Consider the following 52,768-nt stretch of genomic DNA (forward strand, 5'->3'; position numbering starts at 1 on the left):
GGCGGCCTTGCTGATGTCGGGTGCTGTGGTGGTCACTTGGACTCCTCACCCCTTCCGAAGCCCATGATCTTGCCCTGCAACAGGGTCACGACGCAGATGAGCAGGGTCAGGACGACCGCGCCGGCGCTGCCCACGCCGTAGTTCTGGTTCTGGCCCAGCGCCATCTTGTACAGCTCGACCAGCGGCGGCTGGCCCCACGTGGCCTTGGAGAGCAGGTTGAAGAACTCGTCGAAGGCCTGGTAGGCCGCGATGAGCAGGAGCAGGATCACCGCGGTCGAGGTCGCCCGCAGCTGGGGCAGGGTGATGTGCCGGAAGGTCTGCCAGCCCGGCTTGGCGCCGTCGATGGCGGCGGCCTCGTACAGCTCCCGCGGGATGTTCTGCAGCGCCGCCAGGAAGAGGATCATGTAGAAGCCGGACTGGAGCCAGAGGCGGACGGTCACGATGACCAGCCAGTACCAGGGCGGATCGGGGTTGGCGAGCCAGGCGACGTTGTCGATACCGAACCAGTTGAGGATGGTGTTGGCCAGGCCGAAGCGGACGCCGTTGAAGATGGACATCTTCCAGATCAGCGCGGCGGCGACGTAGCTGACCGCGGTGGGCAGGAAGAACACCGACCGGAAGAACGCCCGCATGAAGGTCAGGCGGTTCACCAGCAGCGCCAAGCCCAGCGACATGGCCCAGGTGGCCGGGACGATGAACGCCGCGAACACGGTGAACGTGACCAACGAGCCGCGGAAGTTCTCGTTCGTCAGGATGTCTATGTAGTTGTCGAAGCCGACGAACTTGCTCGGCGTGACGGTGAAGCGCGCCTCGAAGAAGCTGAGCCAGATGCTCCAGCCGATGGGCACGAAGACGAAGATGATCAGGCCGATGAGGAACGGCCCGGTGAAGAGCCAGAAGTTGAAGGTGCTGCTCGCCCTGAGGCCCCGCCGCGGCCGGCCCTTGGAGACCTTGGCCGGGGCGGGGCTGCTCTCGGCGACCCCGGGTGTGGTGGTGGTCGACATGTCGAGATCCGTCCGGCGGCCTAACCGAAGAGCTTCTTGAGCTCGGCGTCGACCTTCTTCTCACAGGCGTCGAGCGCGGCCTTCGGGTCGCCGTTCTTGCGGACGGTGTTCGCGATCACGTCCCAGAACGCGGCGATCATGGCCTGGGTCCAGCCGATGTTGTCGAAGTGGCCGAACTCGTTGAAGAGCTTGACGCCCTCGGCCGGCAGGCCGGACTTCAGCTTGTCGGCGGACTGGGCGAGCGAGGTGCGCGGCGGGATGTGGAAGCCGTAGGAGGTGGCGAAGTCCTCCTGGTACTCCTTCTGGTCGATCCACAGCCACTTGACGTATTCCTTGGCCGCGTCGACGTTCTTGCCCTTGGCGTTGACGAACATCGACCAGCCGCCGTTGTAGACCGACTGCTTGCCGGCCGAGCCGACCTTCGGGAACGGGAAGATGCCGATGTCGTCGCCGAGTGCCTTCTGCATGGCGGGCATGGCCCACATGCCGCACCACTGCATGGCGGTGAGGCCCTGGATGAGGGCCGACGGGTCCCACGAGTCGGCGGGGGCGTCGAGGAGCAGGTTGCCGCTGGTGAACAGACCCCGCAACTGCTTGAGGCCCTCGGCGACGGCGTCGGTGTTGAAGGCGGGCTGGTTGTCCTCGGTGAGGGTGTCGGCGCCGGCCGACCAGATCAGCGGGCGGTCGATCGAGGTCAGGTCGTTGCCGAGGAAGAGGCCCTTGACCTTGTTCGTGGTCAGCTTGTCGGCGGCCTCGATCAGCTCCTCCAGCGTGGTCGGCACCTCGATCTTCGCCTTCTCGAACAGCGAGGGCCGGTAGAAGAGGAACTGCGGGTCGTCGATCATCCGGACGCCGTATATCTTCCCGTCGACCGTGTGCGACTTGATGTCGGCCGGGTTGAAGTCGTCCTTGACCGGTTCGATGATGTCGGTCAGGTCCGCCACCTGACCGCTCTTGACCATCTGGATCTGCGGGTGGAACTCGAAGACGTCCGGCGCGTTCTTGGTGAGCAGCGCGGCGAACAGCTTCTGCTCGAAGTTGTTGCCCGTGATCCACTGGGTGGTGACGTTGGCTTCCTTGTAGGCCTTCGCGTAGCGCTTGACGGCCTGCTCCACACCGGCCTCGCCGTACGCGTGGAAGTACTGGACGAGGCCGTCCCCCGAGCCTGAGTTGCCCCGGCCGGTGTTGCTGCCGCACGCGGCCAGCCCGCCCGCGGCCGCCAGGCCCATCGCGGCCCGCAGAACGTTTCGGCGGTCCCAGTTGGTGTTGCTCGATGCCGACATGCTGACGTCCTTGTCTCGAGTGCGGCTGCGCCCTGTGCCCGTGGCCGGAGCGGCTCAGCGCCAGTTGGCTCAAATGGGGTTGCGGTGCGGGACGTTAACCTTCGGCTAAGGCTTCGGCAAGGGGTTGGACGAAGTCTGTGCGAAGCGTTGTGCGGCGTTCGGAATACCGGACGTGGCGGGGTCGGGGGCCGCCGCACCGCGGCCCACTCTCCTGCGCACGCCCGCCGTGGTCAGGAAGGTGGTGCGTTACGGCTCCTCGCGGGGGTGGCCCGCTTGGCTCCGGTCCGCTGCCCCACCGACTGCAGCGCCCCTTCCAGCGCGAACGTCGCCGCGCCCAGGCACACGGGGTCGGTGGGAATGGGGGACAGGACGATCTCGGTGGCGGCCATCGGCCGCGGCAGCGCGTGCCGGGCGACGGCCTCGCGGACCTCGGCGACCAGGGGCTCGCCGAGCGCGCTCGCGACCCAGCTGCTGAGCACGACGACCTCGGGGTTGAACAGGTTGACCAGGTCGGCGATCCCGGCGGCCAGGTAGCGGACGGTGTCGCGGAGCGCCTTGAGCGCCACCGGGTCCTGCCCGCGCACCCCGCGGGCCAGCGCGGCGATGGTGGCCGTCTGGTCCTCGGGGTGCAGCAGCGCGCTGTCGGCGCTCAACTCCCGCAGGGTCAGCATGATCCCGGACGCGCCGACGTACGCCTCCACGCAGCCGTGCTTGCCGCAGCGGCACAGCCTGCCGTCCAGGACGATCGTGGTGTGGCCCCACTCGCCCGCGCTGTTGCTGACGCCCCGGTGCAGCCCGCCGCCCAGGACCAGCCCCGCACCCACCCCGGTCCCGAGGTTGACGACCACGGCGTCCCCGCGCCCGCGCGCGGCCCCGAACCACAGTTCGGCCACCGCGGAGGCGCGCAGCGGGTTGTCCAGGTACAGCGGATAGGCGATGTGCTCGGTGAGCAGGTCGAGCAGCGGCACGTCGTGCCAGTCCCAGTTGGGCGCGTACTCCGAGATGCCGGTGGCCCGGTCGACCTGCCCCGGCACGCTCACCCCGACGCCGAGCACCCGGGCGCCCTCCACACCGGCCTGCGCCACGACCGAGCCGACGACGGCGGCGACATGGCCGACCACCTGCTCGGGCAGGCTCTCGCCGGGGCGGACGTCCTCCTCGGCGCGGGCCAGCACGTTCAGCCCGAGGTCGAACAGCTCGACATGGACGTACGTCTCCGCGATGTCGACGCCGATCAGCGCCCCGCCGGAGGTGTTGACGGCCACGAGCCCGCGGGGGCGGCCGCCGGCCGAGTCCTCGAACCCGACCTCCGTGATCATCCGGAGGTCGAGCAGCTCGCCCACGAGGGTGGCGACCGTGGCGAGACTGAGACCGGTGGCGGCCGCCAGCTCCTGCCGGGAGGTGGGCGACGCGGCGATGATCTGGCGCAGCACCTCGTAGCGGTTCGCGGTGCGGATGTCGCGTGATGTGCGCTTCACCGGTGGTGCCCCCGTCCCTTCGCTCAGGCCGGGTCGTCGTCGGCACCGGCGCGGCGCAAGGCTATGGCCTGCGGGGACTTTCGACAAGGGGTTAGGAAAGGGGGTTTACGAAGTCCCCTCAAGCTCAGTCACCCAGTATCTCCCGCACGAAGGCGTTGGCGAATTTCCGCCCCGGGTCCAGCTCCCGCGCGAGCGCCCGGAAGTCGCCCAGCCGCGGATACCGCCCGCGCAGCACCCGCGCCGGCACCGTGAAGACCTTCCCCCAGTGCGGCCGCGGCGCGAAGGCGTCCAGCGCCTCCTCCAGCCGCCGCACCACCGGCACCACGGCCGCGGTGTCCTCGATCCACGTGAAGTGCAGCGCCACACTGTCCCGTCCGTAGGAAGGGCTGAGCCACTGGTCGTCGGCGGCGACCGTCCGCACCTCGCAGGTCTGGAGCACGGGGGCGACCGTCGACCGTATCCCGTCGAGCGCGTGCAGCGCGTCGAGGGCGTACTCGCGCGGCAGCAGGTACTCCGACTGCAACTCCGCCCCGCTGCTCGGCGTGAACTCCGCCCGGAAGTGCGGCAGCCGCTGATGCCACGGACCCGGCACCCCGAACTGCTCCGTGCAGTTCACCGCGGGCATCCCCGGCACCGGGTGCAGCTTCTCGGCGGCCGGCGCCGCCCGGGTGAAGTCCGGCAGCGGCTGGTCGGTGCGCCGCTTGAGCCACACCTGCCGGAAGCCCGGCTCACGCCAGTCGGTGAACAGGCTCACGCTGTACGCCGCCGCCATCACCGACTCGAACCCGGCCGGGTCCAGCCCGGTCAGGGGCAGTTCGGTGAAGACGTGCTGCTCGACGTCGAAGGACGGCTCCAGGTCGAGGGTGAGGGCCGTGACGACACCGAGGGCGCCCAGCGAGGTGACGGCACCGCCGAACCGCCCGTCGTCCCGCCCGACGGTCACCACCGACCCGTCCGCCGTGACCAGCTCCACCTCCCGCACGGACGCGGCCAGCGGACCGTTGCCGACGCCCGACCCGTGCGTGCCGGTGGCGACCGAGCCGGCCACCGAGATGTGCGGCAGCGACGCCATGTTCGGCAGCGCGAGCCCGTGCACGTACACCGCCCGGGCGAGCTCGGCGTACCGTACGCCGCCCGAGACCCGCACCGTACGCGCCGCGCGGTCCACGTCGATCACCGGCGGCAGGCCGGCGATCGACAGCAGGACGCCCTCGGGGCCCGGCTCGGCGATCTCGTTGAAGGAGTGCCCGCTGCCCAGCACCCGCACCTTCGAACTCCCCGCCACCAGGGCGCTGATCGCGTCGAGCGAGTACGGCCGGTGCAACTCCTTGGCGGAGTAGGTGATGTTGCCCGCCCAGTTGGTGATCGTCTCCGTCATCCTTGCCGCCCTTCGAGGTGAGCCGTGTGCGTTGACCCTCTCATCCGCGGCTGCCTACCGTAGAGACCGCTTTCCATCCCCACCTCGCCGAGCCGGAGGCCACGTCCTTGACCCAGCTGGCGCACGCCGTGTTCGCCATGTCCGCCCAGAACGTGCCGCAGGTCTTCCCGCCGGAGGTGCTCCAGCGGCTGCGCAGGTCGGTGGACATCGACCCCGCCCTGGTGGCCGAGGACCTCACGGACCCGCGCCTGAAGGACGCACTCGCCCGCACCGAGATCCTCGTCACCGGCTGGGGCTGCCCCCGCCTCGACGCGGCCGTCCTCGACGCCGCACCGAGGCTGCGCGCCGTGCTGCACTCGGCCGGCTCGGTCAAGAGCCTCGCCACGCCCGAGCTGTGGCGGCGGGGCATCGCGGTGAGCTCGGCCGCCGTCGCCAACGCCGTCCCGGTGGCCGAGTACACGCTCGCCATGATCCTGCTCACCGGGAAGGACCTCTTCGCCGCCCGCGACCGCCTGCGCACCGAGCGCGCCTTCCCCGGCTGGGGGCTCGTCCCCGGCATCGGCAACCACGGCCGCCGGGTCGGCGTCATCGGCGCCTCCCGCATCGGCCGCAAGGTGATCGAGCTGCTGCGGCCCTTCGACCTGGTCGTGAGCCTCACCGACCCGTACGTCGACGAGGCGGGCGCCACCGCGCTGGGCGTACCGCTGCTGCCACCGGACGACCTCCTGCGCACCTCGGACGTCGTCACCGTGCACGCCCCCGAGACTCCGGAGACCCGCCACCTCATCGGCGCCCGCGAGCTGGCCCTGATGCCCGACGGAGCGGTCCTGATCAACACCGCGCGCGGCGCCCTGCTCGACCACGAGGCCCTGATCGCCGAACTCCGCACCGGCCGCCTCTCCGCGATCCTCGACGTCACCGACCCCGAGCCGCTGCCCGCCGACTCCCCCCTGTACGACCTGCCGAACGCCTTCCTCACCCCGCACCTTGCCGGCTCCCAGGGCAACGAGACGGCCCGCCTCGGCCTCACGGTCGCGGAGGAAGCCGAACGGCTGCTGTCGGGAGGGGAGCTGGCGTATCCCGTCGATCCCACGGCGCTGGCCCGGGAGGCGTGAGCGAGCGGGTCGGGTCGCGGGGAGCGGTCCGCGTGGGACGCCGTTCGCGGGTGTTTGTCGGTGCCTTGGCCTGTCGGCAGGGGGCGGCGTGGCTCGCCGGCGGGGTGGGGCATGTCGGCGTGCGCGGTTCTGGGGCGGGGGTGCTGGGGGAGCGGGGCGGCTCGTGCCGGGGGGCATGTCGTCGTCGTGCGGGTCGGCGTGAGGGCTTGAGCGGGCGCGGCGGGGTGCGGTGGCCGGCTGCGGTGAGGTGGCACTTGTGAGTCCTTGTCGGCGTCCCTGCCTGTCGGGAGGGGGGCGGCGTGGCTCGCTGCCGGGATGGGGGGATGCCGTCGTGCGGACCTGGGGCGGGGTGAGTGACGACCGGGTTGGGGTGCGGTGACCGCTCCCGTCGGGACGGCGCGTGGGTCTCTGCCGGTGTCTCAGCTCTTGGGTGGGAAGCCGGGGGCGGCCTGTACGGGGGTGGGGGGCTTGTCCTCGTGCGGGGGTGGTGCGGACCCCTGGGCCAGCGGGACGGGTGGCGGGGACCGGTCCGCGCGGGATGCCGCTCAGTGGCTCAGCCGGCGTCCGGTCTGTCGGAAGGGGGCTCGGCGTCGCTCGCTGCAGGGGTGGGGGGATGTCGTCGTGTGGACCTGGGGCGGGATGTCTGAGTGTGCGGGACGGGGTGCGGCGGCCGCTCCCGCGTTGGGAAGTCGGGGCGGCTCGTCTCGGGGTGGGGGCTTGAGTGGCTGCGGTGGCCGGTCGCGGTGGCGTGGCGCTTCTGGGGCTGCGTCGGAGTCTCGGTCTGTCGGCAGGGGGCTCCGACGGCACCCCTCGGGCCCGGTGACCCCACCCCCCAGGTCATCCGTTCGACAAGGGGCACCAGTCATCCCGGGCCCGGAGGCCAGCGGCCCTCTTGCAGGACCGCGAAGAAGATAACGGGGCGTGGCTCGCTGCAGGGGTGGGGGATGTCGTCGTGTGGCCCTGGGGCGGGGTGCGTGACGACGAGGGCGGGGTGCGGTGACCGATCCCGCGGGGCGGCGTGTGGGGCTTTGCCGGTGTCTCGGTTCTTGGTGGGGAAGTCGGGGCGGCTCGCTGGCGGGGTGGGGCATGTCGTCGTGCGGGGCCGGAGTGCAGAGCTGGCCGGGAGGTGTTCGCAGGGCGTTCCCGGGGCTGTGGTCGCTCTCGGGGGGACCCGGCGCCACTCGCGCCCGGGCAGGGGCATAACGTGAGGAGTCGTACGCCTGAGCCGGGAGGAGATTGCGGATGGGCAGCCGAACCGCACTGGTCGAGGATCTGATGGAGCGGTTTCCGCACGTGCCGCGGGAAGCCGTCTTCAAGGAGGATCTGCTCCGGGGCGGCGTGGCCTTCGACCCGTCGGCCCTCAGCGACAACGAGGGGGGCGAGGTCAAGCCGAAGTCGTACTTCATCTTCTCCTTCGACCACGGGACCCTGCCCGAGCTGGGCGAGGCCGCGCTGCGGCGTCCGCCGGAGGAGATCATCCTCACCGGTGGGCCGTACGACCTGAGGCGGACCGTCGTCTCCGTACGCGTGAACCCGTCGTCGCCCTATCGGGTCGCGGCCGACGAGGAGGGCATGCTCGGGCTCTACCTCGACGGCAGGCGGATCTCCGACGTCGGTGTGCCGCCCATGCCGGAGTACTACCGCCACACCCTCGCCAACGGGAAGTCGGTCATGGAGGTCGCCCCCACCATCCAGTGGGGCTACCTGATCTACCTCACCGTCTTCCGGGTCTGCCAGTACTTCGGCGCCAAGGAGGAGTGCCAGTACTGCGACATCAACCACAACTGGCGCCAGCACAAGGCGGCAGGCCGCCCGTACACCGGGGTCAAGGACGTCGAGGAGGTCCTGGAGGCCCTGGAGATCATCGACCGGTACGACACCGCCAAGGCGTCCACCGCGTACACCCTCACCGGCGGCGCGATCACCAAGACCGTCGCCGGGCGCGACGAGGCCGACTTCTACGGGCACTACGCCAAGGCCATCGAAGAACGCTTCCCGGGCCGCTGGATCGGCAAGGTCGTCGCCCAGGCGCTGCCGCGTGACGACGTCCAGCGGTTCAAGGACTACGGCGTGCAGATCTACCACCCCAACTTCGAGGTGTGGGACCGCCGGCTGTTCGAGCTGTACTGCCCCGGCAAGGAGCGGTACGTCGGCCGCGACGAGTGGCACAAGCGGATCCTGGACTCCGCCGACGTCTTCGGCGCGCGCAACGTCATCCCCAACTTCGTGGCCGGCGTGGAGATGGCGGAGCCCTTCGGCTTCGGATCCGTCGACGAGGCCATCGCGTCGACGACGGAGGGGCTGCGGTTCTTCATGTCCCACGGGATCACGCCCCGGTTCACCACCTGGTGCCCGGAGCCGACGACCCCGCTCGGCAAGGCCAACCCGCAGGGCGCGCCGCTGGAGTACCACATCCGCCTGCTCGAGGCCTACCGCGCCACCATGGACGACTTCGGCCTGTCCTCGCCCCCCGGCTACGGCCCGCCCGGACCCGGCCGCGCGGTGTTCTCGGTCAGCTCCTTCATGGACAGCCTTCCGGCGGAGGGGACCGCGACGGTATAGGTGGGGACGTGCGGTGGGGATGAGACAACGCGGTGGGGATGAGACAACGCGGTGTGGATGAGACACGTCGGTGTGGATGAGGAACACTGCGGTTGAGTGAGGAACCTTGCGGGGTGGGTGAGACTGACGGGGCCGACATCCGTACAAGGGACTGAAGTTGCGCGGCGCGGCGGCTGTCCTGACATCTGAACACAGCGCTTGTCAGTTGTGTCGGCTCCGTGAAAGGCTCCTGTCCTGCCGCGAGGTTCCCCCCAACTCCATTTGCCAATATGGCGAGTTGACCTCGCACGTGGATGCAGGAGACCCATGCCCGACCTGCCGACCCCTCAGGACGCCACCGAGGCCGCGCTGTTCTCCGAGTGCTGGGACGCCGTGCTGTCGTACGCCGATCTGTGCACGGCCGGCTCCGCCGCGGCACGCCAGCTCGCCGCCGAGGCCTTCTCGGCCGGCATACGTGAGGCCCGTGAGACCGAGTCCGGGACCCTCAGAAGCACGGGCCGCCGCCCGTCCCGCCTGCCCCGCGTCCCCCTGCTGCTGACCGCCGTACGCACCACGGCGGCCGCCTGGGAGGAGAGCGGGCAGGGCCACAAGCTCGACCCCGACCTGCGTCTGTGGCTCAACTCCGACAAGGCCGCCCGCTACACCGGACCCCCGCTGCAGCGCCCGCTCGCGCTGCGCGGCCTGCGCGACATGCAGGAACCGGACGCGGCGCTGCTGTGGCTGGCCGAGGTGGAGGCGCTGCCGCCCGCCGTGGTGGCCCGCCGGCTCGGCCTCGACCCGGCCACCCTGTCCGACGAACTCGCCCAGGTCCGCAGCCTGTTCCGGGACCGCTGCCGGCGCAACCAGCTGGACACGCCGATGGACGCGAGGTGCCGCAGTTACGCCCGCCTCCTCGACGCCGTCACCCGCTCGACCGGCGCCGAGGCCCCCGGCGACCTCTCCCGCCACCTCGCCACCTGCGTGCGGTGCGCCGAGGCCGCCGCCTGTCTGCGGCCGCACGGCGGCGGGCTGCCCGGGGCCCTGGCCGGCGGTGTGATCGGCTGGGGCGGCCTCGCCTATCTGGAGCGCCGCCGCCGAGCCGCCGAGGTACGCCTCGGCACCTCAGGAACCGACGGGCCGGAGGCGGACGCCGAGCCGCCGAACCCCGGCGCGCAGAAGGCGCGCGTCGTGCGCAGCGGCCTCCTCGTCGCCGCCGTCCTCGTCTCCCTGCTGGCCCTCGCGGTGTCGATGGTGCCGGGCGGCTCCACCGGCGACGACGCCACCGCGGGCGGTGCCCCGTCCGACCGTGAGCCGGTCGCCGACCCCGGCCTGTCCCTGCCGGTCGTCGGCGCCACACAGCCCTCCGAGAGCTCCCCGGAGCCGTCGAAGAGTGCCACGACCGACGACGACCCTCCCGAACGGAAGAAGCCCGAGCCCGGACCGCAGGGCACCACCTCGGACACGTCCGAAGAGGAGGGCCCGGCCCCGTCGAGGAGCGCGCCGCCGACCTGCAGCGTCGAGTACGAGCTCGTCAACGAATGGCCCGACGGTTTCCAGGCCACCATCCACGTCACCACCGAACGGGCCCTCGACGACTGGCGCGTCGCCTGGTCCTTCCGGGACGGGCAGGAGGTCGGCCAGATGTGGGACGCGCGCTTCGCCCAGAACGGCTCCCGCGTCACGGCCACCGCCGCCGACTACAACAGGACGGTCCCCGCGAACGGCACCCTCTCCTTCGGCTTCCTCGCCTCCCGGGACGGAGAGAACTCCGCGGGGTACGACTTCGCGCTGAACGGGCACGACTGCGCGAAAACCAGTTGACGGGCCGTCGAGGGGCCGGGCTAGAGTGACGGTGGTTCACAGCGGTGGCCGAGGGCCGCCGCGCCGAGCGAGCATGAGTGAGGAGGTGTCGACCGATGGCTGTCTTTGCGATGAGCGTTGCCCGCATCCAGTTCGTCAAGTCCACCTCCGTGGCCGCCGGCTGATCCCACCTCACCTCTCCGCGTCCTGAATACGCGGCTGCCGGGGCCACCCTTGTGAAGGGTCACCCGTTGACTTCCACCTCTGTTTTCTCCGCGTTGGCTCCCTACGGCTGGGACTCGGCCTGGGCCGACGCGTTCACCTCGTACGACACCGAAGGGCTGCTGCCCGGACGGGTCGTGCGGGTCGACCGCGGGCAGTGCGACGTCGTCACCGCCGACGGTGTCGTACGGGCCGACACGGCCTTCGTCACCCCGCACGATCCGCTGCGGGTCGTGTGCACCGGTGACTGGGTCGCCGTCGAGCCCGCGGGGAGCCCCCGGTACGTACGCGCGTATCTGCCGCGCCGTACCGCCTTCGTGCGCTCCACCTCCTCCAAGCGGTCCGAGGGGCAGATCCTCGCCGCCAACGTCGACCACGCCATCGTCGCCGTGTCCCTCGCCGTCGAGCTCGACCTCGGGCGGATCGAGCGGTTCCTGGCGCTCGCCTGGGAGTCGGGCGCGCAGCCGGTCGTGGTGCTCACCAAGGCCGACCTCGTGCCCGACGCGGCGACGCTGTCGTACCTGGTCCAGGACGTGGAGACCACGGCTCCCGGCGTGCCCGTGCTGACGGTCAGCGCGGCGCTGGGCGAGGGGCTCGACGTCCTCACCGCGATCGTGGGCGGCGGTACGTCCGTGCTGCTCGGACAGTCCGGCGCGGGCAAGTCGACGCTCGCGAACGCGCTGCTCGGCGAGGACGTGATGGAGGTCCAGGCCGCGCGCGACGTCGACGGCAAGGGCCGCCACACGACCACCACGCGCAACCTCCTCGCCCTGCCGGGCGGCGGCGTCCTGATCGACACGCCCGGGCTGCGCGGCGTCGGGCTCTGGGACGCCGGGACAGGGGTCGGGCAGGTCTTCGCCGAGATCGAGGAACTGGGCCGGCAGTGCCGCTTCCACGACTGCGCGCACGAGAGCGAGCCCGGATGCGCCGTACTGGCCGCGATCGACGCGGGGTCGCTGCCGCCGCGCCGACTGGAGAGCTACCGCAAGCTGATGCGGGAGAACCAGTGGATCGTGGCCAAGACGGACGCGCGGGCCCGGGCCGAGCTCCGCAAGGACTGGAAGCGCAAGGGGGCCGAGGGGAGGGCGGCGATGGAGGCGAAGCGGCGCGGCTGGCGGTAGCGGCCGGGTCGGCTTCCGGTCGGCTTCCGGTGATCCTCCGGTCGGCTTCCGTGTCCGATTTCCGCCAGCACCGCGTCCGGCCGCGACGGAGACTGGACACCGTGATGGACGAGGACACCAGGTACGAGGCGGTGCGCAGCCGGGACGCCCGGTTCGACGGCGCGTTCTTCTTCGCCGTCGAGACGACCGGCATCTACTGCCGCCCCAGCTGCCCGGCGGTCACGCCGAAGCGGCGCAACGTGCGGTTCTTCGCGACGGCCGCCGCCGCGCAGGGCTCGGGTTTCCGGGCCTGCCGGCGGTGCCGGCCGGACGCCGTGCCCGGGTCCGCCGAGTGGAATGTGCGGGCCGACGTGGTCGGGCGGGCCATGCGGCTGATCGGTGACGGGGTCGTCGACCGCGAGGGCGTCGCCGGGCTCGCCGCGCGGCTGGGGTACAGCGCGCGGCAGGTCCAGCGGCAGCTCACCGCCGAGCTCGGCGCCGGGCCGGTCGCGCTGGCCCGGGCCCAGCGGGCGCACACCGCGCGTGTGCTCCTGCAGACCACCGGGCTGCCGGTCACCGAGATCGCCTTCGCCGCCGGGTTCGCCAGCGTGCGGCAGTTCAACGACACGATCCGGGAGGTGTACGCGTCGACGCCGAGCGAGCTGCGCGCCGCCGCACCGAGGAGCGGCCACGGCACCCGGCGCGCGGGCACCCCGTCGGCCGGGATACCGCTGCGGCTCGCGTACCGGGGGCCGTACCAGGTCGGCGCCGTCTTCGACCTGCTGGCGCACGAGGCCGTACCGGGCGTCGAGGACGTCAGCTGGCCGGTCGGGCGCCGCACGTACCGCCGCACCCTGCGGCTGCCCCACGGCACCGGCATCGTCGCGGTGCGGGAGCGACTCGGCGACACGGGGAGGCGGGCACCTGCGGCCGGACAGCTCGGTGATGCCGTGCGGCTGGGCACGTCGGCTCCGCCGTCCGTGCCGGCACGCGTGCCGGTCCCCGGGCCGGGCACCCCGGACCCGTCGGCCGCTCCCGGCGCCCCGGCGGCGTCGCCCCGGGCCGTCTCCCGCCCCCGCACCGCGGCCACCACCGCCACCCACCCCGGCGGCTGGCTCGACGCCCGCCTCCACCTCTCCGATCCCCGCGATCTGACCACCGCCGTCCACCGGCTGCGCAGGCTGTTCGACCTGGACGCCGATCCGTACGCCGTCGACGAGCGGCTCGGCGCCGATCCCAGGCTCGGGCCGATGGTGGCCGCCCGGCCGGGGCTGCGGTCGCCCGGCGCCGCGGATCCGGACGAACTGGCCGTGCGGGCGCTGGTGGGGCGGGCGGAGGCCGAGCGGCTGGTGCGGCGGTACGGCAAGGCGCTCGACGCGCCCTGCGGCAGCCTCACCCACCTGTTCCCCGAACCGGCCGTCCTCGCCGAGGCCGAGCCCGCCGGGCCGCTGGGCGCGCTCGCCGCCGCCCTCGCCGACGGTGCCGTACGGCTGGATCCGGGCGCCGACCGGGACGACGCGACGGCCGCGCTGCTCGGCGTGCCCGGGCTGGGCGACCGGACGATCGCCCGCATCCGCACCCGTGCCCTCGGCGACCCGGACGTCGCCCCGCCCGGCGTCGACGACGCCCCCGACAGCTGGCGCCCCTGGCGCTCCTACGCCTCACAACACCTGCGTGCAGCAGGGGAGCTGGAGTACTGATGACCACGACCACCGGGACCACCATGGCCGCCCCGGCCCACTGGACCGAGCTCGACAGCCCCGTCGGCACCCTCCTCCTCACCGCCGACCCCGCCACCGGCGCCCTGACGTCCCTGTCCGTGCCCGGCCAGAAGGGCGGCCGTACCGTCCAGGACGGCTGGCGGCGCGACCCCGCGCTGTTCCGCGCGGCCGAGGAACAGCTCGCCGCCTACTTCGCCGGTGAGCTCAAGGAGTTCCGGCTGGAGACGAGCACCGACGGCAGCGAGTTCCGGGAGAGGGTCTGGGCCGCCCTGGACGCCGTTCCCTACGGGGCCACGACGACGTACGGCGAGATCGCCGCGCGGATCGGCGCCTCCCGCGCCGCCGTACGCGCCGTCGGCGGCGCGATCGGTGCCAACCCGCTGCTGATCGTCCGCCCGTGCCACCGTGTGATCGGCGCCGACGGCTCACTGACCGGCTACGCGGGCGGCCTGGAGCGCAAGCTACGGCTGCTGAGGCTGGAGGGGACGCTTCCGTAGGCAGCGGCTGCCGGCCCGGACGACGTGCCGGGACTCAGCCCCAGAACACCGCTCCCACCCACGCCCCCGCGATCAGCAGGCACGTGAACAGCTCCGTCAGGACGCTGGACCCGCCCGAGCGCATCGCCGTCCGCAGCGCGGCCACCGCCTCGCCGTGGCGGCCCAGCCGGAGGCGTTCCGCGACGTAGACGCCGGCCATGAAGCCGGGGATCGCGCCCAGCACGGGGATCAGGAAGAAGCCCAGCAAGGACCCCGCTCCGGCATACCCGGCCACGCGCGGGCTCGCCCAGCTCGGGCGCAGTCGGCGGGGCGGCAACGCCCACCGCACCACCTGGGAGAGGAACAGCACGACCGTGGCCCCCACGAGCACCCACCACGCGACGGGCTGGGGGTCCTGCAGCGCCCACCACATGACCGCGGCCCACACCAGCCACGACCCCGGCACACCGGGCACCAGCACTCCGCACAGGCCGAGCAGGAGGACCAGGCCGACCAGCACGAGGTCCCACACTCCCATCTGACCAGAGTGCCGGAGGCAGCGAGAACGCGCAGATCAGCCTTGTCGGAGCGGGGGTGCCCCAGGGCCCGGGTGCCGGAACGGCCCTGCGCTCACCCCTGCCGCTCCCGCGCCACCCACCCGCGCTCGTACGCGTGCCACCCGAGCTGCAGCCGTGTCGTCACCCCGGTCAGCTCCATCAGCCGCTTCACCCGGCGCTGCACGGTCCGCAGGCCCAGGTCGAGCTGTTTGGCCACGCTCGCGTCGGTCAGGCCGGCCAGCAGCAGGGAGAGCACCTCCAGGTCGGTGTCGTCGGGCCCGTCCGGCCCCTGCTCGGTGACGCCGGCCGCGCCGAGGCGTACCGGCAGCGCCTCCCGCCACACCGACTCGAACAGCCCGGACAGCAGCTCCAGCAGCCCGCTCGCGTGGACGACCAGCGCGGCCGGTTCCGTGGTGTGCGAGGTGAGCGGCACCAGGGCCAGCGTCCGGTCGGCGATCACCAGCTTGGTCGGCACCCGGTCCACGACCCGGATCTGCTCCTCGCGGCCGAGGGCGGCGGACAGCTCGGTGATGCCGTGCGGCTGGTCGAGCACCGAGCGCTCCAGGACCACCCGGTAGCGCACGCCGCGACCGGCTGCCTGTGCCTCCGCGTCGTTCTCCGGGCCGGTGACGGCGACGGGGGTGCCGGTGACCAGCGCGCACACCTCCTCGCTCGCCCCGAGCTGGAGCTGGAGGAAGCGCTGGGACACCGCGGCCGCGCCGATCACGACCTCGACCAGGTCGTGCACGGCGGGCTCGGCGGCCGCCGCCCGGTACTCCTCGGCCAGCATCGCGGCCGCCAGCTCCGCCTTCTCCAGCTCGTGCCGCTGCTGGGTGAGCAGCGCGCCCAGCGCCACCCCGGGGGGCGCCGCGACCCAGCGGCCGGGCCGCGCGGAGGACTGGGCCGCGAGGCCGTGCCGCTCCAGGCGGCGCAGGGCGCGCTCGGTGTCGTGCTCGCCGAGCGTGAGCCGCCGCGCGAGATCGGGTACGTCGGCGGCGCCCACGGACACGAGCGCCCGGTAGGCCGACTCGTGCGTCTCGTCGAGACCGATCACTCCCAGCATCAGCTTGCGCCCCTCCCCGAGCGAACACCGGCGTCCGGTCCATGGCGGAAAGCGGCCACGGCGCAAAACCGCCTCGGCACATCATCGCCGTATCACCCGCCACTCTGCCAAGGTGGCGCCACCGCAGCTTCGACCACCGCCCCCTTTGCCCTACTTGGGTCTCGGGAGGCATACCTGTGCCGCTCCCGCGGTACACGCTGCCGGAGGACGGGGTCGGGTGAGCACCCGTAGGTCACCCAGATCGTGACCCGGGCCCACGACGTGCGCTGAGCGCGCGAAGGGGATCGGGGCCCGGGTCACCCGGCAGTCGCCGGGCGGTTCTCCCGTGGGGGGTGGGACCGCCCGGCGACCTGTGCCGCCCGTTTCGCATGACTGTTCAACTCCTCACCCGACACGCCGCTTTCGGCGTGGTGCAGCGGGTCGGATTTTCCGGATGCCCCGTTTTCATCGGGCCCGTGCGGTGGACAATTGGGGGCATGAGCCAGCAGGGGGGAAGGCCCACCGGTCAGGAGGACGACTGGTGGGGGCAGTTGTACGGTGACGCCACCGGGGACACGGGCCCGACGACGGCGCCCGACTCACTGGACGACCGGTTCGCCTCGGCGGCCGGGACGGTGAACGGGGTGCCCGGCACGGGCGCCGAGGTTCCCCCGCCGCGAGTCGGCACGGCCGCCGCGGAGCAGCTGTCGACCTTCCCGGCGGGCCTGCCGAGGCCACCGGGCTTCACGGTGAAGGCACCCCAGGAGCACACGCCGCCGGAGACCGAGGCCGAACCCCGCTCCGCCACGCCGCCGCCCAGAGATCCGCCGCCCACAACCTCGCCGCCCACCACCCCGCCCGTACACACCGCCACCCACGCGGACCTGCCCGCCGTCCCCCCGACCCCCCTCGACTACGTCGGCAACGGCCCGCCCACCTACGCCGCGGAACCCACCGCCCTCCCGCCCGCGGACCCCGACGACCTCGACGACCTGGTCGCCGACACCGTCCTCGACGGCGCCCACTACGGTGCCTGCACCCTGCGGGCCGTCTCCCTGCGCGGCGACTCCGCCCGCTACCGGGGAGAACCCCGCCGCGACTCCCTGCTCACCGCCCGCTTCGGCGCCGGCGACCACGCCCTGGTCCTGGTGGCGATGGCCACCGGCGCCCGAGCCACCCCGAACGCGCATCGCGCCGCGGCCCAGGCCTGTCACTGGATCGGCAGGGCCGTCGGCCGCAGCCACCCGAGGCTCGCGGAGGACACCAGGGCCGCACGGCGCGGCGACCTCAAGTCCGGGCTGCACCGCCTCACCGACCGCAGCCTCGGCAGACTCCGCGCCAGCGCCGTCGAACAGGGCATCGAACCGGAGGAGTACGCGGTGACCCTGCGCTGCCTGCTCCTGCCCGCCGACGCCGGGTGCCGTACCCGCGTCTTCTTCGGCGTCGGCACCGGCGGACTCTTCCGGCTGCGGGACGGCGAATGGCAGGACATCGAGCCCCGCGTCACCGACGCCACCGGCGACCCCGTCGTCGGCTTCGGCTCGCCACCCGCCGAGACCCCCGAGGGCGACCGCCTCACCATGGACCTCGGCATCGCCACACCCCCGAGCCCCTACGACCCGGCCCCCGAAGCGCCCCGCGAGCCCTTCCGCTTCCGCGCCTCGGTGGCCCGCCCCGGAGACACCCTCCTGATGTGCACCGGCGGCCTCGCCGACCCCCTGCGCGGCGAACCCGACCTCGCCGCCTACCTCACCGGACGGTGGTCGGCGCCCGAGCCGCCCGGCCTCGCCGCCTTCCTCGCCGACGCCCAGGTCCGGGTCAAGGGGTACGCCGACGACCGTACGGCCGCCGCCGTCTGGGAGGCGTGAGGCCGCCCGCGGCGGTGTACGGCTCAGGTGTACGGCACCCATGCGCGCGCCGAGGTGTCGTACATGTACCTGGGCAGCTCCTGGATGCTCGTCGTACGGAACGGCCGGCCGTGGTCGTCGATGCGGGCCGTGCCGGTGCGGCCCTGGGAGGACCAGTCCAGTTCGAGGTACCAGCTGCAGTCGCAGGTCTTCGTCTGCGCGGTGACCAGCAGCACCTCCGGGTCCTCGGCGGACACCCGGTAGGGCAGCCGCATCGCGGGGATCGGGGTGCCCGTGTCGTTGCCGTCGGTCGGGCGGGCGATGGGCCGGTCCTTGTCCAGGTCGACGTCGAAGTAGCGGGGCGTCAGCGCGCCGCCGCAGCCGTGGTCCATGGCGTAGGACGTGCCCTCGAAGGGCGCCGAGCGGCCGACGACGCGGACCCGGAGGGCCTCCAGGACGACGGCCGTGGACGACCGCCCCTGCACGGTGATCTTCACCATCGTCTGCCCGCCGTGCACCGCGTTCTGGGTCGCCGCCCAGGTCCCGGCGTACTGCGGGACGGGCGGCGGGGGCACCTGCTGCGGGGGCTTGGCGATGACGTAGTCGTGGCCGCAACCGGCCTGCCACACATGGGAGTCGGCGCTCCAGGTGAGCGGCACGCCGGTCACGGGCTGCTTCTCGCCGGTGTCCTTCGAGGGGCTGTCGCCGGTCGCGGTCGGCTGAGCCGAGGGCTTCTTCGAGGGGCCCGCCGACGGGGACGGCGGGGTGGGGGAGGGGCTCGGAGACCCGGTCGCCGTCGGACGGGGAGTGCCCGCCTCGGTCGTACGGGACGGATCGGCGCCCTGGACGGATCCCCTCGCCCGGGGACGGTCGTCCGGCAGGGCGGAGAGGCTGCCCAGCGTGGCGAGGAGCGCGGTCGCCGCGGCCGCGGCGACCAGGAGGCGCCGGCGGCGGTACCAGGGGCGGCGGGGAGGTGCGCCGTGGGCCGGCTCCTCAGCCGCGGGGGAGTCGTCCGCCGTGGCGGGAACCACCGAGGGAGAAGGCGCCACAGCGGACGGCGTCGTGCCGGAGGTCGCCGTGCCGGGAGTCGCCGTGCCGGGAGTCGCCGTACGCGCCCGTCGGCGTGCCGCCACCGCCCGGATCCACAGCCGGTGCAGCTCCAGCCGCTCCTCCGGCGTCGCCCGGCACAGCGCGGCGAAGCGTTCCACGGGCGCGAAGTCGAGGGGGACCGCGTCACCCGCGCAGTAGCGGTGCAGCGTCGAGGTGTTCATGTCCAGGCGGCGGGCCAGCTGACCGTAGCTGCGGTCGGTGCGGTCCTTCAGGCGCCTGAGCGACGACGCGAACTCCCGGACATCGTCGTCCTGTTCTTCCGACACGGTTCTCCCACGTCCTCCCCGTCCCTGGACGGCATCCCAGGCACTCCCTGTACCTGCACGTCACAAGGGCTGGGATGGTTCCACCGGGGCGGATCGGGCGTCGGCGGTTGCGTCCGGTGCCCGTGACGGCTGATGCTCTTGGTGTCGCACCGACCAGGCCGGACGGACCATCCGGCGTCGGTGTCCCGACGTTCGATCGTCCACGCACTCATCGCATCCACCATCCACGGGGGGACACCCATGCCCAAGCTCACCCGAGCAGGCGCGCTCACCGCACTCGTCGTCGCGGGCCTCGCCGCAGGCACCGCACTCGCCGCCGCACCGGCCGGCGCCGCGACGAAGGCGCCCGCGCCGAAGTTCCTGTCGGCGTCCGAACTTCCGCCGCACCCCTCCTCGGGCTGGATCGCCGACAAGGTCACCGACGGCGTCCCCGAGGAGATGCGGTACTGCTTCGGCGACGCGCTGCTCGCCTACGACTCCCGTTACCGCGCGTTCCGCACCGAACTGGAGACGAACGCCCAGCAGCTCACCGTCGTCGTCGGCGACAGCGCCAAGGCCAAGGCCCTCGCCACGCGCCTCGACAAGGAGGTCCGGCGCTGTGCGCTGCGCAGCGACGCCGACCCGGAGATCGAGGCCGAGTACCGGAGCTACGGCAGCCTGCCGGTGGAGGAGGGCGCCCGCGTCCACGGCGTGCACACCCGCGCCTCGTGGGGCGCGATGGACATCAACCTCACCTCCGTCGGCCGGGACGGCGGCACCGTCACCGTCGTGCGCTGGGGGCAGATGGGCGACTTCACGAACGCGCCGGTGAAGGCCTTCAAGAAGACGACCACGACCGCGGTCGACAAGCTCTACTGACCACCGCACCACCGCACCACCACACCAGCGGGGCCGCCCACCCGGACGGGGGTCGGACGGGCGGCCCCGCACCCTCCACGGCACCACTCGCCGCCCGTCGTCCGGGCCGCCGCTCCGCCCTGGCAGCCGGACTGCGCGTGACCTCACCGCCGGCTTCCGGAAGGAGCCGAAGGCATGGGAGGCGAAGAACGGCGCGGACGGCGTCCTGCCCGCCGAGAACGTCCCACGCGGAGCCACAAGATCAGGCGCATCGGAACCGCGGGCGCCGTGGGCTGGACAAGCGAGTTCCGGCCACTTTTGGCGACCGCCGTGCCGACGCTTCGTCAGCTCTCGACGCTGTGTCGCGCCGTCCGCGTGCCTGTGGCCGGTACGGTCGCGTCGGCAGGGCCGAATCCGTAGCCGCGCCGATCCCAGGTGGTCAGGGCGGCGCCTCGCGGGCCGGCTCCGAGCCGTGCCGAACCGCCCTGGTCGGCCACCTCCTCCAGGAACGGCCGGACCGTCTCGCCTCCCCTTCCCGGAACCGTGCCTCGCCCGCCGACCGGACCTCCTCGCCGGTGGCCGACACGGTTCGGTCACGGGAATGGGCGCCTCCGGGGCGCCCGGACGGTGACGTTCCGGTATGCGTGCACCCGGCGTGCGCCGATCCCATCGTGGCCGAACACCCGGTCGTTGCCGACTCGACATGACTGGCGCCGGTCCCACTGGGAAATGGTTCCCGTGAACGTGTTCGAGCAGGGGGTACCGACATCGGCACGCGGGCGGGGGTCATGAAGAGGCAGGCATGGGGAGGCGGTCCCATGGTGGTCGGGGCCTCCTCGGTGGAGACGGCGGAGGACGAAGCCGCCGGCGCCGGGGAACACGCGCGGACGTCTCAGCTCAGGCGCAGACTCGGGCGGGCGGACCTGCGGGCCGTACCCGAGACTCGCAGGGCGCTGCGCGAGCTGTTACGGCACTGGGGGAGGCCCGGACGGTCGGACGTGGCCGAACTGCTCACCAGCGAGCTGGTCACCAACGCGCTCGTCCACACCGACCGTGACGCGGTCCTGACGGCCACCGTCGGACCGCACGGACTCAGGGTGGAGGTGAGGGACTTCGTGACCCGCCGGCCCAGACTGCGCGTACCGAACGCCGACGACGGTACGCACGGCAGAGGGCTGTTCCTGGTCCAGTCCCTCGCGGACGCCTGGGGGGTGCGGGCGCACGGCGTGGGGAAGGCGGTGTGGTTCGAACTCGACGCGGGTGCCGCGTGACGAGGGAGCGCTGTGCGTCGTAGGACGTACGGCGTTCGACGCGCGCGTGCCTCACTGCGGCGCGAACGCGAAGGGGCGCGACCCGAAACCCGGGTCGCGCCCCTTGCCGTGGATGAGAGGCGTCCTCGGCCTCAGCCGAACTGCTGCTCCAGGTCCTTGAGCTTGCGCTCCAGGGAGTCGAGCCGCGGCAGCGCCATGGTGTCGTCCTCCGCGGTGAGGTCGACGGTGACCGGATCAGAACCGGTGCGAACGGGCTGCAATGACGGACGCGCGCGCACGGGCAGCTGCTCCGGCGTGGATATGGCAGGCTCCGCGGTGACGCGCTCGGCGCGCTCCAGCGCCTGTGGCTCGGCCTGTCGTCCGGCGCCCCGGCCGACGAAGCCCCGGTGGCCCCGGCTGATGGCCTTCAGCTGGGCGCGCTCCATGCGCTGCTGCTCGCGCCGGCGCAGCCGGGCCTCGTCCTTCTGCCGCTTGTCCTCGCGCACCTCGTCGACCGCCTCGTCCAGGCTGCGCACGCCCTCCAGGAGCATCAGCGACCAGGCCCGGTAGGTCTCGCGGGGCGCCCGCAGCCAGCGGACGATCCGGATCTGCGGGAGGGGTCTGGGCACCAGGCCCTGCTCGCGCAGGGCGGCCCGGCGGGTCTGCTTCAGCGCCCGGTCGAACAGCACCGCCGCCGACAGGGACATGCCGGCGAAGAAGTGGGGGGCGCCGTCGTGGCCGACGCCCCTGGGCGCGTGCACCCAGTTGAACCAGGCCGCGGCGAACGCGAACGTCCACACGAGTATCCGGGAGCCGAGCGCCGCGTCACCGTGGCTGGCCTCCCGCACGGCGAGCACGGAGCAGAACATCGCCGCGCCGTCGAGGCCGAACGGCACCAGATACTGCCAGCCGTTGGAGAGGCCGAGGTTCTGCTCACCGAAGCCGACCAGGCCATGGAAGGAGAGCGCGGCGGCCACCGCCGCACAGCAGAACAGCAGGACGTAGGAGACGGTGCCGTACAGGGCCTCCTTGCGCCTGCGGCGTTCCTCGCTGCGCTCCCACGAGTCGTCCGCGCTCGTGTCCTTCCCCGAGGCCTTCCCGCGCCGCAGCACCGCTATCGCCGCCAGCAGGCCCAGGAGCAGGACGGCGCCCGGAAGTAGCCAGTTCAGCGATATGTCGGTCAATCTCATCTGGGGTCCCTTGCATTGGGATAGGGCGTAACGCCCGCCATAGTGGCCCAATCCCACCGGCCCTCAGGGGGTTTCGGGGCAAGAGGCCGCCAAGGAAGTGCAAGGGGATGCTCAGGGCGACGTTCTGCTCGAACTGCCGCTTGAGGGGCGGGAGTTGAGTTCGAACAACACTACCCGTACGGGTGGTTCCACGAAAAGTTCCCGTGCTGAGTGAGGAAATTGTGAAACGCCGGTAACCGCCACGGGTGTCGCGCTCGCGAGTGATCTTACGGCACGGCGCGGTACGCCCGGATCTGAGGGTGCCTCAACTGGCGGCGGCCAGAAGCTTGGTGACCCGCTCCGCGTCGCAGGTGCGGGGGCAGGTGGCGCAGGCGTCCTCGGGACGCAGTGTGTAGAACATGCAGCAGCTCGCCCGGTCCCGGGTGGGCAGCGACTCGCCGTTCGGACCGGTGAGTTCACGGAAGGCGGCCGAGCCGACGTACGGCTTCGTCGCGCCCGGCAGCAGCAGCTCCAGCTCATGCCGCGCCCGCTCCTGCTCGCTGCCCCCGAGCAGGTGGGCGACGTACCACAGACCCTCCACGACCTCGTCCGTCGCCATGCCCCACAGGGCGCGTCCGCGCCGCCGCATCCGGGGTCCGAAGCCGGCGAGGACGGGTTCGAGGTGCTCGGCGACGGCGGCCCGCACCTCCGCGCGCAGCGCCTCCTCGTCGGGGACGACCCTGGCGCCGGGCAGCGTGGCCGCCGGGTCGCCGGGGAGGCAGGCGAAGGACGCGGGGCGGACGGCCAGGCGGCCCATGGAGAGTCCGGGGGCCGTGCGGTCGTACGAGACATGCGTCACGGGGTAGCGGGGGACGCGGCGCAGCAGGAACCAGGGCACGGTGATCAGCAGGCAGGCGGGCCAGGCGTAGCGGTGGAGGCCGAAGCTCGCGATGACGTCGGGGCGTCCGGGCTGTCCGTAGTCGCGCCGTACCTGTGCGTCGTCCCAGGCCAGGAAGGTGTCGAGACCCGTACCGCCCTCCGCGAGGGCGGCGACGGCGACCCAGCCGTCGTGCCGCGGGAGCTGCTCGTCGCCGGCCGGCTGGGTGATGCCGAGCCCCGGCAGGACCTCGGCGAGACGGGTGTACGCGTCCGTGAGGGCCGAGGGGGGCACGGGCATGCTGGACCGCCGATCCGCGAGGTTTGAAGGTAAGGCTTACCTTACCTGAGATCGCCGTGGTTTGAACTGTCGAGTTCTGCGCCTATGGTGCTTGACGGGTGAGTAACAACCCGCAGTAATGACCCCAAGTGTCGACACATCCGCAGGAGGACCCGTGAAGCAGGGCGCGCAGGGCTCCGCGGCCACGGGGACTCCGCAGGTACCGGAGATGCCGGACGCGCCGGACCACCGTCCGGGACCGCCGCGGGTGCCGCCGCAGGGCCGGGTCGCGCCGGCCACGGACGTGGACCTCGGCCAGGCGGCCCCGGCGCCGACGGTCCGTGGTGAGCACACCCACAGCGAGCAGCCCATCCCACGGCCCCGGCCGGTCGTCCAGCGGGCCTCGGTGCGGGGACAGATCCTCGACGCCCTGCGCACCGCGCTCGTCACCGGCGAGCTGACTCCCGGCGCGGTGTACTCCGCCCCCGCCCTCGGCGAACGCTTCGGCGTCTCCGCGACGCCGGTCCGCGAGGCCATGCAGCAGCTCACGCTGGAGGGCGCCGTGGAGGTCGTCCCCAACCGGGGGTTCCGGGTGGTCGAGCGCGGCGCCCGGGAGCTGGCCGAACTGGCCGAGGTCCGCGCCCTGATCGAGGTCCCGGTGATGCTCCGCCTCGCCCGCAGCGTCCCCGGCGAACGCTGGGCGGAACTACGCCCGTTGGCCGAGGCGACGGTGCGCGCGGCGTCGACCGGCTGCCGGGCGACGTACGCGGAATCGGACCGCACCTTCCATCGCGCCGTGCTGTCCCTGTGCGGCAACGACCAACTCGTCCAGATCGCCGACGACCTGCACCGACGCGCCCAGTGGCCCCTGGTGAGACCAGCCCGCCCGTTCCCCCGCGGCCACGCCGACCTCATCGCCGACGCGGCGGAACACACGGCGCTCCTGGACGCGTTGATCGCGGGCGACGAGGACGTGGTGCGGTCGTTGGTGGGGGAGCACTTCGCGGGGGCGCGGTGACGGGTGCGGCCGGCTGTCTCCAGAACGCCGTTCGGTCCCGTCCCTGGCGCCGGTCCAGGCGATCCGGTCCGTCCGGCGTTTGAGGACGAGGTCCGTTCAGGGCCGAAAGCGGGGGTCTGGGGGTCCTGGGGCCCCGGGGAGTGGCGGGCGCGAACTCCGGCCCCGCGTCACGCCGTGGCCGCCCCCGCCGCCGGAGGTGCCGGGGCCAGTTGGCGGGACAGCCACGTGGGGACGCCGCCCAGCAGGCGGAACAGGCGGCGAGCCTCCTCGCGCAGTCGTGATGCCTCCGGTTCGGTCTCCGTCTCGGCCAGGGACACCAGGGCGGGGGCCGTACCCACCAGGTACCCCAACTCCTCGCGGATCCGCAGGGATTCGGCGAAGCCGTGCCGAGCCTCCGCCAACTCGCCGTCCCGCAGCGCCAGTCCGGCCAGGTGGCGCCAGGTGAAGGACAGCAGCAGGGGGTCGGCATGGGCCGTCGCGCCCGCGTGGGCCCTGCGGTAGGCCGCCCGCGCCGCCTGCGGGGAGCGCGCCAGGTTCTCCGCCAGCAACCCCCGCCGGAAGTCCAGCAACGCCCGCCCCGCCGCCCCCGGAGCGATCAGCGCCGCCGCCCGCCCCAGCGCCGCCCGCGCCTCGTCGGCCCGGTCGCGCACCGAGTGCAGGGTCGCCGCATACGCAAGTTGCCCGCGTTCACAAGCGGCCGCTCCCCGCTCCTCGTCACTGTGGGCGAGCGCCTCGGCCGTGCGCAGCGCGTCCTCGGCGTCCTCCCAGCCCTGCTCGGTGTACAGACACCGCTCCACCAGCAGCGCGGCCCGCTGGAGCGCGGCCTGCGCGGTGACCGGCTGGAGCAGGGCCGCCGCGTCCGCCCAGCAGGCGCGTGAGCGCAGCCGCCATACCGCGGTCTGGAGTGGATCGTCGCCGGCGGTCGTTCCGTTACCAGACATGGCGGTATGCGCCACGTTGCCCTCCCCGAGCACGCCATCGAGCTGTTGAGTGGTGGCGGCATCTCAGCACGAATCGGAGCGCCCGGCCAAGAGGGTGGGTGAAGGATTTCACAAAGTCGTGGGACAGCGGCGGCACTTGGTGCCATCCGCCCGAGGGCCCGCACCGGCTCAACTCATCCGCAATGCCAAGAAGAAGTCCAGCTTGTCCTCCAGTCGGGAGAGGTCCCGGCTCGTCAACTGCTCGATCCGCCCGACCCGGTAGCGCAGCGTGTTGACGTGCAGGTGCAGCCGGGTCGCGCAGCGCGTCCAGGAGCCGTCGCACTCCAGGAACGCCTCCAGGGTCGGGATCAGCTCGGCGCGGTGGCGGCGGTCGTAGTCGCGCAGGGGGTCCAGGAGGCGGGCCGTGAACGCCCGGCGTACGTCGTCGGGGACGAAGGGGAGCAGCAGCACGTGCGAGGCCAGCTCCTGGTGGCCGGCCGCGCAGACCCGGCCGGTGCGCGCCGCCGCCACCCGGCGGGCGTGGCGGGCCTCCTCCAGGGCGCCGCGCAGACCCTCCGCCGAGTGCACGGCCGCGCTCACGCCGAGCGTGACCCGGCCGTCGTCGTCCAGGCCCGCCGACAGCGGGCCGCGGACCGACTCCAGGAGCGCGTCGGCGAGGATCCCCGCCTCGGAGCCGTCGTGCTCCGACGAGACCGCCGGGAGGGGGACCAGGGCGATGGCCTCGTCGCCCGTGTGGGCCACGGCGATGCGGTCGGAGGGTTCCGGGCCGGTCGCGAGCGGGTCGACCAGGATCTCCTCCAGCAGGGACTGGGCGACCGGGCCCGCCTCGATGTCCCCGCCCTCCCACTCCACGCGGGCGACGACCACCTGCCAGTGCGGCGCCGCCCCGAGGCCGGGCAGCAGCACCGGCGCGGCGACCCGCAGGCGCGCGGCGATCTCGGCGGGCGCCGCGCCCGTCTGGACCAGTTCCAGGACCTCCTGCGCGAGGCGGCGGCGGACCGTACGCGCCGCGTCCCTGCGGTCCCGTTCCACCGCGATCAGCTGCGTGACGCCCTGGAGGAGGTCGAGCCGCTCCTCGGGCCAGTCGCTCGCGTCCGCGTCCACGGCCAGCAGCCAGTCCGACAGCACCGTCTCGCGCACGTCGCGCGCCGCCTGCGGGGAGCGGCCGCTGCTGCGGATCGGGAACAGGGAGTACGGCGTGCCGCCGAGGGACACCCGGTGCGGGCCGCGGCGGCCCGTGCGGGCGGCCGTCAGCTGTTCCGCCGCCAGCCTCGCGCACAGGTCGGCGGGCAGCGCCGGGCCCGCCACCTTCGAACCCGCGATGAGCCGCCCGGTCGGTGACAGCACCCATGCCCGCAGGTCCAGGTCGGAGCCGAGGAGGTCGAGGACCACGTCCGGACCGCCGCCCGCGGGGCCCGACGTCATCATCCGGCGGTGCCGGTCGACGACGGCCGCGAGGTCCCCGGCCCGCTCACCGCTGACCTGCCGCACGACATGCTCGGTGATCGTCGCGAACGCCACCGACTCGTGCACCGCGAACAGCGGCAGCCGGTGGCGGGCGCAGGCCAGCACCAGGTCGTCCGGCACATCCCCGAGCTCGGCCTCGCCGGCCGCCAGCGCGGCCACACCGGCCTGCGCCAGGATGCGTACGAACGGCTCGGAGTCCGCGGCGTCGCGGCGCCAGGCCAGCCCGGTGAGCACCAGTTCACCGCCCGAGAGGTAGCGGCTGGGGTCCCTGAGGTCGGTGGTCATCACACCGCGGACGGTGCGGTCCAGCTCGTCCTCGCCGCCGAGCAGCCTGAGGCCCAGCGCGTCGGTGTCCAGCAGTGCGCGCAGCCGCATTCTCGTCGCCGCCGTTCTTTGTCTCGAAATCTACGATGGATCCAGTGGCTCGTGTGGTGAGCGGGCCCGGCCTGCGGACCGGTGAGCGGTGACCTCCGTCCGCCGGGGTGCGTCCCGGCTGTGTCCCTGGTCACAAGGGGTGTGTCTCACGTTTCCACGGAAAAACGGGGAGGTTACTGGTGACCTCCGTTCATACGAATCTACAAGATGACCTCGCTGGCCAGCCAACTCCTTCATGGTTTCCGTGACTGACCCCGGTGGAGCACCGCGCTGTGTACTGACGTCAATCCGCGTGAACAGCACATGAACGAGCCGGGCTCGCCGCACCAGATCTGGCTCAAACCGTACGACCCACGAGACGAAGAAGAAGAGAGCCGGTCATGGACTTCCTTCGCCCCGCCAGCTGGGAGGAGGCGCTCGCCGCAAAGGCCGAGCACCCCACCGCTGTGCCGATTGCGGGTGGCACCGATGTGATGGTCGAGATCAACTTCGACCACCGCCGGCCCGAGTACCTCCTCGACCTGAACCGCGTCGGCGACCTCTACGAGTGGGAGGTCGGCGAGGACAGCGTGCGGCTCGGCGCCTCCGTCCCGTACAGCGAGATCATGGACCGGCTGCGCGCCGAGCTGCCGGGCCTCGCCCTGGCCTCGCACACGGTCGCCTCCCCGCAGATCCGCAACCGCGGCGGAGTCGGCGGCAACCTCGGCACCGCCTCCCCGGCCGGCGACGCCCACCCCGCCCTGCTGGCGGCCGGCGCCGAGGTCGAGGTCGAGTCGGTGCGCGGCAGCCGCCGTATCCCGATCGACGAGTTCTACACCGGCGTGAAGCGCAACGCGCTCGCCGCCGACGAGCTCATCCGGGCCGTGCACATCAAGAAGGCCGACGGACCGCAGCAGTACTCCAAGGTCGGCACCCGCAACGCCATGGTCATCGCCGTGTGCGCCTTCGGCCTCGCGCTGCACCCCGAGACCCGCACGGTCCGCACCGGCATCGGCTCGGCCGCGCCCACGCCCGTGCGGGCGAAGGCGGCCGAGGAGTTCCTGAACGCGGCGCTCGAAGAGGGCGGCTTCTGGGACAACGGAAAGATCATCACCCCGTCGGTCGCCAAGCAGTTCGCGGACCTGTGCTCCGCCGCCTGCAACCCGATCGACGACGTCCGGGGCACGGCGAGCTACCGCCGCCACGCGGTCGGCATCATGGCCCGCCGCACGCTGACCTGGACCTGGGAGTCGTACCGCGGCGCCCGCCGCGCCACCGAGGGAGCTGCGTGATGCGCGTCAACTTCACCGTCAACGGACGTCCGCAGGAAGCCGACGACGTCTGGGAGGGCGAGAGCCTGCTGTACGTGCTGCGCGAGCGGCTGGGTCTGCCGGGTTCCAAGAACGCCTGCGAGCAGGGCGAGTGCGGTTCCTGCACGGTCCGGCTGGATGGCGTGCCGGTGTGTTCGTGCCTGGTCGCCGCCGGTCAGGTCGAGGGCCGGGAGGTCGTGACCGTCGAGGGGCTCGCGGACTACGCCAAGCAGCGTGCCGAAGGCGGCGGTTGCGCCTCCGGTGCCTGCGGTACGTCCGTGCAGGACGCCCAGGGCTGGTCGGCCAAGGGGCAGGACTCGCTAACCGGTGAGGGCACCGAACTCTCCCCGATCCAGCAGGCGTTCATCGACGCCGGCGCCGTGCAGTGCGGCTTCTGCACGCCGGGACTGCTGGTCGCCGCCGACGAGATGCTGGAGCGCAACCCGAACCCGACCGACGCGGACATCCGCGAGGCGCTGTCGGGCAACCTGTGCCGCTGCACCGGCTACGAGAAGATCATGGACGCGGTCCGCCTCGCGGCCGCCCGGCAGTCCGAGGGGGTCTGAGCATGCCCGCCAACGGCGCTCCCACCAAAATCACCCAGGGTTCCAAGACCAAGGGCGGCATCGGTGAGTCCACCCTCCGCCCGGACGGCACCCTCAAGGTCACCGGCGAGTTCGCGTACTCGTCCGACATGTGGCACGAGGACATGCTCTGGGGGCAGATCCTGCGCTCCACGGTCGCCCACGCCGAGATCGTGTCCATCGACACGAGCGAGGCCCTCGCCATGGCGGGCGTCTACGCCGTCATGACGTACGACGACCTGCCGACCGACGTGAAGAACTACGGCCTGGAGATCCAGGACACCCCGGTCCTCGCGCACGGCAAGGTACGCCACCACGGTGAGCCGGTCGCGATCGTCGCCGCCGACCACCCGGAGACGGCCCGCCGCGCCGCCGCGAAGATCAAGGTCGAGTACCGCGAGCTGCCGGTCATCACCGACGAGGCCTCCGCGACCGCCCCGGACGCGATCCTCATCCACGAGAACCGCGACGACCACCACTGCGGTCACGTCCCGCACCCGAACATCGTGCACCGCCAGCCGATCATCCGCGGCAACGCCGAGGAGGCCGCCAGGAAGGCCGACTTCGTCGTCAAGGGCGAGTACACCTTCGGCATGCAGGACCAGGCCTTCCTCGGCCCCGAGTCGGGTCTCGCGGTGCCGGACGAGGACGGCGGCGTCCACCTCTACATCGCCACCCAGTGGCTGCACAGCGACCTGCGGCAGATCGCGCCCGTCCTCGGCCTGCCCGAGAGCAAGGTCCGGATGACGCTGTCCGGCGTCGGCGGCGCCTTCGGCGGTCGCGAGGACCTGTCGATGCAGATCCACGCCTGTCTGCTGGCGCTGCGCACGGGCAAGCCGGTCAAGATCGTCTACAACCGGTTCGAGTCCTTCTTCGGGCACGTCCACCGCCACCCCGCCAAGCTGTACTACGAGCACGGCGCCACGAAGGACGGCAAGCTCACCCACGTGAAGTGCCGCATCGTGCTGGACGGCGGCGCGTACGCCTCCGCCTCCCCCGCGGTCGTCGGCAACGCCTCCTCGCTGTCGATCGGCCCCTACGTGGTCGACGACGTCGACATCGAGGCCCTCGCCCTCTACACCAACAACCCGCCCTGCGGCGCCATGCGCGGCTTCGGCGCGGTCCAGGCGTGCTTCGCCTACGAGGCGCAGATGGACAAGCTCGCCGACGCCGTCGGCATGGACCGGGTGGAGTTCCGCCGGCTCAACGCGATGGAGCAGGGGACCATCATGCCGACGGGCCAGCCCGTCGACTCCCCGGCGCCGGTCGCCGAACTCCTGCGCCGCGTCAAGGCGATGCCCCTGCCGCCGGAGCGCCAGTGGGAGTCCAGCGAGGGCGCGGACGTACGGCAGCTGCCGGGCGGCCTGTCCAACACCACGCACGGCGAAGGCGTCGTCCGCGGCATCGGCTACGCGGTCGGCATCAAGAACGTCGGCTTCTCCGAGGGCTTCGACGACTACTCCACCGCCAAGGTGCGCATGGAGGTCGTCGGCGGTGAGCCGGTCGCGACCGTGCACACCGCCATGGCGGAGGTCGGCCAGGGCGGTGTCACCGTCCACGCGCAGATCGCCCGCACCGAGCTGGGCGTCACGCAGGTGACGATCCACCCGGCGGACACGCAGGTGGGCAGCGCCGGCTCGACGTCCGCCTCCCGGCAGACGTACGTCACCGGTGGCGCCGTGAAGAACTCCTGCGAGCTGGTCCGGGAGAAGGTGCTGGAGCTCGGGCGCCGCAAGTTCGGCTCCTACCACCCGGCCTGGGCCACCGCCGAGCTGTTCCTGGAGGGCGGCAAGGTGGTCACCGACGGCGGCGAGGTCCTCGCCGACCTGGTGGACGTCCTCGAAGGCGAGGCCGTCGAGGTCGAGGCCGAGTGGCGGCACCGCCCCACCGAGGCCTTCGACCTGCGCACCGGCCAGGGCAACGGCCACGTCCAGTACTCCTTCGCCGCGCACCGCGCCGTCGTCGAGGTCGACACCGAGCTCGGCCTGGTGAAGGTCATCGAGCTGGCCTGCGCCCAGGACGTCGGCAAGGCGCTCAACCCGCTGTCCGTCATCGGCCAGATCCAGGGCGGTACGACCCAGGGTCTCGGCGTGGCGGTCATGGAGGAGATCATCGTCGACCCGAAGACGGCGAAGGTCAGGAACCCGTCCTTCACCGACTACCTCATCCCCACGATCCTCGACACGCCGACCATCCCCGTCGACGTGCTCGAACTCGCCGACGACCACGCCCCGTACGGGCTGCGCGGCATCGGCGAGGCTCCCACCCTGTCCTCGACCCCGGCCGTCCTCGCGGCGATCCGGAACGCGACCGGGCTGGAGCTGAACCGGACGCCGGTACGGCCGGAGCACCTCACCGGTACGGCGTAAGGGAAACCCGTAAGTCCCTCCGGGCGGCGCTGGGAACGTCACACACTCCGCCGCGCCGCCCGGAGTACTCGACCGCCGCACCGCTCGCGGCGGTTCGAGAGCAGGTACCAGTGCTACAGATCCCATTCGTTCGCCTCGGGCCGTCCCCCGGGTCGTGCGGCCGAAGCACCTTCCCAAATCCCGCAGCCCGCCAGGGTCCTGATGCGGGTGCCCCTATGAACCTTGGGAGTAGGCCCACATGACCCAGCAGTCACTGGAGCCGACGACCGCAGCCGACGACGCGGGAGAAGGCACCCGCGTCCCGGCCGGCAGGTCGTGGCTCGACCGGTACTTCCACATATCCAAGAGAGAATCCACGGTCGCGCGCGAGGTGCGCGGCGGCGTCACCACCTTCATGGCGATGGCGTACATCCTCCTGCTCAACCCGCTGATCCTGTCCGGCAAGGACGCGGCCGGGGACACGCTCGCCCAGAAGGCCCTGATCACCGCGACCGCGTTCGCGGCGGCCCTCACCACGCTGCTGATGGGCTTCTTCGGCAAGGTGCCGCTCGCGCTCGCCGCCGGCCTGTCCGTCTCCGGCGTGCTCGCCTCGCAGGTCGCCCCGCAGATGACCTGGCCGCAGGCCATGGGCATGTGCGTGATGTACGGCGTGGTCATCATGCTGCTGGTCGTCACCGGCCTGCGCGAGATGATCATGAACGCCATCCCGCTCGCGCTCAAGCACGCCATCACCATGGGCATCGGCCTCTTCGTCGCGCTGATCGGCTTCTACAAGGCCGGCTTCGTGCACCAGGGCGAGGCGACCCCCGTCACCCTCGGCCCGGCCGGTGAACTGGCCGGCTGGCCCGTCCTGCTCTTCGCGGTCACCCTCCTCGCGATCTTCATGCTCCAGGCGCGCGGCGTCCCCGGCGCGATCCTGATCGGCATCGTCGGCGGCACCGTCCTCGCCGTCGCCCTCAACGCACTGGACGTCATCGACCCCAAGCAGTGGGCCAGCGGCGCTCCCGAACTGCACGGCAGCGCCGTCTCCATGCCCGACTTCTCGATCTTCGGCAACGTCGAGTTCGGCGGCTGGGGCGAGGTCGGCGCGATGACGGTCGGCATGATCGTGTTCACCCTGGTGCTCGCCGGGTTCTTCGACGCGATGGCGACGATCATCGGCGTGGGCACCGAGGCCAAGCTGGCCGACGACAAGGGCCGGATGCCGGGCCTGTCCAAGGCGCTGTTCATCGACGGCGCGGGCGGCGCGATCGGCGGCGTGTCCGGCGCCTCGGGCCAGACGGTGTTCGTCGAGTCGGCGACGGGCGTCGGCGAGGGTGCCCGTACGGGCCTCTCCTCGGTCGTCACCGGCCTGTTCTTCGCGGCGTGCCTGTTCTTCACGCCGCTCACGGCGATCGTCCCGGGCGAGGTCGCGGCGGCGGCGCTGGTGGTGATCGGTGCCATGATGATGATGAACGCGCGGCACGTGGACTGGGCGGACCGGGCCACCGCGATCCCGGTGTTCCTCACGGTCGTCATCATGCCGTTCACGTACTCGATCACAGCCGGTGTCGCGGCCGGTGTCATCAGTTACGTCGCCATCAAGATCGCTCAGGGCAAGGCACGGGAGATCGGGGCGTTCATGTGGGCCCTGACAGGTATCTTCCTTGTCTTCTTCGCCCTCAATCCCCTGGAGAGCTGGATGGGCGTGCACTGAGCAGGTGACGCGACAGCCCTCCCCACAACCGCTGTTAAGGAGACCGACAGATGCTGGACATCGCCGCAGAGCTGCACCGGTGGGTCGAGCAGGGACGTGACTTCGCCGTGGCCACCGTGGTGGCGGTCGGCGGCAGCGCGCCCCGCCAGCCCGGCGCCGCGCTCGCGGTGGACGCCGACGGCACGGCGATCGGCTCGGTGTCCGGCGGCTGTGTGGAGGGCGCGGTGTACGAGCTGTGCCGGCAGGCGCTCCAGGACGGCGAGACGGTCCTGGAACGCTTCGGCTACAGCGACGAGGACGCCTTCGCGGTCGGCCTGACCTGCGGGGGCGTCATCGACATCCTGGTCACGCCGGTGCGCGCCGCCGACCCGGCCCGCCCGGTGCTCGCGTCCGCGCTGCGGGCGGCCGCGAGCGGGCAGGCCGCCGCGGTGGCGCGGGTCGTGCGGGGCCCCGCCGAGCTGATGGGCCGCGCCCTGCTGGTCGGCCCCGACGGCTCCCGCGAGGGCGGCTTCGGCGCCCATCCCGAACTGGACCGCACGGTCGCGGCGGAGGCGGGCGCCTTCCTCGACGCGGGCCGCACCGGCACCCTGGAGATCGGCGAACAGGGCTCGCGCTGCGGAGCCCCGCTCACGGTGCTCGTCGAGTCGTCGGTCCCGCCGCCCCGGATGATCGTCTTCGGCGCGATCGACTTCGCGTCGGCACTGGTACGGATCGGCAAGTTCCTGAACTACCACGTGACGGTCTGCGACGCCCGCCCGGTCTTCGCGACGAAGGCCCGCTTCCCGGAGGCGGACGAGATCGTCGTCGAGTGGCCGCACACCTACCTGGAGCGCACGGAGGTCGACGGCCGGACCGTCCTGTGCGTCCTCACCCACGACGCCAAGTTCGACGTGCCGCTGCTCCAGCTCGCCCTGCGGCTGCCGGTGGCGTACGTGGGCGCCATGGGCTCGCGCCGGACCCACCTCGACCGCAACGACAGGCTCAGGGACGTCGGCGTGACGGACCTGGAGCTGGCCCGGCTGCGCTCGCCGATCGGCCTGGACCTCGGCGCCCGCACGCCGGAGGAGACGGCCCTGTCGATCGCCTCGGAGATCGTCGCCGCCCGGCGCGGCGGCAGCGGCGTCTCACTGACCGGGGCCCACACGCCGATCCACCACGACACGACGTCGACGCCCGGGCCGGCGGGGCGGATCGGGTCGGTGGCCTGAGGACCTGCCGGGCCCCGCGACGCCGGCATGATCCAAACGACAGGCCCTAGGGGGCGCCGACGCCCCGGAAGCCGGCTCCCCGGGCGAAGCGGTCCTCCCGGCCCGCCCGTTCGGCAGCCCTCACGCGCGCCTCAGCAGCCGGTTGACCGCGCGCCCGAACAGATGGCGTCCGGCGCGTTCCAGCCCGCCGTCGAGCAGCCTCGGCAGTCCCCGCACCCCCAGTTCCTCCCGCCACAGCACGCGTGAGCGGCCGCCCGGCCCCGGCAGCACCTCGATCTCGGCCCAGCCCGTCACGAGCCGTCCGCGCTTCTCCAGCCTGCACAGGCCGGGGGTGTCCGTACCGGGCGGCCGCCACACCGTGACCTCCATCGGGTCGTCGAAGGAGAGCGGGCCGATGCCCGTACGGGCCAGGACGACCGTGCCCTCGCGCGTCGGTCCGGGCGGGGTGACCCGGACGCGGGTCAGGGGCACCGCCTGGGCGTGGCGGTGCCACTCGGTCAGGCGGCGCCACGCCTCCTCCAGAGGGAGCGGAACCGTGCGTTCGAGCAGGAAGTCGGCCACATGCCGATCTTAGGGAATGCGGCCCGGTCGTCGCCGGTCCCCCCTCACCGACCTCTCATTGGGCGTAGAACGTGGCGTCCGCCCGGTCCGTCGCCGTGCTCAACGCCTGTACCTGCACCAGGTACTCGTAGTGCCGGACGTAGCGCCCGGGGAAGTTGTACGACTCGTACGACACCCCTGCCGGGTCGGACAGCCCGGCCCGCTGGTGGAAGCTCGCGTCGGCCTTGAACTGCGCCGAGCCGTCGTTCCTCTCCAGCCACACCTCGAAGTTCTTGTGCCGCAGGTAGTAGCCGGGGAAGTTGGCCGACTCCAGCGACACCGTGCCGCTGCCGGCCAGGCCGGTCACGACGCGGAACTGCGAGTCCGCGAGCGGGGCGACGTTGGGCTCGATCCTGGCGCGGTACTCCCAGTGCCGGATGAAGCGGTCCGCGAAGTTGTACGAGGAGAAGCGCTGCGGCGTCACGCCGTCGGCCACCGGGATGCCGAAGTCGGGGGTGCCGTCGGCCTTCCAGTACAGCTTCTGGACGCGGGTGCGGCGGTTGGGGTCGTTGAGCGGGTCGCCGGTGATGTCCTTGTAGTTGCGGTCGTGGTAGACGAGGATGTCGCTCTTGCCGTCCTCGGAGACGGTGAAGGAGTTGTGGCCCGGACCGTACTGGCCGGTGGCCGCGTTGCTGGTGAAGACCGGCGTCGGACTCTTCGTCCAGCTGGCCGCGTTGAGCAGGTTGGCGCTCGCGGAGGCGGACAGCAGGCCCAGGCAGTAGTTGCTGTCGGTGGCGCTCGCCGAGTACGACATGAACACCTTGCCGCCGCGCTGGATCACCGCCGGGCCTTCGTTGACCTTGTAGCCGACGGTCTCCCAGGAGTAGGTGGGCCGCGACAGCATCACCGGGGTGCCGGTGATGGTCCAGGGGTTGGCCATCTTCGCGAGGTAGATGTCGGTGTTGTTGTTCACGGACGGGTCGCGCTGGGCCCAGGACAGATAGCGCACGCCGTTCACGACGAAGGTGGTGGCGTCCAGCGAGAAGCTCTCCCACTGGGTCTTGATCTGCCCCTTCTCCGTCCAGGTGGCGGTCAGCGGGTTGGCGCCGGTGCCCTCCAGGACGTACATGCGGATCGCCCACACGTCGTTGGTGGCCCCGGCGGCGAAGTAGACGTACCACTTGCCGTCGATGAAGTGGATCTCCGGCGCCCAGATGTGCGCGCCCATCACACCGCTGGAGTGCTTGGTCCAGATGGTGGTCTCGGGGGCCGTCCTCAGGCCCTGGATGGTGGTCGCCCGGCGCAGCACGATGCGGTCGTACTCGGGGACGGTCGCGGTGAAGTAGTAGTAGCCGTCGGTGTGTTTGAAGATGTGCGGGTCGGCCCGCTTCTCCGCGATCGGGTTGGTGTACGTCACGGCGGGGGAGGCGGGTACGGCGGCCTGGGCGGCGGGGGCCGGGCCCACCAGGCAGGCCGCGAGGCCGACGAGGACGGCCATGAGCAGCCGGGTGGCTATGCGTCTCAAGGGAGTTCTCCAGGAGGCGGGAGGGGGAGCGAACCGGGGAGGGAGGGGGAGGGACGGGGGATCAGGTCGTGGGCACGAGGCGCCACTGCTGGCAGTTGTTGTTCAGCCACGTCCACTGCCGTACGTCGGCGCCGTTCGCGGTGGAGCAGTCGGCGACGTCGGCGACCTTGCCGGTGGACTCGTTGACGATCCGGACGTGGTCGCCGCTCGCGGTGTGGACGAGGCGGTAGCGCTGGCACTTGTTGTTCAGCCAGGACCACTGCTGGATGTCGGCGCCGTCGGCGGCGGAGCACCCGGCGGTGTCCATGACCTTGCCGGTGGCGACGTTGACCAGCCGGTTGGTGTCGTCGCCGAGGTCCTCGATCCGCCACTTCTGGTTGGCGCCGCCGTTGCAGGTCCACTGGAGGATGTTCGTGCCGTCGGCCGAGTTGCCGCCGTTCACGTCCAGGCACTTGCCGCTGTTGCGGTTGACGAGGGTGTACGCCGTCGGCGTCGCGGCCGTCTCGCCCGACGGGCCGGGCAGGGTGGTGCCGAGGGCGACGGGGGTGCCGAAGTTCGGGGTGCCGTCGGCGTTCCAGGTGAACTTCTGGGCGCGGGTGGTCCGTCCGTTGCCGCAGCCGCCGTTCGCCGAGGAGTTGGCGTGGTAGACGATCCAGTTCTCGGTGCCGTCGGGCGAGGTGAAGAAGCCGTTGTGGCCGGGGGCGTAGACGCCGCCGGCGTCATGGCGCTGGAAGACCGGGGTCTGCTTCTTCGTCCAGGAGGCGGGGTTGAGCGGGTCGGATCCGGTCAGCTCCAGCTGGCCGAGCTTGTAGTCGGCGGTCTGGCAGGAACTCGCGGAGTACGTCAGGAAGGTGCGGCCGTTGCGGTAGAGCGGCTCCGGGGCCTCGTTGACCGGGCTGCCGGAGCGCTCCCAGTCCAGGGTCGGGCTGGAGATGACCGTGAACGTGCGGCTCGCGAGGGTGTACGGGTTGCTCAGCGGCGCGATGACCAGGCTCTGCGTACTGCCGTTGACGAACCCGCTGCCGAGCAGGTACAGCCTGCCGTTGGCCTGCAACACGCTCGCGTCGATCAGCCAGCCGCCCGGCGCGAGGTTGGACCCGGTGAGCGAGCCCTTGTAGGTGTACGGCCCCATCGGGTCGGTGCCGGCGCTCTCCAGCACGTGCGTGCGCTGGGAGTCGCAGCAGGGCACGCCGCTCTGTCCGGCCGAGTAGTACACGTACCAGCGGCCGTTGAACAGGTGCATCTCCGGTGCCCAGACGTTGGTGTTGCGCGTCGGCGTGGTGTCCGACCACACCTGCACGTTGGGGGCGGTGGCCAGGCCCGCCAGAGTCGGTGACTTGCGGATGCCGAGGATGCCGGTGAACGTCGTGGTGATCAGGTAGTAGTTGCCGTCGTGGTACTGGAGCCAGGGATCGGCTCCCTTGAACGACTTCAGCGGGTTGGTGTACGGGCGGCCCTCCGCCGCGGACGCCGGTTGCATCGCCGCCACCAGGGCCAGCAGCGCGGTGAGCACGCAGAGGATCAGGGAGCTGCGGCGCTTGTGGAGAGGTGGGTGAGACATCCGAGGCATTCAAGACCGTCCATGTCCGTAATTTCGAACGGAGTTCGTGATTCCGATCGTGATTGGGTCAGAAGATAAGAGGGGGCCAAGTTCCCGTCAACGGTTTCGTCACGTGCGCTTCACAAACCTGCGTGCGGACGCACGCCCGGCGCGGGTGCGCGACCATGCGCTTGCCCGTTCAGGTGACTGACCGACGATTGCCCCACCGGCCCGACCTCCCTCCCCGTATCCAGGGCACATGGACCCTCACCGCGCGTCTGTCGGCTCAACTCCCTTCTCCCGGCGGCAGTTCACGGCCGCGTCCGCCACGACCACCGCCCTGGCCGCGTTGGCGCCGACCGCGGCCGCCGCCGCACCCCCGCGACAGGCCCCCCACCGACCGCGCTCCACCGCCGACTGGGACACCTGCCTGGCCGTCGCCCGCGCCCTGCTGGTGGTCGACGACCACGACCGGCCGCTCGTACCGGCCTATCGCAAGATCCTCGACTCCGGACTCCCGCGCGCGAGGACGAAGACCGCCAGGAAGGTCCTCGTCGTCGGCGCCGGACCCGCCGGCCTGGTCGCCGCCTGGCTGCTGAAGCGGGCCGGGCACCACGTCACGCTCGTCGAGGCCAACGGCAACCGCGTCGGCGGCCGGATCAAGACCTTCCGCACCGGCGGCCACGAGCAGGCGGCACAGGCGTTCGCCGATCCCGCCCAGTACGCGGAGGCCGGCGCCATGCGCATCCCCGGCAGCCATCCGCTGGTGATGACCCTGATCGACCAACTCGGCGTCAAGCGACGCCGCTTCCACCTCGTCGACGTCGACGGGGAGGGCAAACCGGTCAACCACGCCTGGCTGCACGTCAACGGCATCCGTGTGCGCCGCTCCGCGTACGCGAAGGCACCCCGCCGGATCAACCGCTCCTTCGGCGTCCCGCGCCAGTACTGGGACACGCCCTCCTCGACCATCCTGCGCCGCGCCCTGGACCCGGTACGCGACGAGTTCAGCACCGTCGGACCGGACGGAAAGCGGGTCGACAAGCCGATGCCCGAGCGGGTCAGGGGCTGGGCGCGGGTCGTGCAGAAGTACGGCGACTGGTCGATGTACCGGTTCCTGACCGAGGAGGCCGGCTTCGACGAACGGACCATCGACCTGATCGGCACCCTGGAGAACCTCACCTCGCGGCTGCCGCTGTCCTTCATCCACAGCTTCATCAGCCAGTCGCTGATCAGCCCCGACACCGCGTTCTGGGAGCTGGTCGGCGGCACGGCGACCCTGCCGGACGCGCTGCTGAAGGAGGTCGCCGACGTCCTGCGCCTCGACCGGCGCGCGACCCGCATCGAGTACTGGGCCCCCGGCCGGCCCGGCGCCGACGACACCTCCCACGTCGGCGCCAAGGGCCCGCACGTGTGGATCGACACCGTCTCCGAGGGACGCGACGGCAAGGTCGTGCGCGAGCAGTTCACCGGCGACCTCGCGATCGTCACCGTGCCGTTCTCAGGGCTCAGGCAGGTGCAGATCAGCCCGCAAATGTCGTACAAGAAGCGGCGTGCGATCGCCGAGCTGCACTACGACAGCGCCACCAAGGTGCTGCTCGAATTCGGCCTGCGCTGGTGGGAGTTCACCGAGGCCGACTGGAAACGCGAACTCGACGCCGTGCGGCCCGGCCTCTACGACGACTACCGCAAGGGCAAGGCGCCCGACGACGGCAGCCTCCTCGGCGTCCACCCCTCCGTCCCGCGCGGCCACATCAGCGACGCGCAGCGCGTGCACTACGCCGCCAACCGCTGGGCCACCCGCGACCAGCCCCCGGCCGCGCACATCGTCGGCGGCGGCTCGGTCTCCGACAACTCCAACCGCTTCATGATCAACCCCTCCCACCCCGTCGAGGGCAGCAAGGGCGGCGTCGTCCTCGCCTCCTACAGCTGGGCCGACGACGCCTCCCGCTGGGACTCCCTCGACGAGGACGCCCGCTACCCGCACGCGCTACGGGGCCTGCAACAGGTCTACGGCCAGCGCGTGGAGGTCTTCTACACCGGCGCCGGGCGCACGCAGAGCTGGCTGCGCGATCCGTACGCGTACGGCGAGGCGTCCGTGCTCCTGCCCGGCCAGCACACGGAGCTGCTGGAAGCCATCCGCGCCCCCGAGGGGCCGCTGTACTTCGCCGGGGACCACACCTCGGTGAAGCCGTCGTGGATCGAGGGCGCCCTCGAATCGGGCGTGCGGGCGGCACTGGAGGCGCACGGGGACTGACACGTCGTCGGCTCAGGCACGGGCGTCGGCAAGGGGCTGTTCCGTCCAGATCACCTTGCCGCCCGCCATGTACCGCGTGCCCCAGCGCTCGGCGAACTGGGCCACCAGGAACAGGCCCCGGCCGCCCTCGTCCGTCGTGGCCGCGCTGCGCAGGTGCGGGGCGGTGCTGCTGCCGTCGTAGACCTCGCAGATCAGGGCGCGGTCGCGGATCAGGCGGACCCGGATGGGGCCGGCGGCGTGGCGGATGGCGTTCGTGACCAGCTCGCTCAGGATCAGCTCGGTCGTGAACGCCTCCTCCGCCAGCCCCCAGTCGTCCAGTGTGCGCGTGGCCGCCGCCCGGACCCGCGCCACGGCCGAGGGGTCGTCCGGGACGTCCCAGCCCGCCGTGCGGTCGGCGGCCAGCATCCGCGTCCGCGCGACGACGAGGGCGACGTCGGCGCGCGGCCGCTCCGGCAGCAGGGCCGCCAGGACCGCCTTGCACGTCTCCTCCGGCGTCCGGCCCCCGGTGGGCGGGGCCGCGGCGAGCACCCCGCGCAGCAGCTGCAGCCCCTCGTCGATGTCCCGCCCCTGGTCCTCGACCAGCCCGTCCGTGTACAGGACCAGCCCGCTGCCCTCGGGCAGCTTCAGCTCGGTCGACTCGAACGGCAGCCCGGAGGCCAGACCCAGCGGCGGCCCACCGGGGACGGCGGGGAACGCGACGTCGCCGCCGGGGCGGACGACGGCCGGTTCGAGGTGGCCGGCGCGGGAGAGGGTGCACAGCCCGGAGGACGGGTCGTACACGGCGTACAGGCAGGTCGCCCCGGTGACCGGAGCGCCCTCGCCCTGGCCCTCGCCCTCGTTCTCGTCCTGGTCGATGCGGGCGACCAGCTCGTCCAGATGGTTGAGGAGCTCGTCGGGCGGGAGATCCAGCGTGGAGAAGTTGTGGACCGCCGTACGCAGCCGCCCCATCGTCGCCGCCGCGTGCAGCCCGTGTCCCACCACGTCCCCGACGACCAGCGCCACCCGCGCGCCCGGCAGCGGGATCACGTCGAACCAGTCCCCGCCGACCCCGCCCTGCGCGGCGTGCGCCGGCAGATAGCGGTAGGCGACGTCGAGGGCGCTCTGGTCGGGCAGGGCCCGCGGCAGCAGGCTGCGCTGGAGCGTGACCGACAGGGTGTGCTCGCGGGTGTAGCGGCGGGCGTTGTCCATGCTGACCGCGGCGCGGGCCACCAACTCCTCGGCCAGGGAGACGTCGTCCCGCTCGAAGGGCTCCGGCCGGTCCGCGCGCCAGAAGGTGGCCATGCCCATGATGACGCCACGGGCGCGCAGCGGGACCGTGAGCATCGAGTGGATCCCGAAGTCGACGATCCTGCGGGCGTTCTCCGGATCCTGCTCCTGCCAGCCGGAGAAGGCGGGCATGTCCGCCTCCAGCACGGACTCGCCCGTGCCGAAGCCGAAGGCCTGCGGGCTCGCCGGGCCGAAGTGGATCAGCTCGCCGATGGGATAGAGCGGGCTGCCCTCCCGTACGCCCCGGAAGGCGACCCGGCGCATGTCGGTGCGGCCCACCTTCGGCTCCTCGCCCCGCAGGACCGGATCCGCCAGATCGACGCTGACGAAGTCGGCGAACCGCGGCACCGCGAAGTCGGCCAGCTCCTGGGAGGTACGCGTGACATCGAGGACGGTGCCGATCTCCAGCCCCGCGTCGTACAGCAGCTTCAGCCGCTCCTGCGCCACGTCCGCCCTGCCGGTCAGCGTCCGCAGCTCGGTGGTGTCCCGCAGCGTCGCCACGCTGCCCGCGGGCCCGCCGTCCCGGTCGGTCGAGCGCTGGCTGACCGCCAGCAGCCGGCCCCGCGCCAGGTGCACCTCGTCGGTGGCGTCCCGTCCGGAGGCGAACAACCGGGCCAGGTCGGGTCCGATGCCCAGATCGATACAGAGCCGCCCCTCCGCGTCCGCGGCGAGCCCCAGCAGCCGGCGCGCCTCGTCGTTCGCCAGCGCCAGCCGCCGCCGGCCGTCCAGGATCAGCACACCCTCCCGTACGGAGTGCAGGACGGCGTCGTGATGCTCGTACATCCGTGTCATCTCGGCGGGTCCCAGCCCGCGCGTCTGACGCAGCAACCGCCGGCTGACCAGCGCGGTCCCGCCGGTGGCCACGGCGAGCGCGACCGCCGCCGAGCCGATCAGCACCGGCAGGTGCTGGTCGACGAACCCGCTCACGCTGGCCAGGGTCACGCCTGCGGCCACCAGCCCCACGACCCGGCCCCCGTCGTCGGTCACGGGCACCACCGCCCGCACGGACGGCCCGAGGGTCCCGGTGTACGTCTCCCGTACGACCCCGCCCGCCGCGGCCGGTGCGATGTGGCCGACGAAATGCTTGCCGATCTGCTCGGGGTCGGGGTGGGTGTAACGGATGCCCTCGGGGGTCATCACGACCACGAAGTCCACGTCGGTCGCCTTGCGCGCCGCCTCGGCACGCGGCTGGAGCACCGCGGTCGGATCCGGGGCCGCCAGGGCCTCGACGACCCCCGGCGCCTTCGCGAACGCCTCGGCCACGGCGAGCGACCGGTTGCGGGCCTCCCGCTCGGTGTCGGTGCGGATCTGCAGCACAAGGGCCACCACCGCGGCGACGACGAGGAGCACGACGATCGCCGCCTGCATCACGAACACCTGCCGGGCGACGGTACGCGCGCTCAACAGCGAGCGCAGGCGGCCGAGGAATCCGGCCATGTCTCATTTCTAACACCGTTCGGCGGGGGTGGGCATGGTCGCGGACCACGGGACCGTCCATACGCACGCACCCCCCACTCACATCTACGGCGCGTACGTCCCGAGGCGGTCGGCGCCGGATGGCGGGCGGGTGACCGGAACTTCGGCGGCGGCCGGCATGTGGAGCAGGAGCAGCGCCGCGTCGTCGTGCAGCCGGCCGCCCACATGGGCCAGCAGTTCGTCGTGGAGCGCGGTGACGGTGCGGGCCGGCTCGTCGCAGGTGTGCCGCGCCAGGCCCTCGGCGAGGGGATAGAACTCACGGGCGTGGTTGCGGGCCTCGGTGACTCCGTCGGTGTACAGCAGCAACTGGTCCCCGTCGGCGAACGGCAGCACCTGGAGCGCGGGGGACTCACCCGAGAGGGTGCGCAGCCCGAGGGGCGGCGCCGGACGGTCCGGCTCGACCGGGACCACGACGCGGTCGCGCACCAGCAGCGGCGGCGCGTGGCCGCAGTTGACCACCTCCAGCTCACCCGGCCGGGGCTGTCCGGCGACCACGGCGGTGACGAAGTCGTCGCTGCCCAGGTTGCGCGCCAGGCTCCGCTCGATCCTGGCGACGACGGTGAGCAGATCGGGCTCGTCGTAGGCGGCCTCCCGGAAGACACCCAGCACCAGGGCGGCGGTCCCCACGGCCGGCAGCCCCTTGCCCCGCACGTCGCCGACGATCAGCCGGACCCCGTACGGCGTGGACACGAGCGCGTAGAGGTCGCCGCCGATCCGGGCCTCCGCCGCGGCGGCGCTGTAGCGGACCGCCACCCGGAACGGCCCGACCGTCGCCGGCACCGGCTGGAGCAGCGCGTGCTGGGCGGCCTCGGCGACGGAGCGCACGGCCGCCAGCACCCGCTCGCGCCGCCCGCGCAACGCACTGGCCAGGCAGCTTGCCAGGGTGACGGCCATCAGGGCGGCCAGGACGACCGCCAGCTCACTGTTCGCGGCACCGTCCCGGACGCCGAGGACCGCGCCGACCGCGGCCGCGAGCAGCCCCACGCACAGCACTCCGCGCGGCCCGTTGGTGGTCGCCGCGAGCGCCGGCCCCGCCGCGAGGAGCGGCAGCCATGTCATGCCCGAGCCGCCGATGAGATCGACCAGCACGATGCCGGAGACGATCAGTATCGGAAGGATGGGCAGTATGGGCAGAGCGGCGACCAGTCGCCTGAGCCAGTGAGCACGACCATGGTCGGGGGCCTGGGTCATGTCTTGTCCGCTGTCCTCACCTGTGCGCAGGGCGTGCAGCCCGAAGAAATGTCCGTTTCGTCTAGAGAATAGGTTCGACCCCGGGCGGGACAAGCAGCGGATTTTCAGATAGTGAGCGAGAGCCCTCTGCTCACGCGGCTCGCGGTCGGGATCAGCCGCGCCCTGATCTCCTCCAGACGGGAGAGCCGGTCGGCCCGCAGCGAGACGCCGAGCGAGCCGAGGGTGGTCCCGCTGTAGACGGGCACGGCGACGCAGACCGTGCCGAGGGAGTACTCCTCCAGGTCCGTGACGGCCGGCGCCATGGGCGAGGTGTCCAGCCGCCGGAGCAGTTCCGGGGTCCGGGTGATCGTCCTGGGCGTGAGGTCCGCCAGTGTGTGCCGGGACAGGTAGTCCTTGCGCGCCTCGTCGTCCAGCTCCCGCAGGACCGACTTGCCGAGCGCGGTGGCGTGCCCGGCGTCCTCGAACCCGACCCAGAGGTCGACCCGGGGGGCACGCGGTCCGTCGACGATCTCGGCGACCCTGATCTCGCCGTCCTCGTAGAAGGTGAGGTAGGTGGCGGTCGACAGCTCGTCCCGCAGCGCGGCGAGCGTGGGGCGGATCCGGCTGAGCAGCGCCTGCGTCCGGCCCGCCGTGTGCAGCGTCTGGAGCCGGTCGCCCAGGATGAACCCGCCGTCGTCGAGCTTGCGCACGTAACCGTCGTGGACCAGCGTCCGCAGCAGGTGGTACGCCGTCGCCAGGGGCAGACCCGTCTCCCGCGCCAACTGCTTCGCCGGTGCGCCGTTCTCGTGCGCGCTCACCGCCTCCAGCAGGCGGAAGGCGCGCTGTACGGAGTTGATGAGCGTCGGGCCCTCGCTGGCACCCATACCAACAGCGTGCGCCGGGCCCGCGCCGCGGGCAAGAGGGAGTCGCGGGACAGGGCCAGAGGACCCACCCCGCGGGACTTCAGGACCCGCGATACGGGACTCACTACCAGGCCCGCCCACGCGACCGCACTGAGGGCGGCGCGACATGCCTACAGCACCCGCGAGACGAGAAGGGCGACGTCGTCGTGGTCGTCGGGGTGGCGCAGGCCGTACAGCAGGAGGTCGCAGAGCTCCTCCAGGGGGCGGTGGGGTTCCTCCAGGAAGCCGAGGAGGACGTTCAGGCGGTCGTCGATGGGATGGTGGCGGGTCTCGACGAGGCCGTCCGTGTAGAGGACCAGAAGATCGCCGGGGCTCAGTTCGACGGTGGTGGCCTCGAAGGGGATGCCGCCGACGCCGAGCGGGGCTCCGGTGGGCAGTTCGAGCAGCTCGGGCGGACGGCCGGGGCGGGCCAGCGCGGGCGGCATGTGTCCGGCGTTGGCCATGTGGCACTGCCTGGTGCGGGGGTCGTACACGGCGTAGAGGCAGGTGACGATGTAGTGCTCCAGATCGCAGGTGATCTTGTCCAGGTGCTGGAGCACGGCGCCGGGTTCGAGGTCGAGGTCGGCGTAGGCGCAGGTCGCGGTGCGCAGCCGGCCCATGGTGGCGGCGGCGTCGATGCCGTTGCCCATCACGTCGCCGACGACCAGGGCGGTCTTGTCGTCGCTCAGCGGGATCACGTCGTACCAGTCGCCGCCGACCTCGCTGGTGGCCTGGGCGGGTTGGTAGCGGGAGGCGAGCTCCAGACCGGTGTGATGCGGCGGGTGGTCGGGCAGCAGGCTGCGCTGGAGAGTGAGGGCGGTGTTGCGCACGCTCTGGAACCAGCGGGCGTTGTCGATGGCCACGGCGGCACGGCTGGCGAGTTCACTGGCCAGGACGACGTCGTCCTCGTCGAACGGCACCGGGTTGCGGGTGCGTTTGAGATCGAGGGCGCCGAGCACCTCGCCGTGGGCGATCAACGGCACGGCGAGATACGAGTGCACGCCGGCGCGGGCCAGCAGGGACGTGGCCTCGGCGTCCCGGGCGATGCGCGGCAGATCGTGCTCGCCGACATGGCGCACCAGGACCGGCCGGGCGGTGTGGACGCACAGGGTGACCAGGCGGTCCCCTTCGTAGGCGGCGAGGTCGCCGGGCGGGTCCGCGGCGCGCAGCGCCACACTCGGGTACGCCGCCTTCAGGGCCAGGGCGCGGAAGAGTTCGGGGCCGTTGTCCGGCTTGCGCACACGGCGGCAGGCCAGGGCGGAGTCCAGGATGTCCACGGCGACCACGTCGGCCAGCTCCGGTGTGGCGACCTCGGCCAGCTCATGGGCGGTCCGCTCCACCTCCAGCGTGGTGCCGACGCGGGTGGAGGCGTCGGCGATGAGGGCCAGGCGCCGCCGGGCCCGGTCGGCCTCGGCGGCCGCGCGGTGCCGCTCGGTGACGTCGACGAACGAGATGGCCGCGCCCAGGACCCGCCCCCCGGGGTCCTCCAGCCGGTAGAAGGACAGCGACCAGGCGTGCTCGTTCTCGGGGTCGGCCGGCGGGCGGCCCACGTGGTACTGGTCGAGCAACGGGGTGCCGGTGGTGAGCACCTGACGCAGACAGGACTCGATGGTGTCGATGTCGGGCAGGGGCAGGGTCTCCCGCAGCCGACGGCCGATGTGCTCCTCGGCCGGAGTGGCGTCGATCCGCTCCAGGGCCGGGTTGACCAGCAGATAGTGCAGGTCGGGATCGAGGAGGGCGAGACCGATCGGGGACTGGTTGATCAGCCGCTCGCAAAGGGCCAGGTCGGTCTCGACGCGCTGGAGCAGCGAGTGGTCGGCCGCGATGCCCAGGGCGTAGACGTCCCCGAGGTCGTCCAGCAGCCGCATGTTGCGGAACTCCGTCAGCCGGGTGCTGCCGTCCTTGTGCCGCACCGGGAAGGCGCCCGCCCAGCTGCGGCCGGTCTCCAGCACCTCCGCGAACAGCTTCGCCACGGCCGGCAGGTGCTCGGGGTGGATGAACAGCCGTGCCGCGTACGTGCCGAGAGCCTCCTCGGAGGTGTAGCCGAACAACTCCTCGGCCTGCGGCGTCCAGAACACGATGCGTCCGTCGGCGTCGACGACCACCGCGGCCACGCTCAGCACGTCCAGCAGACCGGTCGGCCGCGGCGGCTCAGCGCCGTACCCGTCGCTGCCGGACTGGAAGGGTTCGGATCCGGCTGTCATCGCAGCTCCTTGACCACCGGCCGGCAGGACCTGCCACTCGGCCACAGCCGGCACCCGACTGCGACGACCGGTACCTCCATGCTCCCTCCGCCTCCGCCCCTTGCCCACTCCGGGCACGCCCCTTGCCTCCTCCGGGCACGCCGGCCGCGTCGGCCATGCCCTCCAGGCCGGAGGTCGGGCGTCGGCCCGTGCACATCGGGCGGACAAGCAGGAACATGGTCGTGTAGAGGTGGGACCCAGGAACGCTCCGTGAGGACCCATGGATGCTCCGCGAGAAGGACGGGACGCGCCCACGTCCGCAGGACCGCGCGCTGTCTTCGACGCGTCCACCGACGCCGCGGCGGTGGTGGACGTACGCGGCGTCGTGATCGGCTGGACCCGGACCGCCGAGGAACTCCTCGGCCTCCCGGCGTCGGAGATCGTCGGCGACTCGGCCGCGCGACTGCTGGCGGTGCCCGGCGATCCGGGACGGGTGGCCGCGGTCGCGGAGCGCTGCCGGGCCGGCATGGGGTGGAGCGGGCTCGTCCGCCTGCGGCACCGCGACGGCCGCGGCGTCGAGGTGGACCTGCGGGTCTCCGCCTCCTTCCACCTGGGCGCGGACGAGTGCTTCCTGATCTCGGCACGGGTGCAGCGCCGGCAGTGGACGGCGGGCGAGTCCTTCCTCGACGGCTTCCTGACCCGCTCCCCGGTCGGCATGGCCGTGATGGACACCGAACTGCGCTACGTCTGGCTGAACGACACCCTGGAACGTTTCGGAGGGGTGCCCCGCGAGCAGCGGCTGGGGCGGCGGCTGAGCGAACTGCTGCCCGGCCTTCAGGCCGACACCCTCGAGGGCCTGATGAGAAAGGTCATCGAGACCGGCGTCCCGGTCACCGACTACGAGTACGTGGGCTGGAGCTGGGCCGACCCGCACCGCCAGCACGCCTACTCCACCTCCTTCTTCCCCTTCGTGGACGCCGACAACTCGATCACCGGGGTCGGCTACATGGTCCTGGACGTCACCGAGCGGTGGAACGCCCGCCAGTTGCTGGCGCTGGTCAACGAGGCCGGCACCCGCATCGGGACGACGCTGGACGTGCTGCGCACGGCTCAGGAGCTCGCCGACTTCGCCGTACCGCGCTTCGCGGACTTCGTCGTCGTGGACCTCCTGGAGCCCGTCCTCAGCACCGAGGGGCACGGAGCGTGGCTCCCCGACGCGGGACCCGCGCCCGTCAGGCCGGTCATGCGCCGGGCCGGGATGAGCTCGGTGCGCGAGGGCTGCCCGGAGGCCGTGGCGCGGATCGGGGATCCGGTGGACTTCGTGCCCCCGCCGCACGACGCGCATCTGATCGTCGACGGCGACCCGATCCTCATCCCCGTCCTCGACCCGTCCGACGACCTGTGGGTCACCGAGCAGCCCGCGCGAGCGGCCAGCATCCGCGAGTTCGGCCTGCACTCCCTCATCTCCGTGCCGATGCGGGCCCGCAACACCGCGCTCGGCCTCACCACGTTCATCCGCTCGCTCAATCCCGCCTCCTTCCAGCCCGACGACGTCCTGGTCGCCCAGGAACTGGTGGCGCGGGCGGCGCTGTGCGTCGACAACGCCCGCCGCTACACCCGGGAACACACGGCCGCGGTCACCCTGCAACGCAGCCTGCTGCCCCAGGCCCTGACCGGCGGTACGGCACTGGAGGTGGCCTCCTCCTATCTCCCGGCGGACCCGAGCGGCGGGGTCGGCGGCGACTGGTTCGACGTGATCCCGCTGTCCGGCGCCCGCGTGGGCCTCGTCGTCGGCGACGTCGTCGGCCACGGCATCACCGCGGCGGCGACGATGGGCCGGCTGCGCACCGCCGTGCAGACCCTCGCCGACATGGAGTTGCCGCCCGACGAACTGCTGGCCCACCTCGACGACCTCGTGCTCCGGCTCAGCGAGGAGCAGACGGACGGCGAGGCGGCCCAGAGCGCGACCGCCTTCCTCGGCGCGACCTGCCTGTACGCCGTCTACGACCCGGTCACCCGGCGCTGCGCCATGGCCCGCGCCGGGCACCCGCCCCCGGTCGTCGTCGCCCCCGACGGCCAGGTCTCCTTCCCGCAGCCCCCGGCCGGGCCGCCGCTCGGGCTGGGCGGGATGGCGTTCGAGGCCGGTGAGATCGAGCTCGCCGAGAACAGCCTGCTCGGCCTCTACACGGACGGCCTCGTCGCGGCGGCCGACCGCGACATGGAGGGCGGCATGGCCCGGCTCGGCGACCTGCTGTCCCGGCGCGGTCCCGACCTCGGCACCCTGTGCTCGTCCGTGGTGGACCGGCTCGTGCCCGTGCCGCAGCCCGACGACATCGCCCTGCTCCTGGCCCGCACCCACGCCCTGGGCGCCGAGCGCGTCGTCTCCTGGGACGTGCCCGTGGACCCGGCCGCCGTCGCCGACGTCCGGGCCCTGGCGACCCGCCAGGTGGAGGTGTGGGGCTTCGGGGAACTGGCCATGACGACCGAGCTGATCGTGAGCGAGTTGGTCACCAACGCGATCCGCTACGCCGAACCCCCCATCCGCGTACGGCTTCTGCGGGACTCCCGGCTGACCTGCGAGGTCGCCGACGCCAGCAGCACCGCGCCACGGCTGCGCCACGCCCGGAGCATGGACGAGGGCGGCCGCGGCCTGTTCCTGGTGGCTCAGCTCGCCCACCGCTGGGGTGCCCGCTACACGGCCGACGGCAAGATCATCTGGGCCGAGCAGGAGATCCCGTGACCGGGACGCACCGCTGACCTGTCAGTGCCGGGCGGCCTCGGGGGCACGCCGTACGCCGGCCGCGGCCACCACCGCGCCCACCACGCACAGCGCACCGGCGACCAGCACGGAGGTGTGCACGCCGTTCATGAACGCCTCGTGGCTTCCCTCGACGACGGCGGCCCGGACACCGCCGGGCAGGTCGCCGGAGACCGGGGCGACGCCCATGGCCACCGCGTCCTTCGCCCCGCTCAGGCCCTCGGCCGCCTGCGCGGGCACCCCGGCGGAGGTCAGCTCGCCGGTCAGGGTGGAGCCGACGCGGCTGCTGATGAGGGACACCAGCACGGAGGTGCCGAGTGCGCCGCCGATCTGCAACGCGGTCGCCTGAAGGCCACCGGCCACGCCGCCGTCCTCGACCGGGGCGTTGCCGACGACGGCGTCGGACGAGGAGGCCATCACCATGCCCACGCCCAGGCCGAGCGCGACGAACGGCGGCCACATGGTGGTGTACGAGGAGTCCGCGCTCCACGTGAGCATCGTGAAGCAGGCGACGGCCTGGAGCGCCATGCCGAGCGGCATGGTGAGCCGGGGCCCGAACCGGTCCGTGAGCGCCGCCCCCAGCGGGGACGCCACGACCGAGGCGAGGCTCAGGGGCAGAGTGCGCACACCGGCCTCGACGGGGCTGAATCCGCGCACGTTCTGCAGATAGAGCATGACGAAGAAGATCACGCCGAGCAGCACGAAGAAGTTCAGCGCGGTGATGACCGTGCCGATGGTCAGCGCCGGGCTGCGGAACAGGCGCATGGGCAGCAGCGGCGCCGCGATCCGCGTCTGGTGGAGGCCGAAGACGAGCAGGAGCACCACACCGGCCGCCATGGCGCCGAGCGTGCCGCCCGACGCCCAGCCCCAGGTCTCGCCCTTGACGACGCCGAACACCAGGGCGAGCAGGCCCAGGGCGAGCAGGAGGACACCGAGGATGTCGAACCTCTCGTCCGCGGCGGCGGCGTTCTTGCTCTGCGGCAGGACGATGCCGCTGAAGACGAGCGCGACGACACCGATCGGGGCGTTGATGTAGAAGACGGACTCCCAGCTGACGTGCTGCACGAGCAGGCCGCCGACGATGGGGCCGAGCGCGGTGGAGACCGAGGAGACCATGGCCCAGATGCCGACCGCCATGCCGAACTTCCTCGGCGGGAACGTGGCACGCAGCATGCCGAGCGTGTTGGGCATCAGCAGGGCGCCGAAGAAGCCCTGCACGGCACGGAAGGCGATGACGCCCTCGATGGACCCGGCGAGCCCGATGGCGACGGACGCCGCGGTGAAGCCGGCGACGCCGACCAGGTAGAAAGTACGGCGCCCGAACCGGTCGCCGAGCTTGCCGCCGAGGATCAGGGCCGCGGCGAGGGCCAGCAGATAGGAGTTGGTCACCCACTGCAGATCGGCGGTGGAGGCGTGGAGGTCCCGGCCGATCTCGGGGTTGGCGATCGAGACGACGGAGCCGTCGAGTCCGACCATGAACAGGCCGAAGGCGACGGCGATCAGCGTCAGCCACGGGTTGCCCCGTGGACCGCGCGGCTGGTCGGTGGGCAGGGCGGGGGAGTGCGGGGCGGCAGGATGGGTGGCCACGGAGGGCATGACGGTGCCTGTCCTTCGTTCGGGTCTGGAAGGGAGCCCGGGCAGGCGCGTCGAGGGTGGGCTCGGCGGCGCGTGCTCAGTGGGCGGGACGCTGAACGTGCTCGGCGAGCGTGCTCAGCGCGCCCAACGCGGAGCCCAGGGCGTCCAGTTCGCCCTCCGTCAGTGCGCGCAGCGCCTGGGTGAGATGGCTGCTCATCAGGTCCGTGACCTCGGCGAGCCGTCGTCGGGCCGCCGGTGTGAGGTGCAGGTGGGCGATCCGCTTGTCGGTCGGGTCCTGGCGCCGCTCCAGCATCCCCTTCTCGGTCATCTGTGTGACCAGCGCGCTGACGTTGTTCGGCTTCATCAGCAGCGCCTCGGCCGCCTCGCGCACGGTGACCCCGTCATGGGCCGCGACATACCGCAGCAGCGCGAGCTGGGCCTCGGGGGGCTTGGGATGCGGGAACTCCTGGCTGACCTGCCGGTCGAGGCCCCGGTGCAGCGCGGGCAGGCAGGCCAGGAGAACGGCGGCCATGTGGCCGACGTCCTGGGCGGGCGCGCGATGCGAGGGCATGCCCCCCACAATAGGTATAGCTCTATACCTATGTCAACAGAGCTAATTCCGCTGGGGTGGCCGACGCCCTGCCTGCGCCGCCCGCGCGCACGTCCCGAACAAGGGGTGAGCCGGGCCCGAGTGTCCCGGGCCCGGCGTGGCGACCGATCTGGATCAGCTAGTGCTGGTCGTCGTCAGCCGTGGTGTCCCTCCGAGTCGTGGTGGTCGGACTCCTTCGAGTCGTGGTGGTCGGACTTCTTCGAGTGGTGGTGATGTTCGGGCTTCTTGGGGTGGTCGGGCTTCTTGGGGTGCTGCGGGTAGTCCGGCTTCTTCGGGAGGTCCGGCTTCTTCGGGAGGTCCGGCTTCTTCGGGAGGTCCGGCTTCTTCGGGTGGTCGGGCTTGGCCGGGAGTGCGGGCTTTGCGGGAAGTGCGGGCTTGGCAGGCATTGCAGGCTTCGCGGGCAGTGCGGGCTTGGCCGGGAGTGCGGGCTTTGCGGGCAGTGCGGGCTTGGCAGGCATTGCAGGCTTCGCGGGCAGTGCGGGCTTGGCCGGGAGTGCGGGCTTCGCGGGGAGAGCAGGCTTCGCCGGGAGTGCGGGCTTGGCAGGCATTGCAGGCTTCGCGGGCAGTGCGGGCTTGGCCGGGAGTGCGGGCTTCGCGGGCAGTGCGGGCTTGGCCGGGAGTGCGGGCTTCGCGGGCAGTGCGGGCTTGGCCGGGAGTGCGGGCTTCG

General features: G+C 72.3%; 39 protein-coding genes (1 of these 39 running past the window's edge). 17 read left to right on the forward strand and 22 right to left on the reverse strand.

What is annotated here, in order from left to right:
• The 5 genes from ABZ078_RS13380 to ABZ078_RS13400 all read right to left on the reverse strand — a co-directional run.
• On the reverse strand, nt 1-36 hold the start of the coding sequence (locus ABZ078_RS13380; protein WP_356574694.1) for a carbohydrate ABC transporter permease. The gene continues 849 nt to the left of window position 1, outside the view; the window shows 36 of its 885 coding nt (coding positions 1-36); the start codon lies at nt 34-36; its stop codon lies off the left edge, out of view.
• Nucleotides 33-1,004, reverse strand: coding sequence for a sugar ABC transporter permease (locus ABZ078_RS13385; protein ID WP_356574696.1), 972 nt, complete (start codon nt 1,002-1,004; stop codon nt 33-35). Before ABZ078_RS13385 ends, ABZ078_RS13380 begins: the two co-directional genes overlap by 4 nt.
• Before the next feature lie 20 nt (nt 1,005-1,024).
• Entirely contained in the window at nt 1,025-2,287 is a 1,263-nt protein-coding gene (locus tag ABZ078_RS13390) for a sugar ABC transporter substrate-binding protein (protein ID WP_356574698.1), read from the reverse strand.
• A gap of 230 nt (nt 2,288-2,517) precedes the next feature.
• A complete protein-coding gene (locus tag ABZ078_RS13395; protein ID WP_356574700.1) occupies nt 2,518-3,765 on the reverse strand; it encodes an ROK family protein in 1,248 nt (415 codons plus the stop codon).
• A gap of 124 nt (nt 3,766-3,889) precedes the next feature.
• Nucleotides 3,890-5,143, reverse strand: coding sequence for an FAD-binding protein (locus ABZ078_RS13400; protein WP_356574702.1), 1,254 nt, complete (start codon nt 5,141-5,143; stop codon nt 3,890-3,892).
• A 137-nt stretch (nt 5,144-5,280) separates the two neighbouring features.
• Here ABZ078_RS13400 and ABZ078_RS13405 point away from each other — a divergent pair, with 137 nt between their 5' ends.
• The 6 genes from ABZ078_RS13405 to ABZ078_RS13430 all read left to right on the forward strand — a co-directional run bounded on the left by ABZ078_RS13405 (nt 5,281) and on the right by ABZ078_RS13430 (nt 14,139).
• Complete coding sequence (locus ABZ078_RS13405) at nt 5,281-6,258, forward strand: hydroxyacid dehydrogenase (RefSeq protein ID WP_356574781.1); 978 nt, start codon at nt 5,281-5,283, stop codon at nt 6,256-6,258.
• 1,242 nt (nt 6,259-7,500) lie between these two features.
• A complete protein-coding gene (locus ABZ078_RS13410; protein WP_356574704.1) occupies nt 7,501-8,820 on the forward strand; it encodes a radical SAM protein in 1,320 nt (439 codons plus the stop codon).
• Between the two features lie 306 nt (nt 8,821-9,126).
• Complete coding sequence (locus tag ABZ078_RS13415) at nt 9,127-10,620, forward strand: cellulose-binding domain-containing protein (protein WP_356574705.1); 1,494 nt, start codon at nt 9,127-9,129, stop codon at nt 10,618-10,620.
• Between the two features lie 230 nt (nt 10,621-10,850).
• A complete protein-coding gene (gene rsgA, locus ABZ078_RS13420; RefSeq protein ID WP_356574707.1) occupies nt 10,851-11,942 on the forward strand; it encodes a ribosome small subunit-dependent GTPase A in 1,092 nt (363 codons plus the stop codon).
• Between the two features lie 104 nt (nt 11,943-12,046).
• Nucleotides 12,047-13,621 carry an AlkA N-terminal domain-containing protein gene (locus ABZ078_RS13425; protein ID WP_356574783.1) on the forward strand — a complete coding sequence of 525 codons (1,575 nt, stop codon included), beginning with the start codon at nt 12,047-12,049 and terminating at the stop codon, nt 13,619-13,621.
• The gene (locus ABZ078_RS13430; protein WP_356574709.1) at nt 13,621-14,139 is read left to right on the forward strand and encodes a methylated-DNA--[protein]-cysteine S-methyltransferase; all 519 of its coding nucleotides are present in this window, start codon (nt 13,621-13,623) and stop codon (nt 14,137-14,139) included. Before ABZ078_RS13425 ends, ABZ078_RS13430 begins: the two co-directional genes overlap by 1 nt.
• A gap of 34 nt (nt 14,140-14,173) precedes the next feature.
• On the opposite strand, the gene ABZ078_RS13435 is transcribed toward ABZ078_RS13430, so the two are convergent.
• Nucleotides 14,174-14,656 carry a DUF456 domain-containing protein gene (locus tag ABZ078_RS13435; RefSeq protein ID WP_356574711.1) on the reverse strand — a complete coding sequence of 161 codons (483 nt, stop codon included), beginning with the start codon at nt 14,654-14,656 and terminating at the stop codon, nt 14,174-14,176.
• A 92-nt stretch (nt 14,657-14,748) separates the two neighbouring features.
• Nucleotides 14,749-15,738 carry a helix-turn-helix domain-containing protein gene (locus tag ABZ078_RS13440; RefSeq protein ID WP_356574713.1) on the reverse strand — a complete coding sequence of 330 codons (990 nt, stop codon included), beginning with the start codon at nt 15,736-15,738 and terminating at the stop codon, nt 14,749-14,751.
• Nucleotides 15,739-16,214: 476 nt separating this feature from the next.
• Between ABZ078_RS13440 and ABZ078_RS13445 the strand changes: the two genes are divergently transcribed.
• Nucleotides 16,215-17,585, forward strand: coding sequence for a protein phosphatase 2C domain-containing protein (locus tag ABZ078_RS13445; RefSeq protein ID WP_356574715.1), 1,371 nt, complete (start codon nt 16,215-16,217; stop codon nt 17,583-17,585).
• A gap of 23 nt (nt 17,586-17,608) precedes the next feature.
• Here ABZ078_RS13445 and ABZ078_RS13450 read toward each other — a convergent pair whose 3' ends face one another.
• Nucleotides 17,609-18,940, reverse strand: coding sequence for a helix-turn-helix transcriptional regulator (locus ABZ078_RS13450; RefSeq protein ID WP_356574717.1), 1,332 nt, complete (start codon nt 18,938-18,940; stop codon nt 17,609-17,611).
• Between the two features lie 240 nt (nt 18,941-19,180).
• On the opposite strand from ABZ078_RS13450, the gene ABZ078_RS13455 reads away from it, so the two are divergent.
• Together ABZ078_RS13455 and ABZ078_RS13460 are read left to right on the forward strand one after the other, a co-directional pair.
• Nucleotides 19,181-19,798: a hypothetical protein gene (locus ABZ078_RS13455; RefSeq protein ID WP_356574719.1), complete on the forward strand. Its 618-nt coding sequence runs from the start codon at nt 19,181-19,183 to the stop codon at nt 19,796-19,798.
• Nucleotides 19,799-20,595: 797 nt separating this feature from the next.
• Nucleotides 20,596-21,048, forward strand: coding sequence for an ATP-binding protein (locus tag ABZ078_RS13460; RefSeq protein WP_356574721.1), 453 nt, complete (start codon nt 20,596-20,598; stop codon nt 21,046-21,048).
• 131 nt (nt 21,049-21,179) lie between these two features.
• Here ABZ078_RS13460 and ABZ078_RS13465 read toward each other — a convergent pair whose 3' ends face one another.
• Both ABZ078_RS13465 and ABZ078_RS13470 read right to left on the reverse strand, forming a co-directional pair.
• Nucleotides 21,180-22,217 (reverse strand): DUF2637 domain-containing protein, encoded by a 1,038-nt coding sequence (locus ABZ078_RS13465; RefSeq protein WP_356574723.1) that lies wholly within the window; start codon nt 22,215-22,217, stop codon nt 21,180-21,182.
• A gap of 304 nt (nt 22,218-22,521) precedes the next feature.
• Nucleotides 22,522-23,373 carry a (2Fe-2S)-binding protein gene (locus tag ABZ078_RS13470; RefSeq protein WP_356574725.1) on the reverse strand — a complete coding sequence of 284 codons (852 nt, stop codon included), beginning with the start codon at nt 23,371-23,373 and terminating at the stop codon, nt 22,522-22,524.
• Nucleotides 23,374-23,527: 154 nt separating this feature from the next.
• On the opposite strand from ABZ078_RS13470, the gene ABZ078_RS13475 reads away from it, so the two are divergent.
• On the forward strand, nt 23,528-24,370 hold the full coding sequence (locus ABZ078_RS13475) for an FCD domain-containing protein (RefSeq protein ID WP_356574727.1): 843 nt from the start codon (nt 23,528-23,530) through the stop codon (nt 24,368-24,370).
• A 167-nt stretch (nt 24,371-24,537) separates the two neighbouring features.
• Here ABZ078_RS13475 and ABZ078_RS13480 read toward each other — a convergent pair whose 3' ends face one another.
• Together ABZ078_RS13480 and ABZ078_RS13485 are read right to left on the reverse strand one after the other, a co-directional pair.
• Nucleotides 24,538-25,326 (reverse strand): hypothetical protein, encoded by a 789-nt coding sequence (locus tag ABZ078_RS13480; protein ID WP_356574729.1) that lies wholly within the window; start codon nt 25,324-25,326, stop codon nt 24,538-24,540.
• 153 nt (nt 25,327-25,479) lie between these two features.
• Nucleotides 25,480-27,153: a PucR family transcriptional regulator ligand-binding domain-containing protein gene (locus ABZ078_RS13485; RefSeq protein ID WP_356574731.1), complete on the reverse strand. Its 1,674-nt coding sequence runs from the start codon at nt 27,151-27,153 to the stop codon at nt 25,480-25,482.
• A gap of 380 nt (nt 27,154-27,533) precedes the next feature.
• Here ABZ078_RS13485 and ABZ078_RS13490 point away from each other — a divergent pair, with 380 nt between their 5' ends.
• The 5 genes from ABZ078_RS13490 (at nt 27,534) to ABZ078_RS13510 (ending at nt 34,299) form a co-directional block, all read left to right on the forward strand.
• Entirely contained in the window at nt 27,534-28,424 is an 891-nt protein-coding gene (locus ABZ078_RS13490; protein ID WP_356574733.1) for a xanthine dehydrogenase family protein subunit M, read from the forward strand.
• Nucleotides 28,424-29,008: a (2Fe-2S)-binding protein gene (locus tag ABZ078_RS13495; protein ID WP_356574735.1), complete on the forward strand. Its 585-nt coding sequence runs from the start codon at nt 28,424-28,426 to the stop codon at nt 29,006-29,008. Before ABZ078_RS13490 ends, ABZ078_RS13495 begins: the two co-directional genes overlap by 1 nt.
• Nucleotides 29,009-29,010: 2 nt before the next feature.
• The gene (locus ABZ078_RS13500; protein ID WP_356574737.1) at nt 29,011-31,395 is read left to right on the forward strand and encodes a molybdopterin cofactor-binding domain-containing protein; all 2,385 of its coding nucleotides are present in this window, start codon (nt 29,011-29,013) and stop codon (nt 31,393-31,395) included.
• A gap of 238 nt (nt 31,396-31,633) precedes the next feature.
• Nucleotides 31,634-33,091 (forward strand): NCS2 family permease, encoded by a 1,458-nt coding sequence (locus tag ABZ078_RS13505; RefSeq protein WP_356574739.1) that lies wholly within the window; start codon nt 31,634-31,636, stop codon nt 33,089-33,091.
• A 50-nt stretch (nt 33,092-33,141) separates the two neighbouring features.
• A complete protein-coding gene (locus ABZ078_RS13510) occupies nt 33,142-34,299 on the forward strand; it encodes an XdhC/CoxI family protein (protein ID WP_356574740.1) in 1,158 nt (385 codons plus the stop codon).
• A 120-nt stretch (nt 34,300-34,419) separates the two neighbouring features.
• Here ABZ078_RS13510 and ABZ078_RS13515 read toward each other — a convergent pair whose 3' ends face one another.
• The 3 genes from ABZ078_RS13515 to ABZ078_RS13525 form a co-directional block, all read right to left on the reverse strand.
• Complete coding sequence (locus ABZ078_RS13515) at nt 34,420-34,860, reverse strand: SRPBCC family protein (protein WP_356574741.1); 441 nt, start codon at nt 34,858-34,860, stop codon at nt 34,420-34,422.
• Between the two features lie 55 nt (nt 34,861-34,915).
• Complete coding sequence (locus ABZ078_RS13520) at nt 34,916-36,337, reverse strand: family 43 glycosylhydrolase (RefSeq protein ID WP_356574785.1); 1,422 nt, start codon at nt 36,335-36,337, stop codon at nt 34,916-34,918.
• A gap of 88 nt (nt 36,338-36,425) precedes the next feature.
• Complete coding sequence (locus ABZ078_RS13525; RefSeq protein WP_356574787.1) at nt 36,426-37,844, reverse strand: family 43 glycosylhydrolase; 1,419 nt, start codon at nt 37,842-37,844, stop codon at nt 36,426-36,428.
• A gap of 319 nt (nt 37,845-38,163) precedes the next feature.
• On the opposite strand from ABZ078_RS13525, the gene ABZ078_RS13530 reads away from it, so the two are divergent.
• Complete coding sequence (locus ABZ078_RS13530; RefSeq protein ID WP_356574742.1) at nt 38,164-40,161, forward strand: FAD-dependent oxidoreductase; 1,998 nt, start codon at nt 38,164-38,166, stop codon at nt 40,159-40,161.
• A 12-nt stretch (nt 40,162-40,173) separates the two neighbouring features.
• Here the strand turns inward: ABZ078_RS13530 and ABZ078_RS13535 are convergent, their stop codons facing one another.
• The 4 genes from ABZ078_RS13535 to ABZ078_RS13550 form a co-directional block, all read right to left on the reverse strand.
• Nucleotides 40,174-42,864 (reverse strand): SpoIIE family protein phosphatase, encoded by a 2,691-nt coding sequence (locus ABZ078_RS13535; RefSeq protein WP_356574744.1) that lies wholly within the window; start codon nt 42,862-42,864, stop codon nt 40,174-40,176.
• Nucleotides 42,865-42,948: 84 nt separating this feature from the next.
• Nucleotides 42,949-44,094 (reverse strand): PP2C family protein-serine/threonine phosphatase, encoded by a 1,146-nt coding sequence (locus ABZ078_RS13540; RefSeq protein ID WP_356574745.1) that lies wholly within the window; start codon nt 44,092-44,094, stop codon nt 42,949-42,951.
• Nucleotides 44,095-44,198: 104 nt separating this feature from the next.
• Nucleotides 44,199-44,957, reverse strand: coding sequence for an IclR family transcriptional regulator (locus tag ABZ078_RS13545; RefSeq protein ID WP_356574747.1), 759 nt, complete (start codon nt 44,955-44,957; stop codon nt 44,199-44,201).
• 149 nt (nt 44,958-45,106) lie between these two features.
• Complete coding sequence (locus ABZ078_RS13550; RefSeq protein WP_356574749.1) at nt 45,107-47,179, reverse strand: SpoIIE family protein phosphatase; 2,073 nt, start codon at nt 47,177-47,179, stop codon at nt 45,107-45,109.
• Nucleotides 47,180-47,438: 259 nt separating this feature from the next.
• Between ABZ078_RS13550 and ABZ078_RS13555 the strand changes: the two genes are divergently transcribed.
• Entirely contained in the window at nt 47,439-49,898 is a 2,460-nt protein-coding gene (locus ABZ078_RS13555; RefSeq protein WP_356574751.1) for a SpoIIE family protein phosphatase, read from the forward strand.
• Nucleotides 49,899-49,919: 21 nt separating this feature from the next.
• Here ABZ078_RS13555 and ABZ078_RS13560 read toward each other — a convergent pair whose 3' ends face one another.
• From ABZ078_RS13560 to ABZ078_RS13570, 3 genes are all read right to left on the reverse strand, one after another.
• On the reverse strand, nt 49,920-51,512 hold the full coding sequence (locus ABZ078_RS13560) for an MFS transporter (RefSeq protein ID WP_356574753.1): 1,593 nt from the start codon (nt 51,510-51,512) through the stop codon (nt 49,920-49,922).
• Nucleotides 51,513-51,588: 76 nt separating this feature from the next.
• On the reverse strand, nt 51,589-52,062 hold the full coding sequence (locus tag ABZ078_RS13565) for a MarR family transcriptional regulator (protein ID WP_356574755.1): 474 nt from the start codon (nt 52,060-52,062) through the stop codon (nt 51,589-51,591).
• A gap of 173 nt (nt 52,063-52,235) precedes the next feature.
• Nucleotides 52,236-52,768 (reverse strand): hypothetical protein (locus tag ABZ078_RS13570; RefSeq protein ID WP_356574757.1); only part of this gene is annotated, 533 nt, incomplete at its 5' end.

It is taken from the genome of Streptomyces sp. NPDC006385 (assembly GCF_040612485.1).
GTDB lineage: Bacteria > Actinomycetota > Actinomycetes > Streptomycetales > Streptomycetaceae > Streptomyces.

What these genes read in the sequence shown, in the direction of transcription:
- ABZ078_RS13560 (WP_356574753.1), bottom strand. Translation starts at nt 51,512, where the DNA reads ATGCCCTCCGTGGCCACCCATCCTGCCGCCCCGCACTCCCCCGCCCTG.
- ABZ078_RS13410 (WP_356574704.1), top strand. Translation starts at nt 7,501, where the DNA reads ATGGGCAGCCGAACCGCACTGGTCGAGGATCTGATGGAGCGGTTTCCG.
- ABZ078_RS13455 (WP_356574719.1), top strand. Translation starts at nt 19,181, where the DNA reads ATGCCCAAGCTCACCCGAGCAGGCGCGCTCACCGCACTCGTCGTCGCG.
- ABZ078_RS13445 (WP_356574715.1), top strand. Translation starts at nt 16,215, where the DNA reads ATGAGCCAGCAGGGGGGAAGGCCCACCGGTCAGGAGGACGACTGGTGG.
- ABZ078_RS13435 (WP_356574711.1), bottom strand. Translation starts at nt 14,656, where the DNA reads ATGGGAGTGTGGGACCTCGTGCTGGTCGGCCTGGTCCTCCTGCTCGGC.
- ABZ078_RS13535 (WP_356574744.1), bottom strand. Translation starts at nt 42,864, where the DNA reads ATGGCCGGATTCCTCGGCCGCCTGCGCTCGCTGTTGAGCGCGCGTACC.
- ABZ078_RS13415 (WP_356574705.1), top strand. Translation starts at nt 9,127, where the DNA reads ATGCCCGACCTGCCGACCCCTCAGGACGCCACCGAGGCCGCGCTGTTC.
- ABZ078_RS13460 (WP_356574721.1), top strand. Translation starts at nt 20,596, where the DNA reads ATGGTGGTCGGGGCCTCCTCGGTGGAGACGGCGGAGGACGAAGCCGCC.
- ABZ078_RS13545 (WP_356574747.1), bottom strand. Translation starts at nt 44,957, where the DNA reads ATGGGTGCCAGCGAGGGCCCGACGCTCATCAACTCCGTACAGCGCGCC.
- ABZ078_RS13465 (WP_356574723.1), bottom strand. Translation starts at nt 22,217, where the DNA reads ATGAGATTGACCGACATATCGCTGAACTGGCTACTTCCGGGCGCCGTC.
- ABZ078_RS13550 (WP_356574749.1), bottom strand. Translation starts at nt 47,179, where the DNA reads ATGACAGCCGGATCCGAACCCTTCCAGTCCGGCAGCGACGGGTACGGC.
- ABZ078_RS13390 (WP_356574698.1), bottom strand. Translation starts at nt 2,287, where the DNA reads ATGTCGGCATCGAGCAACACCAACTGGGACCGCCGAAACGTTCTGCGG.
- ABZ078_RS13405 (WP_356574781.1), top strand. Translation starts at nt 5,281, where the DNA reads ATGTCCGCCCAGAACGTGCCGCAGGTCTTCCCGCCGGAGGTGCTCCAG.
- ABZ078_RS13385 (WP_356574696.1), bottom strand. Translation starts at nt 1,004, where the DNA reads ATGTCGACCACCACCACACCCGGGGTCGCCGAGAGCAGCCCCGCCCCG.
- ABZ078_RS13500 (WP_356574737.1), top strand. Translation starts at nt 29,011, where the DNA reads ATGCCCGCCAACGGCGCTCCCACCAAAATCACCCAGGGTTCCAAGACC.
- ABZ078_RS13430 (WP_356574709.1), top strand. Translation starts at nt 13,621, where the DNA reads ATGACCACGACCACCGGGACCACCATGGCCGCCCCGGCCCACTGGACC.
- ABZ078_RS13540 (WP_356574745.1), bottom strand. Translation starts at nt 44,094, where the DNA reads ATGACCCAGGCCCCCGACCATGGTCGTGCTCACTGGCTCAGGCGACTG.
- ABZ078_RS13555 (WP_356574751.1), top strand. Translation starts at nt 47,439, where the DNA reads ATGGATGCTCCGCGAGAAGGACGGGACGCGCCCACGTCCGCAGGACCG.
- ABZ078_RS13510 (WP_356574740.1), top strand. Translation starts at nt 33,142, where the DNA reads ATGCTGGACATCGCCGCAGAGCTGCACCGGTGGGTCGAGCAGGGACGT.
- ABZ078_RS13525 (WP_356574787.1), bottom strand. Translation starts at nt 37,844, where the DNA reads ATGCAACCGGCGTCCGCGGCGGAGGGCCGCCCGTACACCAACCCGCTG.
- ABZ078_RS13520 (WP_356574785.1), bottom strand. Translation starts at nt 36,337, where the DNA reads ATGGCCGTCCTCGTCGGCCTCGCGGCCTGCCTGGTGGGCCCGGCCCCC.
- ABZ078_RS13440 (WP_356574713.1), bottom strand. Translation starts at nt 15,738, where the DNA reads ATGCTGGGAGTGATCGGTCTCGACGAGACGCACGAGTCGGCCTACCGG.
- ABZ078_RS13565 (WP_356574755.1), bottom strand. Translation starts at nt 52,062, where the DNA reads ATGCCCTCGCATCGCGCGCCCGCCCAGGACGTCGGCCACATGGCCGCC.
- ABZ078_RS13470 (WP_356574725.1), bottom strand. Translation starts at nt 23,373, where the DNA reads ATGCCCGTGCCCCCCTCGGCCCTCACGGACGCGTACACCCGTCTCGCC.
- ABZ078_RS13530 (WP_356574742.1), top strand. Translation starts at nt 38,164, where the DNA reads ATGGACCCTCACCGCGCGTCTGTCGGCTCAACTCCCTTCTCCCGGCGG.
- ABZ078_RS13495 (WP_356574735.1), top strand. Translation starts at nt 28,424, where the DNA reads ATGCGCGTCAACTTCACCGTCAACGGACGTCCGCAGGAAGCCGACGAC.
- ABZ078_RS13400 (WP_356574702.1), bottom strand. Translation starts at nt 5,143, where the DNA reads ATGACGGAGACGATCACCAACTGGGCGGGCAACATCACCTACTCCGCC.
- ABZ078_RS13425 (WP_356574783.1), top strand. Translation starts at nt 12,047, where the DNA reads ATGGACGAGGACACCAGGTACGAGGCGGTGCGCAGCCGGGACGCCCGG.
- ABZ078_RS13485 (WP_356574731.1), bottom strand. Translation starts at nt 27,153, where the DNA reads ATGCGGCTGCGCGCACTGCTGGACACCGACGCGCTGGGCCTCAGGCTG.
- ABZ078_RS13490 (WP_356574733.1), top strand. Translation starts at nt 27,534, where the DNA reads ATGGACTTCCTTCGCCCCGCCAGCTGGGAGGAGGCGCTCGCCGCAAAG.
- ABZ078_RS13505 (WP_356574739.1), top strand. Translation starts at nt 31,634, where the DNA reads ATGACCCAGCAGTCACTGGAGCCGACGACCGCAGCCGACGACGCGGGA.